Below are 57,671 nucleotides of genomic sequence, written 5' to 3' on the forward strand. Positions count from 1 at the left end.
GACGGACCTTGCGAAGTTCCTGACGATCGTTTCCAGCGGGGCGAGCGCGGCCTACAACATCCAGCGCACCGCGGACCGGCTCTGATCGTGGCCCTTTCCTGACGGGGATGGGCGCGGCTGCCGGGCAGCCGTCCCCTCAAGGCCGGGTTTTGCGCCCCTCCGGAACCTGTTCGTCGAGCTTCAGGCTGATAGCCGGCGCTTCCTTTTCAAAAGTCTCCACCCGGCGGTCGTAAAGGGGGGAGATCGTGCCCAGCATGCGATCCCAGAACGAGAAGTAATTGGCGAAGTTGTACTTGAACTCCGCGTGATGCTGGTCGTGATAGGTCGTGCACAGCATGGGCGAGGGATAGCGCGCGGTCTTCGAGGCGAAATATTCGAAACCGGCATGGCCGAAGGTGCCGTTGATCTGGTCGAACAGCCGGTTGGCAAGCAGGATCACGGGCGGAAACGGCACGATGAAGACGATCACCGCATAAAAGCCCTGCGACAGGGCGGTATCGACAAGCCCGATGGAATCGTTGCTCCAGACGGTCGGCGCGACGCTGCGATGATGCTCCAGATGGTACTTGTAGAAGTATCTGGTATGGAGCAGCCGGTGGGCGAAGTAGAACCAGGTGTCGAACAGCACCATGCACAGGAGAAACAGGGGGACGGCGGTCCACCAGCTGAACGCCCAGGGCTGCATGGCCCAACCCCTGTCCTGGGCGAAGAGGCCGATCGCCACGGAAAGGCATGTGACGAGGATGGAGGCGAGGCTCAGGCGGATTTCGGCCGCCTTGCGCTTTTCGCCGCGCCTGTTCTTCTGGATGCGGCGTTCCGGGTTGCGGTTGTTCAGCCAGGTTATGCCATGGCCGAGCAGGAAATAGATCGCGACGGTTGCGCCGTAGAGCCCGGCAAGCAAAACGAAGAAATCCGCAAGCCCTTCGGCAAATTCACCCATTCGTCCTGGCGCCCATTCTGCAGGTTTGTCTTGACGGCCTTGTCCGGCATCGCTTCGGCATAGAAAATGCCCCGGAGCCTGGAGAGGGTAAAGAGACTTCCCGGACCCGTAAAGAACATTCCCGGCGGGGAGGGGGCTTTGTGCGCGCCGCATTTCCCGGGGACGCCCCCTTGCGAAAAACAAGAGCCCCGCCACAGGGCGGGGCAAAAGGGGCTTGTCCGGTGTGCGCCGGCGGCCGTCAGGCCGCCAGGAACCAGCCCGACAGGATGTCATCCGCCGCAATGCCGTTAAGGACGATCGTTCCCCCGCCGGAAAGGTGAAGGAGCGCAAAGCCGTCATCGTTCGACGTGACCGTATAGGTCTGGCCGCCGAGGCTGATACGGTCCCCCTGGGCGGCATTGAAATCCCGGATGACGTCGTTTCCTTCGCCCTTCAGGAAGATGAAGGTGTCGGCGCCCGCGCCGCCGGCCAGGAGGTCGTTGCCGAGGCCGCCGTTCAGCTGGTCCCGTCCCGCGCCGCCATAGAGCTCGTCATTGCCCTTGTCGCCGAAGAGGCTGTCGCTGCCCAGGCCGCCGAAGAGGATGTCGTGACCCGCTCCCCCGCGCAGCTCGTCGTTTCCGGCGCCGCCGCCCAGAAGGTCGTTGCCATCGGCGCCCCTGACGGTGTCGTTGCCCGACCCGGCCCAGGCGATGTCGTTTCCAGCGCCGCCGAAAATGCTGTCGTGGCCCGCGCCGCCGAAGAGCAGGTCGTTTCCGGTCCCGCCCCGCAGCTCGTCATTGCCGTTGCCGCCGCCAAGGATGTCGTTTCCGGCGCCGCCATAGACCACGTCGTCGCCGCCCTTGGCGTAGATCGCATCGTTGCCGCCATAGCCGGAAATCTTGTCGGCGCCACCCGTTCCGCTCAGGAAGTCGTTGCCGCTCGTGCCGTCGATGATGGTCACCTTGTCGCCGGGCTGGCTCGGCGGATCGACGATGACGGTCTGCAGGACCACCGTCCCGTCGTTGAACCTGAGGGACTCGACATCCTTGAGCGTGTCGATGCCCTCGTGGCCGGCGCGCGTGTCGGTGACGGTCCATGTGCCGTTCTGGTTCTGGACCCAGGTGAAGTCGGCCTGATTGCCGTTCAGCACGAAGACGTCGTCACCCGTACCGCCATCGGCCGTATCGTTGCCCGTACCACCGTTAAGCGTATCGTTGCCCGCACCTCCGATGAGCGTGTCGTCGCCCGCGCCGCCGTTGAGCGTGTCGTTGCCGGAACCGCCGGTATCGGCCTCCACCGGATCCGGGAGCACGATGCCGAGCGTGTATGTCAGGCCGATGCCGATGGAACTGCCGCCCGGATAGGTGCCGACCTTGACGTAATACCGGCCGGGCGTCGTCACGGTATAGGCGATGAAGCTCTGCCAGATGTTGGTGCTGCCGCTGTCCTGGGAGGAATCGTCGTTGAAGGCCAGCAGGTTCCCGTTGGCATCGTAGAGCTCGATATAGGAATCGAGCGTACCGTCGATGTCCAGGGTGATCTGCCCGGCTGTTCTGACATCGAAGGAGAACCAGTCATGGTTCCCGTCCCCGGTCCCGGTGATGGTCACGCTCGGATTCGTGTCCGAATGCTCGATGTTCGGGTCGTTCCTGTAGCCGATCGCATCGTCCAGGTTGCGGGCCGTGGCGAAGGAGGAATTGCTGGCGTCGCCGTTCTCGGTGAAAAGCCCGGTTCCCGCATAGGTGTTCGCCGGCGTGCGGAAATCCCCATAGAGCGTGTCGTCGCCCGTGCCGCCGTTCAGCGTGTCGTCTCCGCCGCGCCCGACGAGGATGTCGTTGCCGCCGTTGCCCGTGAGCGTGTTGTCGGCGACGTTGCCGCCGATGTCGTCATTGCCGGAGCCGCCGATGGCGTTCTCGATGAGCGAGCGCAGGTCGTCGTTATAGAGCAGCGCGTTGTAGATGTTCCCGTTCGCATAGGCGCCTTCGCCGAGATAGGCCCGCTGGATCTGCGAGGCGAGCGACCACCCGCCCGGCGAAAGGTCGATGAAGGCGTTCTCCGTGTAATTCGAAAAGTCGTACGTGTCCTCTCCGCCGCCATCCCAGATGGTCAGGAAAAGCCGGTTCGCGATGGCTGAAACGCCGTCGCCCGGCTTGCCCTGGCCAACGCCGTCGATGAACATCTCGCCCGTCGTCGTCGACCAGGTGTATGTGGTGCTGCCGGAATTCGTGTTGAAATTGGCACCATAAAGATGCTGGATTGCCGCGATGTCGTACATCATCAGCGTTTGGGCATAACCATACTGCTCGTTGGTGTATCCGTTCGTCAGCGCGCCGACATAGCTCCGGTAGGTCATTACGGAGAATTCCATGCCGTCGCGGTCATGCGGGATGGCGAATTCGAAGCCGTCTATATCCGTGCCGGCATTGTGCCCATGGCTCAGCCCCATGGCATGACCGAACTCATGGATGTGGGTTGCCCAGGAATAGGTGCCGACCAGCGGCGTGCGATACGAAGCATAGTCGTCGCCGAACCAGACGTCACCGCCCGACGGATCCTGATCGAGACGGGGAAAATCCGCCACCCTCGCCGTATCCAGGTTTGTACCGTCGAAAAAGTTGGCCTGGCCAATGGTGAGATCCGAGCTTCCCGCAGGATCTGCCGCCAGCGAGATGTCGAGGTTCGAAACCTGCGCGAACGAACCGTAGGTGAACATCGCAGTACCGGATGTAACGGTTCCCTCCAAGATGGACTGGATGGCATTCTGTTGCTGAAGACTTACCTGCTGAAAACCGGTAACGGTGTAGGGATAGGGCCCGAAATCACTGAAGGCGTCCGCGAAACTGTAAGTGACCGTGCCGCTCCATTGAGTGCCATACAAGACGCCATCGATATATTGGTCGCCAGTCGGAATTGAACTGATTGCTGTCGCCATAGCTTGCCCCCACTATTTGTGTGTTGCCTGAAATGTCCGGCCGTCGCCGCCACGGCGGTCTGTAACTTTTTCTTGGCTTCCCCCCGGCTGTCAGTAAATCGGAAAACGAACGCGCATGACAGCCGCAGTTATGCTACTCTAAGCACGGACGATTTCATTAAAAAATTCTACGGGAGGCCGCGGCGCATGGCAAAATTGGGGATGATCGGCAGGATCAACGCCGCGGCGCTGCTGGTCATCGCCGCTTGCCTGCCCTTGAGCGCCCAGGAGGACGGAATGACCATGCCGCTGCCACGCGATCCGGAGATCGCCGTCCGGGAGGAGTTCCGGATGGCCGAGCGCAGCAACACGCCGGAAGGCTGGCAACGCTTCATCAGCCGGCATGCCGGACATGCGCTGGCCGACGCCGCGAAGACGCGGCTCAAGGCCCTGCAATCCGGCGCGAACTGAGGGGCCTGATCCTGGGGTCTCCCGCTCCGCTTCGCCGAAAGGAGCACTCATGACCAGAAAGTGGCCCCGGTTTATCACCAAGGACCTCGGAGACAGCGAAGCCGCTCAAGGCGGTCCATCCGGACCTTTATGAAAGCATCCGGACGTCATCGTCTTCGCCGCCTATACGGCGGTGGGCCGGGCGGAAACCGAGGAGGCTCTGGAGCGCGCCGCAGGCTGATGCCGCTGCGCCTTTGCCGGCGGCTGGCAAAAGACGGCGCGGGATCCGTCCTCCTTACTCCATCGGGCGGAGCGCACTGTCCAGAAAATACCATTGGTCGAGATGGGCGCGGACGACCGGCTCGACTGCCGCATTCAGCAGCTGCATGTCCTCCACCAGCCGCTCGCCGGGCCTTGTTTCCGGCGGCAGCGTTATGGCAGGCAGGGCATGGGCCTCGAAGCGGAAGCCGTCCGTCCGGATGTTGTACCAGGGGCAGATCGTGGCGCCGGTCATGCGCGCCAGACGGATGATGAGGGCAATATTGCCCTCCATGTGCGGCGGCCGGCCGAAGAAAGGGCCGCGGATGACGCCGCCGAAGCCCTCGTCACAGAAGGTGCTGACGACCCCGCCTTCGCGCAGGATCTTCACGGCCGGGCGCACGCCCTGGAAGCCGGGGGGCAGGAAGCGGACGCCCGTCCTTGTGCGGACGCGCTCGGCGATCCAGGCCTTCGCCCGTTCCCTGGGTGGCACGTAGAAGACATGCAGCGAGACATTGATCTCCCGCAGGATGAGCGGCCCGATTTCCCAGTTGCCGAGATGGAGGCCGACGATGATGGTCGGCCCCGAGCGTACCGCCTTGTCGATGATGTCGAGCCCGTGGTGCCGGATACGGTCGGGGTGCCTCCCGATGCGGTTGACGACGGAGAATTCCGTCATGATGCGGCCCTGCGCCCTCTGGTTCTCTTCGAGCAGGGCTTCCTGCTCGGCCTGGGAAAGATCCGGCCGAAGCTGGCGTATCGTGTCGCGGGCGCGGTTTTCCGCGACCTTGTGGAACCGGGGAATGGCAAAGCGCCCCAGCCGCGCCCCGAGGCCGGAGGCGATGTCCATCGGCAGCAGCTTGATGGAGAAATGGCCGAGAAGATGCAGCCCGTTCCAGATATTGTCGTTTATCCAGTAGCGCAGGAAGTGCTTGCGCTGCGCGCCGCCGGCCAGGAAGGCGGACAGGCCGGGGCGGTCGCCGGCGGCGAAGATCCAGGCCTTGCGGCGGGCCATGGCCTTGTCCTGCGGCGGGCTCTGTTCCGTCATGGGCGTCGCTCCAGGGTGACCGGCAGTCCGTCCCGCGGGCGCAGCGTCAGGCGGCAGACGGGCTCGACCCTGTGGCTTTCCGCGACGCGCACGCGAAAGCGCTGGGCTATGATGGCAAGGCAGAGCACGGCCTCCGTCAGGCCGAAATGCAGGCCCGGGCAGACACGCGGGCCGCTGGCGAACGGAATGTAGCTGTAGGGTATCGGGCGCCGGTCGCCCAGGAAGCGCTCGGGCAGGAACCGGTGCGGCTCGCTGAACAGGCTTTCCGTGCGGTGGAGCAGCCAGGGCACGATGAGAATGAGGGAATTGGGGGCGATGGCGATGTCGCCGAGCGTGTCCGCCCTGCGGTTCTGGCGGGCGAGGATGGGCACCGGCGGATAGAGGCGCAGCGTCTCCTCGATCACCGCCTTGCACCATGCAAGCTGCGGCACGTCCTCGATGGTCGGCGTCCGGTTTGCGCAGACCCTGGCGATTTCCGCGTGGACGGAGCGCTCCACCCAGGGGGCCCGGGCGAGCAGGTACCAGGCCCAGGTCAGGGTGGCGGCCGTCGTCTCGTGTCCCGCCATGAAGATGGTCGCGGCCTCGTTGCGCAGCGCGATCACGTCGAGCTTGAGCTCGGGATTGCGCTGCTGCCGGCGGATCAGCAGCTCGACCATCGAATTGTGGTCGCCGCGTCCGGCAAGATGGTCCTCGACCACCTTGTCGATGATGCCGTGGATGCGCTTGACCGAGCGGCGCAGGGACGGCGTGCGCAGGATCGGCAGGCCGTCGTCGAAGCCGATGAAATAGCCGAGATTGATGGAATCGATGAGCGCCTGGTAGCTGGTGAAGCTGTCGGTGACGGCGGCCGCGCTGTCCTCGCCGAGCTGGTTGCCGAAGACGCTGCGGGAGATGATCTCGGCGGTGAGGCCGGCCATTTCGTGCAGCGCGTTGAGGGTCGCGCCCTCCGGCATGGCGCGCCAGCGCTCGACGAGCTCGCCCGCCGTCTGCTCCATGACCGGCCCGAAGGCGGGCACGCGGTTCATGTGCACGATGTCGGCGACGAGCGCGCGGCGCTGCCGCCAGGTCTCGCCATCGGAGATGAACAGCCCGTCGCCGAGCAGATATTCCAGCGCCCTGCGCATCTGCGGGCTCTTGCGCTCGTAATTGTCCTGTCGTTTCACGACGACGTCACGGATGAGGGCGGGACTGTTGACGAGCACGACCTGGCGGCCGAGGATCCGGATCTGCGAGACGATCTCGCGATAATCGCTTGCCCGCCACATCGAGAGAAAGTCGGTGCGCGCCTGGAGAAGAAGCTGCAGCGGCTTTCCGGGAGGGCCGGCATAATAGTCCGCGCGAACGGGCTCGAAATACTCGTCGACCAGGACTTCCTGAAAATTCACCGGTTTTTGCAGCCAGGACAGCATCTACGGCCTGTTCTCGTGTTCTAGGCTTGAAGCGCAGGCGAGACATTGCCCGATCCCCCGCTCTCGGCGGGTGCGATATTCTCAAACTCGCAACAAAGGTCAATCCGTCGATCGACCCGCCTTCGGGAGGATCGGCGCATTTTGGAACAAGTCCGGCCGGTCACGCTTTACCCCTGGTAGCTCCGCATCCCTCGTGGGAGGACGACATGGCCTATCGCACGCCGAAAAAGGAAGAGTATGACCGAAGACTCTTGAAGGTCCTCCTGGTGACGCTGGCCGGCCTTCTGGGAACGTCGGCCGTTCCCCTCGTCTGCATTCTCTGAGCGCGCATGCCGGAGAGACTATCAGTGCTGTGTATTGAGCCGGTCCAGAGCCCGGATGGCGATGGACAGGTTGGCGATCGCGGCGCGACAGCTTTCGACCTTGTCCCGGGCGGCGCTTTGGGCCTGCTCGTCGCTTCCCCAGCACGCGGCCATCTCCGCCTCCAGGTCGAGAAAGACGAGATCTTCTTCGGCCTGAGCGATCTGCAGAAGGAATTCTTTCCGGCGCTGATTCCAATCGGATCCCATGCCTGTTCCTCCATTTTATTAGAGGAGGATGAAGCAAAGCGCGTCCATTCGCAAGAGTTGGGCTGGGCGCAGACGGCTCGATCTTCACGCTGCCAGTGCCCGGTGCCTTTTCCGGTTCGATCAGCCCTGCAATTCGGAGGGCGGCGGATCGATCGGCATGCCCAGCCGTAGCCTGCTGCCATCATCGTCAGGCCCTCTTTCGGACAGGATCGGCAGCACGGCGAACCGGTTTGACGGCAAGGCGCTCAAGCTCGTAGGGAACAACAAGGTATTCGGCCGGAATGCCCCAATGCCTGTTGAGTTTGTGCACCATGTCGAGGGTGAGCGCCCGCCGCCTGTTCAGCACTTCGGAGGCGCGTGAAGACGACCCGATAAGCGATGCAAGGTCCGCCCGCCGCCGCCCGGTCATCTCCATGTGCATCTTGAGCACGTCGACAGGATGCGCCGGCCCGATCGGATAGTGCTCGTCTTCATATCGGTCAACAAGGGTGATCAGGACATCAAGCCTGTCCCCGTCCGCTGTGCCCCGCTCGGCCCCCCAGAGGGTTTCAATCTCGGCAATGGCTTTCGAAAGATCATCGTCCGTTCGGATCGGTTGAATGTCCATCATGGGCTCCTCAGAACTGGGATACGGTCAGGGCGTCGATACGGTCATATTCGGCATGGGTGCCAACGAACTTGATGAAGGCGGCCTGCCGGTCGAAGTCAAAGGCGACGATGAGCCGGTAATTCCCGCCCTGTACCTTGAAGCGAACCCGCTCGTGGTTGAGGCCCTTGGACTGTGAGAATGCGGCGGTTACCTCCTGAACGGTCGCCCAAGAGGCCGACTTGGTCAGCCTTTCCCAATGCTCCAGGGACGGTTTCGCCTGAGGGTGGTCTACAGCAAAGTCGACGAGCACCTTCCGAGAGATGATCCGCATTCGATGCCCCGATTCCCACATTGGGAAAAATAGCGGATGGCGATGGAGGAGTCAACGAAATTCCCATATTGGGAACTCGAGCCTGCCCGGGATATGCGTGCGTGGGTCATCAACGGAGCATGCAGCGCCGCCGCGTGGCAGGCGGTTCAGCTTGGCGGGAGGCCGATCAGGGCCTTCTGCGCGCCGGTGGGCATCTGCCGGAAGGCCCGGACGGCGATTTCGCGATCCCGGCCCGTCGTGAAGACGCAATAGCGAAAGCCCGCGGCGGCAAGGGCCGATCGCATCGACTTCCTGGTGAAGCCTGTCCTGTGTGCGTAGAAATCCACCCCGGACGCCTCGATCTGCGGGCCGAAGCCATAGATGACGTCGCGGACGAGCACCGGTCCTTCGGGCGAGGTATAGAGATGATCGTCGAGGTCGAGCTTCCGGGCGACGATCTCCTCGAAGAGCGCGCCCATGTCCGGCACGCGGATTTCGGCGAAGCCGTCCGCCTTCAGGACATGGATGAACCCCGCCAGCACCTTTTTCACATCATGCGCGAAGTAGTGCTCCAGATTGTGGGAGCAGTAGACGGCGTCGAACTGGTCGGGCTGAAGGGTGCGCAGGTCCCGGGCATCCAGGCAGATATCCGGATCGCCCGCGGGATCGATGTCGAGAAGGACATGATCCCACCCCTCGTAGATGTCGGAGACCGGCGTTTCCTTGCTGCCGCCGCCGACGTTCAGGAACCTGCGCCGCATTTCGCCTCCGCTGTTTTGCCGACGATTTACCAGCTCGGGACCGGCGGGGCAAATTCCGGCAGGACCCCGCTGCCGGCCATGGCGTCGGGCCCGGCACTTGCACGCCAGGGCGTGCCGAAGTATTCCCACTCCTTGCAGGTCGACCACTTTCGGCCGTCTCGCTGAAGAAGATGGTGGATTATAGGCCGGGTGGATGGATTGGTTTGGTAACGCTTGGCTGCTGACGGCCACTTGCTACCTGTGGGCCTGCGCGATCGTCTATCTGACGGATGGCTTTGCGCTGCCACGCGCCGTCGCACGCCAGCATCGTGCCAGCCATACCCTTGGCCGGACGATCCTCGAGACGCTGGCCCGTCTTCCTGTCATTGCCCTCGTTTTTGCCGGTTTCTTCGCGATTTCGTGGCGTCCCGTCTACGCTTCGCAGGCGACGATCAGCTTTTTCATCATCTTCACCGGCATCTCCCGGGCGAAATATATCTTCATCCGCGAACCCCTCGTGTTCTCCGACATAGCCCTTGCCGCAAGCGTCCTGAAGCACAAGGAGATTTTCTACGCGACGAAGCTCAACATCTTCTTCTGGACCGTCGCGGCCTCCTATGTGTTCGGGGCTTCGGCGCTCTATTACATCTTCGAGCCGAGCATCCTGCCGGAGCGGAACGGCCTGCTCTGGATCGCCGTCGGGCTCTTCGTCGCCTTCGCCCCCTGGATGCTGCTCTTCTTCAGGCCGGCCAACGTCCGGCTGGTGAAGCTCAGCGAAGGCCTGCTGCGTACGCTCGACGTGCACAGCAACACGGTGCGCTTCGGCACATTCGCCTCCGTCGTCTACCATTTCATCGTCTGGATCGGGAAACGGCGGGACGAATTCCTGATGGACTTGACGGCGACGATGCAGCACGCCTTTCACGGGATCGTGCATGCGGATGCGGAGGTCCATCGCGACGGCGCGCCCCTCGTCCTGGTCTGGCAGTCCGAATCCTTCATCGATCTTCGCCATTTCGGGGTCTCCGGGCTGGAGCTTCCCCATCTCGACCGCCTGCGGTCCCTTGCCGCCCAGTCCGGGCGCATGACGAGCGTTTTCGAAGGCGGCTACACGCTGCGCACCGAGTTCGCCGTGCTCAGCGGCATTCAGCCGGACGATGCCTATGTCGATGCCAGCTATCCCTATCTCAGGGCATCGCATTATGCGGATGTCGTGTGGCCGATGCGCTTCAAGCGGGCGGGCTGGCACACGCATTTCATCCATCCTTATGACAGGACCTTCTTCTTCCGCGACAAGGCCATGCCGCTCCTCGGCTTCGAGCAGATGACCATGCTGGATGCGTTCGACCATACGCCACGGGCAGACGAACCCTATGTCTCGGACCGCCATCTTGCCGACCGGGTCATCGACATCATCGAGGGCATCGACAAGGAGCAGCCGGCCTTTCTCTTCGTCGCGTCGATGGGCAACCATGGCCCGTGGCAGCCGGGCCGATGCGGCGAGCTGACCGATCCCGTCGACATCTACGCGGAGCTCCTGCGCAAGGCGGACGATGCGCTCGGGCATCTGACGGCCTATCTCGACCGCCTGGACCGTCCCGTCTGGCTCGCCTTCTACGGCGATCACGCCCCGCTGCTGAAATCCTTTGCCGATCCCTTTCCCGATCCGAGGACGGACTATGTGGTGGTTCCGCTCGCGCATGCCGGGGAAGATCGCCCGGGCCTGCCGGTCACCAAGGAGGAAGCCCCCTGGAACCTGCTCGGCGCCCTCCTTGCCCATGCCGATCTTCCGGTGAGGCGGGAGCCGTGAGGGAAGAGGAGACACCGGCCGGGAAGGAGCGGGGCAAGCGGACGGTCCTGTTCCTCCAGGGGCCGTCGTCCCCGCTCTTTTCCAAATGCGCGGCGCGGCTCGAGCGGATGGGCCATGCCTGCCAGCGCATCAACCTCAATCTGGGGGACTGGATCTTCTGGTGGCGGCGCGGCGGTGTCGATTATCGCGGCCGGAGCGAGGACTGGCCGGCCTTCGTGCATGACTTCATGGCCCGGAACGGCACGACGGATCTCGTCCTGCTGGGGGAGGAGCGTCCCTACCACAAGGCCGCCATACGGGCCGCCCGGGCGCTGCATGTCGATGTCCACGTCATCGAGATGGGCTATCTCAGGCCCGACTGGGTGACGTTCGAGCGCGACGGCATGTCGTCCAATTCGCGCTTTCCGCGGGACCCCCGGCGCATTCTGGAGGCGGCGGCCGGGCTGCCGGAACCGGATTGGGCCGTCCGCTTCCGGCAGAGCTTCCTGCGCGAAGCCGGCTATGATCTGCTCTACAATCTGCCCAATGTCTTCTTCTGGTTCCTCTACCCCCATTACCGGCGGCATGCCCTTTTCCATCCCCTTGCCGAATATGCGGGGTGGAGCCTGAGATTGCTGCGGCGCAAACGTGCCGAACAGGCGGCGCGCGCCACATGCGCGCGCCTGTTCGCCGCCGGGGACCCTTTCTATGTATACCCGCTACAGTTGCAGACGGACTACCAGCTCCGGGCCCATTCCCCCTATGCCGGCCAGCAGGAAGCCATTTCCCAGGTGCTGTCCTCCTTTGCCGCGCATGCCGGTCCGGCCCACCAACTCCTGGTGAAACTGCATCCCCTCGACAACGGCCTCATCGACTGGCGGTCCTATGTCGCGGCCGAGGCGCGGCGGCGCGGGATCGGGGAACGCGTGCATTTCATCGACGGCGGCAGCCTCGACGACCTGGTCGAAAGGGCGGAAGGCCTGGTGACGGTCAACTCGACCGCCGCGATCGCGGCCCTGCGCCGGCTGAAGCCCGTCAAGACGCTGGGATCGGCGGTTTTCGACACGCCGGGCCTCAGCTATCCGGGGTCGCTGGACGCCTTCTGGCAAAATCCCTTCCCGGCCGACGCGGCCTTGACCGGCGCCTTTTTCAGGCTGCTCGCCCACGAATACCAGGTCCGGGGGAACTTCTATTCGGATGCGGGCTCGTCCGCCGCTGCGATAGCCGTGGCGGACCGTCTCGACGGGAGGCAGTCCACGCCCCCGGACGGCGGGGAGCCATGACGGGCCGGTCGAGGACGGGGCCTGTCGTGCTTTATACATCATCTTCGAATAAGCACCCGGCATATACCGTCTTTTGCATAAGCACCCGTCGGCTTTCCACGGGCCTGGATGCCGTGCCTTGATTCGATCGATTGGGGAATACTTTCGTAAGCCTATGTTCATATACCCGGCAGCAAGTTATGGACTTGCGATGGCAACCCAGTCTCTTGTATTGCTCTGCTAAAGTAGCGAACAACCCTAGGTGAGGCAGTTCAGTTTTGTTCAGGAACGGCAAGACCTTCGAGGTCGTCACATCCGGGGTGGATAGTCGCGATGTTTGGTGCTCATGACGGTTGAAATTATCGGATATGCTGCGGTTGCTCCCGGTGCGGATTCGGCATCGCAATTGTTTGCAGTGCTGCGCAAGGGGGAGTGCACCGTCACCGAGATTCCCGCAGGGCGCTGGGACCGGTCCCGCTTCTGGCACCCCAGCCCCGGCGTTCCCGGAAAGACCTATACATTCGCCGCCGGCGTCGTCGACGGCATCGACCTGTTCGACGCGCGCCTCTTCGGGCTTTCGCGGCGCGAGGCCATGGCGATGGACCCCCAGCAGCGGCTGCTGCTGTCGGTGACCTGGCGCGCGCTGGAGGACGCCAACCTTCCCCTCGCCTCGCTGCAGGCGGAGACGATCGGCGTCTATATCGGCACATCCAGCCTCGACAGCGCCAACCTGTCCGTCGAGGATCCCGCGGGGGCCGGCCCCTATTTCATGACGGGCAACACGCTGTCCATCGTGGCGAACCGCATCTCGCATATCTTCGGGCTGAGCGGGCCGAGCCTGACGATCGACACGGCCTGTTCATCCTCCCTCGTGGCGCTCGACCAGGCGGTCCGGGCCCTCAACCGCGGCGAGATCGACACCGCGATCGTCGGCGGCGTGAACCTGCTCAGCCACCCGCTGCCCTTCGGCGGTTTCGCGCAAGCCCGAATGCTGTCCCCGGAAGGCCGGTGCAGGGCCTATGACAACGATGCGTCCGGCTATGTCCGCGCCGAAGGCGCGGCCGCCGTCATCCTGCGCCGCAGCGACAGGGCGAACGACAGCGGCGATCGCAGCCGCGCCCGGATCCTGGCGACGGGCGTGAACTCCGCCGGCCGCACGAACGGCATCTCGCTGCCCTCCCAGGAAGCCCAAGCGCGCCTCCTGGAATCGATCTACGACGGGCAGGGCATCGACCCGAACCATCTCGCCTTCATCGAAGGGCACGGCACGGGAACGAAGGTCGGCGATCCCGCGGAGGTCTGGGCCATCGGCCAGGTCATCGGCCGCCGCCGCCATGCGCCCGTCCCGCTCGGCTCGATCAAGACGAATATCGGCCATACCGAGCCTGCCTCGGGGCTCTTCGGCGTGATCAAGGCGGTGATGGCGCTCGAGAACGACTACCTGCCGGCCTCGCTCTTCTTCGACCGGCCGAACGAGACGATCGATTTTTCCAGCCTCAACGTGCGCGTCACGGCGACGCCCCTGGAGCTTTTGCGCAGCCATCGTCCGCGGCTTGCCGGCATCAACTCGTTCGGCTTCGGCGGAACGAACGCGCATGTCGTCATCTCCGATCCGGCCGTGCACCAGGCCGGCAACGGCGAGCAGGCGGCGCGCGAGAATTATTTCATGGCCTCCGCCCATACGGAGACGGCCTTGAACGCGCTTCTGCGGGATTACAAGGCGCGGCTTGCCGCGGCGCCCGATCCGGACGCGGCGCAGGCCCTCCTTTCGGCCGCCACGGCCGGGCGCACCTCGCTTCGCCACCGTTTCGTCGCGCGCCGCAGGAAGGTCCGGGACGTCATTTCGGCGATCGACCAGCAGCTGGCGGGACATGGCACGGCAAGCGCCGCCACCGGCGAAGCGCCGGTGGGCGAGCCGAAGATCGCCTTCCTGTTCTCCGGCAACGGGGCGCAATGGGCCGGCATGGGGATCGACGCGATCCGCGAGAACCAGGCTTTCCGCCGGCATTTCAACGCCATAAGCGCGCTTTTCGAAGAACATCTCGGCGAAAGGCTGACGACCTTGCTGACGGCCGAGGACCTCGCCGGCCGGCTTGCCGATACGCGCGTCGCCCAGCCGCTCCTCTTCTCGATCCAGGTCGCCCTCGCGCAGTGCCTGCTCGGCGCCGGCATCCGCCCGGCCGCCGTGCTCGGCCATTCCATCGGCGAGGTGGCCGCCGCCCATATCGCCGGCGCGCTCTCTTTGGTCGATGCGGTCGCGGTCGTCGCGGTCCGCTCGCGCTGCCAGCACGTCACCCAGGGCCGGGGCACCATGGCGGCGGCGCTTTGCAGCGAGGAGGCCGCGCAGGACTTCCTCCAGCGCAACGGCCTCGACGACCTCACCGTCGCCGCCGTCAATGCCAGCAACTCGGTCACGATCTCGGGACCGAAGGAGCAGATCGCCGCCCTTCGTTCGCTCGGCCGGCGCCAGAAGCTGGCGGTGCAGCCGCTGCCCGATATCGACTATCCGTTCCATCATCCCCTCATCGACGAGGCGAAGACGGAATTCCTGAAGACCCTGCCCCGGATCACGCCGCGGGCGAGCGAATACGATTTCATCTCGACCGTGACGGGAGAGCCCGTCGACGGGGCGGCGCTCGGCGCCGCCTACTGGTGGCGCAACGTCCGCGAACCCGTTCATTTCAGGCAGGGTGTCGCCAAGGCGCTGGAACAGGGCTGCAACCTGTTGATGGAGATCTCCCCCAGGCCCATCCTGACGAACTATCTCAAGGACGCGGTGAAGGTCAGCGGCGCGGCGGCCCAGCTGCTTTCGACGCTCGACAAGACCGAGGCCCAGGGCGCGGCCGATCCCGTCGAGACCTGCATCATCCGGGCCCTCGCCCATGGCGCCGCCCTGCCGTCGTCCCGCCGGGACGCCACGATCGACCTGCCGGGCGTTCCCTTCGAGCCGGAGCCGATGGCCGGCACGCCGACGACGGACAGGTACGACCTGTTCGGGCGGGACATCGCCCGGCCCTATTCGCTGGCCGGCTGGCGCGTCGACCCGAACGGGGCCGCCTGGAAGAACCATCTGGACGCCCGCCTCTTCCCCGACCTTGCCGAGCATGTCGTCGAGGGGCGCGCCATCATGCCCGGCGCGGGCTTCATCGAGATCGCGCTTCAGGTGGCCCGGCAGGCGCTCGAGACCACCGCCGTGCAGCTGACCAATATCGAGCTGATACGCCCGCTCGAGCTCGGCCCGACGCTCGTGGAGCTATCGACCGTGGTCTCGCGCGAGACCGGCACGATCGAGATCCGCTCGCGCGAGCGGCTGAGCGCGGACGACTGGACCCTTCATGCCGTATGCCGGTGCCAGAAGGTCCTGCCCGCGACCCGCATGCCGCCGTTCCCGGCGCTCGGCCCGGCGGCCGAGGATGTCCCGCCGGAGCGGATCTACGCCATCGCCTCCTCCTTCGGGCTGGATTACGGCCCGGCCTTCCGGCTGGCCGAACGGGTCCGGACCGAAGGGCACGGGCGCGTCGACGTTGATCTTCGGGCCGCTGCCCGCCCCGCCCATCCGATGCTGGAATGGGGGGTGAACCCGCTGAGCCTCGATGCGGCCTTCCATGGGCTCGTCGGCCTGTTCGACAGGTTTTCGGGCGACGTGGAGGGCGCGCCCTATATTCCGGTCCGTTTCGGTTCGGCCACGCTGCTGGCGGAAGGCCTTCCCCGGCGCGCGCGCATCGCGATCGAGCGGGTCAGCGCCCACTCGATCAAGGCCCGCTTCCTGATCGAGGCGGAGGACGGCCAGCCGCTCCTTCTCCTGGAGGATTGTCGCTTCCGCCGGACCTGGTTCCAGCAGCCGCACACCCTGGCGTCGCTTGCCTTCCATTACGAGTCTGTCCCGGTGGCCGAAGCGCGTCTGGAGCACCCCGTCCCGGAGGCGCCCGACCGCGTCCTGGAGGTGCCCGCGCCGGCCGTGCCGGACGACGGCTCGCTGCTGCTGCAGGCCGCCATCCTGAGGGCCTGTCACGACATGGCATTGCAGCTGGCCGATCCGGCAGGGGGGCTCTCCCTCTTCGCCGTGCCGGGCGACCGGGACTTCCGCGCCTTCCTGTCGAATGCCCTCCATCTCCTGGAAGGGGCCGGGATGGCCGAAAAACAGGATCGCGCCTGGCAGGTCCAGCCGCTCTGCGACCTGCCAGCCATCGAGGAAACCCTTGCGGAATTCACGGCCGAGCGCCCGGATCGCGGCGTGGAGGCGGTGATGCTCGCCGATATCCGCGCCAATGCGCTCTCGCATATCCAGGCACTGCAGACGCAGGATACGGCTGTGCTGGACTATGCCGGAACGGCCATGAGCCGGACGCTCCGCCTGCATTCGCCGCAGGCCCGCGAGCGCAACGCCATCATCCTGGCGGCCGCGGAGAAAGCCGTCTCCGCAGGCCGCGACACCGCGCCGGTCATCGTCCAGATCGGCGCGTCGGCCCGGGATTTCAGCCAGCGGCTGGCGGACCTTGCCGGCCAGGCGGGCGGCTGCCTCGTCATCGTCGAGCCCGCGGACGATCTGCGGCGCGGGGTCGAAATGCTCTTCGAGGCCAGCGGGCGCGTGCTGGTCACCGCATCGGCGGAGGCGCTCGGCGGCGCCGACCTCATCGTCAGCAGCTGCGACCGGCTGCATGCCATGCTCGCGGCGGATGAAGCCCTGTCCGCGGCGCTGGCCACGGGACTGGACAACGGTGCGCGGCTGCTTGCCGCCGAAACGCTGCCCTCCCCGATCTGCGATTTCCTCTTCGGCCTGACGCCGGGCTGGTTCTCCGGCAGCCTGTCGGAGGATTTCCCGGTCGGCAAGCTGGCCGGCGAAGAGGAATGGCGGCGGCGGCTCGCCGCGCTCACGAAGACCCCGCCGGTCCTCCACACGGTTTCCAGGGCCCATGGCGCGCTGCTGCTGGTCGAGGTTTCCCCGAGCCGCAGGCGCCGCGCGGAACAGGACGGGCGCGATGTCCCCTTCCTGCCGCTGGGGTCGGCGGCGGGCGCCCTGACGGGCCTGCCTGCCATCGCCCTGCATCAGCCCGATGCCGGGCTGGACGCGGCGCTCGACGCCGGCCAGCAGGCCGGTTTCCTGCTTTACGCCGCCCCGTCGGACCACGGCGAGGATGCGGGCGGACTGGCGCAGGAAGCCCACGGGCTGGCCAGGGTCGCCGAAGTCCTGCAGGCAAGGGCCGCGGCCGGGCACCGGTCGACGCTCGTCCTCCTCCTGCCCGGCGGCGCGCCGGACGGCCGCCGCGGCGACGGGACCGCGGCATCGCCGCTTGCCACCGGGCTCTGGACGTTCGCCCGCGTCCTGGCGAACGAATTCAGCGACGTCGACATCCATCTCGTGGATGCGGCACCCGGCGCCTGGCGCAAGGCGCTCCGGCTTGCAAGCGCCGGCCATGACGAACGGGAATGGCGCATACCGGCGGCGGCCGGACATGCCGAGGCCCTGCGGGCCGTCGGCGGATCGGTCGACCCGCACACCGTCTCCTCGGCGGACTTTGCGGCCGCGACCGTACGGCAACGCACCCCCTCGCGCGTCGACAGCCTCTATTGGGAAAGCATGGAGCGGCCGACGCCGCAGGCCGGCGAGGTGCTCGTCGAGATCGCCGCTGCGGGATTGAACTTCCGCGACGTGATGTGGGCCATGGGGCTTCTGCCCGAAGAGGCGCTGGAAGACGGTTTTGCCGGCACCACGATCGGCATGGAGTTTTCCGGCCGCGTCACCGCCGTCGGCGCCGGCGTCAGCGACCTTGCCGCGGGGGACCGGGTGATGGGCATCGGCCCGGCCGCCTTCTCCACCCATACCGTCATCCAGCGCGCCGGATTGGCCAAGGTTCCGCAGGAGCTGGACCTGACCGCGGCGGCCACCGTTCCCGTGACCTTCCTGACGGCCTGGTACGCGCTGGTCGAGCTCGGCCGCGCGCGGGCGGGGGAAACGGTCCTCATACACGGCGCGGCCGGCGGCGTCGGCCTCGCCGCCATCCAGATCGCCAAGGCCCTCGGCCTGACGATCATCGGCACGGCGGGAAGCGACGAGAAGCGCCATTACCTGCGCTCGCTCGGCGTCGAGCAGGTCTTCGATTCCCGGTCCCTCTCCTTCGTCGCCGACGTGATGGCGGCGACGGCCGGCGCGGGCGTCGACCTGGTGCTGAACTCGCTGTTCTCGGACGCGATGGAACGCAGCATCGAACTGCTCAAGCCGTTCGGGCGCTTCCTCGAACTCGGCAAGCGGGACTATTACGCCAACCGCAAGATCGGCCTGCGCCCCTTCCGGCGCAACATCAGCTATTTCGGCATCGATGCGGACCAGTTGCCGCTGAAGGCGCCGGCCCTGACGAAGGCGATCTTCGAGCAGCTCGGCGCGCTCTTCGCCAAGGGCGACCTTCGCGCCCTGCCCTACAGGACCTTCGCGCATGACGAGATCGCCGATGCCTTCCGGCTGATGCAGAATGCCGGGCATGTCGGCAAGATCGTGCTCCTGCCGCCGCAGGCGGGCCGCGACGCCATCGCGAAGGCGGACGGCAAGCCCCTGGCACTGTCGTCCGACGGGATTCACGTCGTCGTCGGCGGCATCGGCGGTTTCGGCCTTGCCGCCGCCGACTGGCTCGTTGCCCATGGTGCGCGGCGGCTCGCCCTCGTGACGCGGCGCGGCGCGGGCGACGCGGAAACCGAGGCGGCGGTCGCCCGCTGGCGCAAGCGGGGCGTAACGGCCGGCCTGCATGCCTGCGACGTGACCGATGCGGCCGCGCTCGACGCACTGCTCGCCGGCCTGCGGGCACAGGCGCCGATCCGCGGGATCGTCCACGCCGCCATGGTGCTGGACGATGCGCTGCTGCCCAACCTGACGGAAGAGCGCTTCCGCAAGGTCATCGCCGTCAAGGCCGAGGGCGCCGCGCTGCTCGACAGGGCGACCCGGCAGGACAGGCTCGACCATTTCCTGATGTTCTCCTCGGCGACGACGCTGGTCGGCAATCCCGGCCAGGGCAACTATGTCGCGGCCAACGGCTATCTCGAAGGGCTGGCCCGCCGGCGGCGGCAGGAGGGGCTTCCGGCGCTCGCCGTCGCCTTCGGCGCGATCTCGGACCGGGGGTATCTCGCCCGCAACGACGAGGTCGGCGACCTCCTGGCCCGGCGCATCGGCAGCGCCGCGATGAAGGCCGTGACCGCCCTTGCCATGGTCGAGGCCCATATGCGCCTCGATCCGGGAACCGTCGAGGCCGCCGTCTTCGTCTGCTCGCCGATCGACTGGGCCGCGGCCCGCAGCCTGAAGATCGTCGGGACGCCGCTTTTCGAAGTGCTGCTGCGGCAGGCGGGCCCGGCGGGCACGGCCAGCGGCGTGGAAACCGTCGATCTTGCCGCCCTCATCGCGGAAAAGAGCGAGGCGGAGGCGCTCGAAGCGCTTTATGCGCTCGTCGCGCAGGAGATGGCGACGATCCTGCGCGTGCCCGAAAGCGCGCTCGGCCGGGACAAGATCCTCAAGGATGTCGGCCTGGACAGCCTCATGGCCGTGGAACTCGCCCTCGGCTTCAAGGAGAAGACGGGCTTCGACATTCCGATCACCAGCGTCGGCGAGACGACCACCGTCGAGCAGGTCGTGCGGAAACTCTACGAGAAGGTTGCGCGCGCCGAAGAGGCGGAGCACGATAGGGATGACCTCGACGATATCGAGGCCCTGGCCGAACAGCACATGGTCTCCTCCCCGACCGCATCGCGGAGCACGTGACGCGCATGGATGAACTGCCCGCCAGCCGCATGGCACGGGAACGCAAGGCGGCGCTGCTGCAACGGATGCGCGGCGTCTCCGCCATGGAAGGTCGTGCCGGCCTGTCGGCCGGTGCGCAGGACCGCCCCGTGCCGCGTTTCGAGGACCTGCCCGAATACCGCCAGATCCGCATGCAGGAGCTGGCCGGCGAACTCGTGAAGATCGACAATCCCTTTTACCGCACGCACGATATCGGCGCCGGCGCCAGGACCGAGATCGGCGGCCGGAGCATCGCGAACTTCGCGTCCTACGACTATCTCGGCGCCAACCGCCATCCGTCCGTCCATGCCCGCGTGCGCGATGCGCTCGACCGCTACGGCCTCTCGGCCTCGGCGAGCCGGGTCGTCGCCGGCGAGCGGCCGGTCCACCGGGAGCTGGAGGCACGCCTTGCGGACACCTATGGGGTGGAGGACGCCGTCGTCTTCGTCAGCGGCTACCTGACGAACGTGACGACCCTCGGCACGATCCTCGGCCCGGAGGACCTCGTCATCCACGACGAGTTCATCCACAACAGCGCGCTGGCCGGCATCAAGCTTTCCGGCGCGGCGCGGCGCTTCTTCCGGCACAACGACACGGCGCATCTCGAAGAGCTTCTGCTCGATTTCTCCGGGAAGTTCCGCCGCATCCTGGTGATCGTCGAGGGCGTCTATTCCATGGACGGGGACCTTGCGGACCTGCCGCGCCTCGTCGAGCTGCGCACCCGCTACGGTTTCTGGCTGATGGTCGACGAGGCCCATGCCCTCGGCGTCCTCGGCCCCGGCGGGCGCGGGACCCACGAGCATTTCGGCATGGACCCCGCCTGCGTCGACATCTGGATGGGCACGCTGTCGAAGACGACGTCGAGCTGCGGCGGCTACATCGCGGGCAGCGAGGCCCTGACGACGATCCTCAAGGGGGCGGCCGGCGGTTTCGTCTACAGCGTCGGCTTGGCGCCGGCCCTTGCGGCGGGCGCGCTTGCAAGCCTCGACCTTCTGGCCCTGGAGCCCGAACGCGTGGCGCGGCTGCGCAACAACGGCCGCCTGTTCCTCGACCTTGCGCGCCAGGCCGGCCTCGATACCGGCCTCAGCGAAGGCCATTCGGTGGTGCCGGTGATCGTCGGCGACTCGCTGCGGGCGGTCCGCCTGTCGAATGACCTGCTCGCCGCCGGCGTCAACGTGCTGCCGATCATCCACCCCGCCGTGCCCGAAGGCCAGGCGCGGCTGCGCTTCTTCATCACCAGCGAGCACGACGAAGACCAGATCCGCGAAACGGTGGCGCTGACGGCAAGGCTGCTCGGCGACCTCGTGCGCGACAATTTCGGATTGAACGCCATCGACCCCACCCAGATCGCGCGCCTGCTCTCGGGGACCTGACATGCGCCATGTCCTCGTCACCGGCGGGTCGAGCGGCATCGGCCTCGCCATCGCCGCGCAGCTGCTTGCGCACGGCAACCGCATCACCCTCATCGCCCGCGATGAAGGCCGGCTGGCGGAGGCGCAGCGCGCGTTGTCGCAGGCAGGGGCACAGGCGCAGCGGGTCCTGGGCGTGCCGGCCGACGTCACCGATGCCGAAGCCCTCGGCGACGCCGTCGCCCGCTGCACGGCCCGCTTCGGCGGCATCGACATGCTTGCCGCCTGCGCCGGGATCGTCGAACCGGCCCGCTTCGTCGACCAGGACGGGGCCGCCTTCGACCGGCAGATCGCCGTCAATGTGACCGGGGTCGCCAACAGCGTGCGGTCGGTTCTTCCGGCCATGCTGGGGCGGGGCCGCGGCCGGATCGGGATCGTGTCTTCGGGCGCGGGCCTGATCGGCATTCCGGGTTACAGCGCCTATTGCACGTCGAAATTCGCCCTCAGGGGCCTTGCCGCCGCCTTGCGGCTGGAAACCGCCGGAAGCGGAGTGTCGGTCTCGATCTGCTTTCCGCCGGACACGCTGACCCCGCAGTTCGAGCGCGAATTGCCGTTGCGCCCGCCGGAAGCACAGGCGATCATGGGGCGCGTCAGGCCGGTCGATGCCAAAACGGTGGCCGGGATCATCCTTGCCGGCATGGAGAAAAACAGGCGCGAGATCCACTTCGGGCTGACCCTTCGCCTGCTCGGTTATTTCGGGCCCCTTGCCTCCACCTATATCGAAATGCGCCATGGCCGCAGATATGCAATAAAGACCGAAGATCCGCCGAGCGCGCCCTAATATGGCCTCCGGGCCCTGAAATAAGCCTGCGAATAGAGAGGTGAAATCACCTTTCCATTTACCTGACGGATGAAAAGTACTTCCGATGCTGCAACGTCTTCTCAACAGATTCAAACATCCGCCAGGAACGCACGAGGTCGAACAGGTTTTCAGCCAGTACGAAATGAGCATGCCGGCGCATCAGAACGCCATCAACGCCCTGCCCGGCTGGAATTCGTCGTTTCCCGGAAGTGATGCCCTTTCGGCGGGAAACCACCCGCTTCATGCGGACGGCCGGATCGTCGAGGCGATGCGGGCCTATGGCTCGCTCGAAGGCAAGGTCGTCCTGGAGATCGGCCCGCTCGAGGGCATGCATACCTACATGCTCAACCAGGAGCGCCCGGCGCGCATCGACGCGATCGAGGCCAACCGCCTGTGCTTCCTGCGCTGCCTTGTGACCAAGGAGATCCTGCAGCTCGATCGGGCGCGGTTCTATCTCGGCAATATCCAGCCCTGGCTGGAGAAGGTGGACACCGTCTACGATTTCGCGCTCGCCTCCGGCGTGCTCTACCACCTGCCGGACCCGGCGAACTTCCTGCTGCAGCTCTCGCGCAGGGCGCAGGCCGTCTTCATCTGGACCCATTTCTTCCACGACGAGGCGATGCCGCGCGGCGACCCGCGGCGGAACCCTTTCAGCGGCCGCGTGGAGACGCGGACCGTCGCGGGCCTTTCGGTCCGCTACTACGAGCGCAGCTACCAGCACGCCAACACGAACGCCTCCTTCTGCGGCGGCATGAAGGACCGGCATTACTGGATGCACCGCGACGACATCTTGTCCCTGCTCCAGCGGGTAGGCTATAGGACGATCGAGGTTCAGGCAGAAGAACTGGCGCATGGTGGGGGCCCCTGCTTCTCCGTTTTTGCACGAAAGTAACCGCGATCGGCGGCCAGCTGGTGAAATGGGAAGACGCTTTGCTGTTCAACCTCGAATTCGACCATGGCGATGTCCTTGAAGGATACCTCATCCCGGATGGTTTCTCGGACCAGCCCGCCATCCGCGTTCTCGGCGAGGAGGGGGAGCTCCTGCGGATGAAATGCGCCGAGCCGCGCCCGGCCGTCGTCCAGTCGGGGCGCCACGAGACCGGCCTCGTCGGTTTCCGCCTCGACGACACGATATTGCCGGGGCTTGCGGCCCGCCGGCTGCTGGAGATCCGCGATGCCAGGAGCGGCATCCTCGTCTATCGCCGCCCCGGGGCGCGGCACCAGATTCCCCTGAAGGTCTTCCGCATGGAATTCCAGATGCTGCCGCTGTTGAAGCTCGACCATCATTGCGGCAAGCACTTCCAGTACGATCTGACGGGCATGGAGCGCTTCGGCCAGGAGACCGCCCTGCAGGCCTTCCACCTCAATGCCGTCGATTCGATCTATCTGAGCGGCCGGCTTCATTTGCGCAATTTCGAGGAGTTCTTCGACAAGGGCTTCCAGGTGGTCGGCTATCTGCCTGATCCCTATTATGAAATGGCCAGCCGGCTCGCCCTGCTCAAGCGGCTTTCCCAGTCGCAGATCACCATCCTCGGCGAACGCGACCGGCTCGCGCTGGCGTCCGCCGCCGCGCATTTCGCGGAGGTCGCCCTCGACGACGAGCGCTCGCTCAAGAAGGCCCTGCAGACGGCAGGCCCCAGGATACGCGACGTCTTCGTCTCGCCCGCCACCCGCCAGCTCGTCCGTTCCACGCAGGACCAGCCGGTATCGCGCCGGGATGTCGCGCCTGCGATCGATCTCCTGTCGCGCTTTGCCGTGGTCGGCCAGGACGGCGCGCCGCTGCATTTCGAAAACGCGCTCGCCGAGCTGATGGGCCTGCCCCTGGAGGACATTCCTTCCGTGAGCCGGCATTCCATCCTCGATGCGATCGCCGCCCGGCTCCGGCGCCTGCCCATGGCGGAGAGCCTGCTGGAAACCGACCTGATTTTGCATCACTATGTGCGCGAGGCCGCCGCCTCGCATGCCTTCAGCGCCGAATGACGGCAGGTTCCCATGACAAAGACCAAGATTGACGAGCTTTCGAGAGCAGGACCGGTCATCGACGACATGGTCGCCGAGCAGCAGGGCGCGATCACGCCGGCGCCCTCGTCAAGGGTGGAGACCGTCGAATATTCCCGCACGCAGGACCGGCCGCAGGCCATGCCGAAAGCCGGCGGCCGAACGCCCTGGCGCCTCATCGTCTTCAGCCTGATCGTGCTCGTGCCGTTTCTCGCGAGCGTGATGTACTATGCCTTCGTGGCGGCCGACCAGTATACCGCCGAGGCCCGCTTCGCCGTCCGGTCCCTGGCGGACGAAGAGAAGGAGGACGAGAGCAACGTCAGCATCCTCAAGATGACGCCCGCGTCCCAGGATGCCTATGTGGTCACCAGCTTCATCCATTCGACCGAAATCCTCCGGCGGATCGGCGCCTATCTCGACTACAAGGCGATGTTCGTTCGCGACGGTTCGGACTTCTACGCGGAATTCGATCCCGACGATTCCGCCGAGGAGTTCCTGAGCTACTGGAACAATCAGGTCTATACGTATATCGACGGCCCGTCCGGCATCGTCGTCCTGCGTGTGCGCACCTTCAGCCCCGAGGACTCCATCAAGCTCGCAAACGCCATCCTCGAGGAGAGCGAAAAGCTCATCAACGAACTCTCGACGCGCTCGCGCAACGACATGATCGCCAGCGCCCGCGCCGAGGTCGAGCGCACCGGCAAGACCTACGGGGAGGCCCTGGCCGCGCTCAACCGCTTCCAGAAGGAATCCGGCCTGCTCAGCCCCGAGGCGCAGGCCGAACAAACCGGCAAGCTCCTCACCGGGCTCATGGCACAGAAGCTCGAACTCGACAGCCGCCTCTTCGTGATCCAGCAGTCGAACGGCATCGATTCCCCGACCTATCGGCAGCTCGTCCTCGGCAGGAGCAGCATCGAGGCCCAGATCGAGGAGCTGCGCAACCAGATGACCGGCAAGGAGGTGGAATCCTACGCCAATACGCTGAACGCCTTCGCGCGGCTCGAAACCGACCGGATGGTTGCGGAGAAACTCTACGAGGCGACGCGCCACCACTACGAGATGTCGCTGGCGGCGGCCATGCGCAAGGCGCTCTACCTCACCGTCTTCGTGCAGCCGATGCTGCCCGAGGAAGCGCTCTATCCGAGGCGGGTCATGACGCCCGCCGTCGGGCTTTTCTTCCTGTTCGTCCTCTGGGCCATCCTGTCGCTGGCCTGGGCCTCCATCGAAGACCACCGGCTCTGAGGCACACATGATCCGGTTTCGCAACGTCTCGAAGCATTTCAGGACCCAGCAGCACCGCAAGACGATCCTCGACCGGGTGAGCGTCGAATTCCTGCCGGGCTATTCCTACGGCATCCTGGGGGTGAACGGGGCGGGCAAATCGACGACGATGCGGATGATCGCCGGCACGATGCTGCCTAACAGCGGCCGGATCTGGAAGGATCTGCGGGTCTCCTGGCCGCTCGGCCTCTCCGCAGGTTTCCACCCCGCCATGACCGGGCGGGAGAACCTGAATTTCGTCGCGCGTGCCTATGGGGAGGACGTGCGCCGGGTCGCCGGTTTCGTCGAGGATTTCGCCGAGCTCGGCGACTATATCAACGCGCCGGTGCGGACCTATTCCTCCGGCATGAGCGCGCGGCTCGCCTTCGGCCTTTCCATGGCGATCGAATTCGACTGCTACCTCGTCGACGAGATCACGGCCGTCGGGGACGCGCGCTTCCAGAAGAAATGCCGTGCCGCTTTCGAAAAGCGCCGCAAGAATGCCGATATCCTCATGATATCGCATGGCATGAATACGATTAAAAGCTATTGTGACAAGGGAATGCTGCTCGTCGATGGCAGGTTGGTGGTTTTCGACAAGGTGGACGAGGCGATCGAAGCCTATTATCGGCTCAACCGCTGACAGGAACCGGCATCGGACAGGCACGGAAATGACCGAACGACTGACATACGAAGAGGACGCCCCGCGGGGGAAGGGCAGCCTGGCGGCAAGCCAGGACATGGCCACGCGCCTGTCGGCCACCGCCCGCAAGCTGCGTTTCTCCACATCCAGCCGCAGCGCCCTCTACAAGGCCGCCGGCCTGCGGCCGCAGCTGTCGGAGCGGCTCTTTGCGGCCGCCATCGTGCTGGTCACCATCTTCTACCTGGTCGTGCCAAACGCCCTTTCGATCGTCTATTTCGGCTATCTCGCCTCCGACCAGTACCAGACGGAAGCCCGGTTCACCGTCCGCTCCTCGACGCCCGCCATCGGCAAGGACCAGATGGCGAAGGTCACGGGCATTCCCAAGGCCAAGATCGTGCAGGACACGCAGATGGTCACGAACTACATCGAGAGCCGTGACATGCTCGAGCTCCTGGAGGAGGAGGTCGGCCTCAGGGCCATCTATTCGGACCCGGCCATCGACATCTGGGCCCGCCTTCCCGAGGACGCCACCATAGAGGACCGCCTCGACTACTGGCAGGACATGGTGACGACCGTGATCAACCCTTCGAGCGGCATCGTGACGGTGACGGTCCGGGCCTTCACGCCGGAAACCTCCCACAGGATCCTCGAAAAGGTCGTCTCCGCCTCAGAGGTCATGGTCAACCGGGTCAACGACCGCATGTGGAGCGATGTTACTGCGACGACCCGCGCAAACCTCGATGCGGCGACCGTCCAGCTGCGCAAGGCCCGCGAAGAGCTTCAGGCTGCCCGCAACCGCAGCGGCGTGCTGACGGTGGAAGGCAGCTCGCAGATCCTGTCCAACCTCATCAGCACCGTCGAGGGCGAGCGGCTGAAACTGCAGCAGCGCTACGATTCGCAGATCGTCTCCGTCTCGAAGAACGCCCCGCAGATGCGCGTCCTCCTGCGGGACATCCGCAGCAAGGAGGACCAGGTCGCACAGCTGCGCGCGCAGCTCGCCGGCGAAACCGCCAAGGATGCCAACCTCGCCGACATCCAGCTCGACTTCTCCCAGCTCCAGCTGGCGGAAAGTCTTGCCGTGCAGCAGTTCTCCTCGAGCGTGAAGGCCTTCGAGCAGGTCCAGTTCACGAGCCGGCAGCAGCTGCTCTATCTCGATACCTTCCTGAAGCCGCGGCCGCCGGAAGAGGCGGAATATCCAAGGCGCCTGCTGTGGATCATCGGGACCGCCATAGCGAGCCTGCTCGCATGGGGCGCGACGCTCGGCCTGCTCGGCATCCTTCGCAACCACATTGCCCATTGAAACCGCGCCATGCATCTCGGCCATACCGTACGCGAAAGACTGTACAGGGCGCTGCCGAAGCCGGCGGCGCAGCGCGCCGGCGATTTTGGCGGCAGCACCGGGATCCGCCGCCTTCTCGTCCTGACGAAGCCGGGCAATCCGAGCTTTTCCTATTATATCGAGGATCGTCTTCGCGCGCTGGCCGTACCGGCGGAGGTCCGCGCCCTTAACGCCAGGCTCGACGACCTCGATCCGCACGGGACGTTCGTGATCCTGTGCCGCTACGTCAAGCCGCGGCAGCTGCTCTGGCTGCGGCGCCATCGCCGCGCGCTTTCCGGCATCGGTCTTTTCGTCGACGACGACATTGCTGCCATGGTTGCCGCCAACGACGGGCCGCTGGACTACCGGGCCTATCTTTTCGGCATGGGCGTCCTGCCGCTGCCCCTGCTCAACGGCCTGCTCACCCATCTGTGGACCTCGACGGAGCCTCTGGCGAAAGCCCTTGCGCAAGGCGGCCTGACCGCCTCCATCCTGGCGCCGCGGCCTGGACGAGAGCACTATCGCGCAACCGGAAGCCAGCCGGCTGCGGGAGACGCCGTGCGCATGGTCTTTCATGCCACGGGCGCCCATTTCTCCGAGCACCAGTTCCTGGTCCCGATCGTTGCCGACATGCTGGCGCGCCACGCGCATCTGTCGTTCGAGGTGATCGCGGAAGGCGCGCCCATCCGATGGTGGAGCGACCTTGCGGCCGATCCGGGGCGCCTGCACATACGCACGCCCCTGCGCTGGCCGGATTATTTCCGGGAAACCGCGTCGAAACCTGCCGATATCGCCCTCGTTCCATTGCTGCCGGGCAAAACGAACGATAGGAGATCCGATACGAAGCGGATCGACGTCAGCCGCCTGCAGGCCGCCGCGATCTATGCGAACTGCGATATCTACCGGAGATGCGCCATGCCCGGCGAAATCTTCGCCGATCCCAGGCCGGAGGCATGGCGGATGGAAATCGACCGCCTGGCCACCGACCCCTTCCTCCGGCAACGGGCGCGCGAGGCGACGATGGCATCGATGGCGATCATGCGCGAAGCCTCGCAGCCGGGCTTCCCGGGCCTCACGCTTCACCAGAACGGATATAGCCATGACACGTAGCGGCAGGCCGCCGATCCTCGACGCCTTGCGCGAGAAACGCAATGTCATGACCGCCGTCATGCTGCGCGACATGCGGACACGCTTCTTCAACCACGGCCTCGGCTTCCTGATCGTCTCGCTCTGGCCGCTTGCCCATATGCTGATCCTGATCGGAGTCTATACGCTGTTCGGACGTACCGCCCCGTTCGGAGACAGCCTGCGGATATTCTTCCTCACCGGCCTTATCCCCACACTGACCTTCATGTACGTCTCCCGGTTCATGTGTCTGTCTCTCGCTCTGAACCGGCCGATGCTCGCCTTTCCCGTGGTGAAGGTCCTCGACATCATGGCTGCCCGCGCGCTCCTGGAGATCACCGCAGCTTTCCTGACGCTCTTCTTCGCTTTCACCCTCCTATTGCTACTCGGCGACAACCCCTTCCCCCGGGACCCCTTCCAAGCCTTCTATGGCTATCTGGCGCTTCTCCTGCTTGCCATCGGGGTTGGATCGATCGCGGGCGTCATCACCATGTTCTTCAGTTTCTTCGCCACGCTTTACGGGCTCTCCATGATCCTGGTCTACATCCTGTCGGGCACCCTCTTCGTCGCCTCCGCCCTGCCGGAATCGCTCGTCTATCCCCTCTCCTTCAATCCGGTTCTCCATGCGGTCGAGTGGATGCGAGTCGCCTATTACGAAGGCTACAGCGACCGGGTTCTCGACAAGGAGTATCTCATCGGCTTCGGAGTGACCTCCCTCTGCCTCGGCCTCCTCATGGAGCGGATGCTGCGCCGGATCATGCTCGAAGGCTGAGGACCCATGGCACTGCACATCATCGCCAAGAGCGACCTGCAACAGGCAGCAGGCGGAAAGCCGGATGAGTGGGAAAGCACGGGTGACGACCCGGCCTTCCATATCGTCCTGCCAATCCGCCGCAATCCCCATCTCGTCCTGTCGCTGGCCTGCGATGAGGAGGACATCGACCCGAAGATCTATGTCGATCGCGGCTTCGGCTTCCGGGAAAAGGACGCCGTAGCGATCGCCCCGGGGCGCGTCTTCCTGATCCAGGCGGATGTCGGGCGCTACGGCCTCATCCGCGCCCTGCGCGTGGATCCGGCAAGCTTTCCGACCCGGCTGACCTTTCATGCCCGCGCCTTCGGGACGGCGGCCGAAGCACAGGCCTATGCGCGCAGCCTTGCCGCCGGCACGGAGAACCAGGCCGGCATGATCGACCTCGGCCGCCTGCCGCGCCTCAAGCTGCCGGTTCCGCGCCTGTCGTTCCGCCGCCGGGCGAACCTTGCCGGCCGCTATGCCGATGCCTGCTACGCCCTGGCCGAGGCTAAGCCGCCGATGGCGCTTCCGGCCGGGGACGATCCCTGGCTCAGCATCGTCGTTCCCGTCTACAATGCCCCGGCGCGCTATCTGGACGATCTCGTCCAGTCCTTCCTGGCGCAGAAGGAGACGGGTGCCGAACTGATCCTCAGCGACGATGCCTCGACATCGCAGGAAACAAGGCGATGGCTGGCGAAGCCGCCGCCGCAGGCCACCATCAGGATCGTTCGCAATGCGGCCAATGGCGGCATCGCGCATGCGACGAATGCCGGCCTTGCCGAGACGGTCGGGCGCTGGGTGACGCTTCTCGACCACGACGACGTCATCGCCCCCCATGCGCTGCGCCTCGTCCGCGAGGCGCTCGCGCGCAATCCGGATGCGCTGTTCCTCTATACGGACGAGCTCGTCGTCGACGATGCGCTGCGGGCGACCGGGCTAATGTTGAAGCCGGCCTACGATCCCGTCCTCCTGACCGGCGTGAACTATATCAACCACTTCTCCTTCTACAGGCGGGACCGCCTTGCCGGGATCGGCAACCTGCGGACGGGCTATGACGGCTCGCAGGACTACGACCTGCTGCTGCGCTATCTTGAGGGAGCCGCGCGGGACCAGGTGCTCCACCTGCCCTATCCCGCCTATTGGTGGCGGCGCACGGGCCACACCTATTCCCGAAAGTTCCTCGATGCGGCGACGCAGGCGGCGCGAACCGCCATCGCCGACCGCTTTGCCCGCGAGGGCGTGCCGGTCCGTGTCGAGGGCGCGATCACCGAGACCCTGCACCGCGTCCTGTTCGACCGCGCCGCAACGGACTGGCCCAGGCTCTCCGTCATCATTCCGAGCCGCAACGGCTACGACCTCATCTCCCGCGTGCTGAGCGACCTCCTCGAGAAGACGGATTATCCGGCCCTGGAGGTCATCGTCATCGACAACGGAACGACCGACATCCGCGTGCTGGACCTCTACAAGTCCTATTCCGTGCGCTTCCCGGCCTTTTCCGTTCATATCGAGCCGGCAACGTTCAATTTCGCCCGTGCGGTCAACAAGGGCATTTCGCTTGCCGGCGGCGAGCACTACCTCATCCTCAACAACGACATCGAGATCATCGAGCCCGGCTGGCTGAAGGAGATGGTGTCCTGCCTCTCCTTCCCCGGAACCGGCGTGGTGGGTGCCAAGCTGCTCTACCCGAACGGCAGGATCCAGCATGCCGGCGTCATAGCAGGCTTCGGCGGGCTGGCGGGCCACTGGTACCTCAACAAGAACCGGAATTTCGGCGGCCCCCTGAACCGGCTTCATCTGCGCAATTCGATGACCTGCGTGACAGGCGCCGCCATGCTGCTTTCCGGCGATTGCGTGCGGGCCGTCGGCGCCTGGGACGAGGCCTCCTTCGCCGTCGCCTATAACGACGTGGACTATTGCCTGAGAGCCCACAAGGCGGGGTTCAACGTCGTGTGGACACCCTTCGCCTGCCTCTACCACCACGAATCCGCTTCCCGCGGCTCGGATCTTTCCGGCGAACGGCGGGCCCGCTTCGAGCGGGAAAAGCACAATCTGCAGCGCATCCACGATACGGCAGCCTTCCAGGACCCTGCAATCAACCCTGCCTATGATCGCCGGCACTCCGATCCGGCGGTGCTGATCCCGACGGCGCTCTATCCGGAGCGGCGTTGGCGATGAGCATCACGCAACGGGAGCCAGGGCCGGCACGGTTTCCGCAGCCCGGATTGAGCCTTTGACGAGAATGTTCTTCGCCACCACCAGGAAGTGCAATTTTTTGCCTATCGCCCTGCGGTTCGGTGAAATATATGCCTTCAATACAATTGAAGCAGCTGATCTGCTTGTGTCCACAGCAGTGAACTGATATGAGCACAGCAATGAAATCCGCATTGATTTCCATTGTCAGAGCAACTTCCCCTCAAATTACCCCCCTGGAGTTGAAGAGCGCATAAGTTGTTTGCCGACCTGTCATGAAGATTACATCGTTATAGTATCGAAGGTATAGTTGAGTATGCGGATAATGACTGTTTTTGGAACGCGGCCCGAGGCGATCAAGATGGCGCCGCTCGTTCTGGGGCTGGCCGCCGATCCCCGGTTCGAGGCCCAGGTCTGCGTCACCGCGCAGCATCGGGAGATGCTTGATCAGGTTGTCGACCTGTTCGGAATCGTCCCCGATTTCGACCTTGACGTCATGACCTCCGGACAGGATCTCTACGGCGTGACCGCGACCATCCTCACCGGCCTCAAATCCGTCCTGGAAACCGCGCGGCCGGACATGGTGCTGGTTCACGGCGACACCGCGACCACGCTGTCCGCAACGCTCGCATCCTATTATGCCCGCATTCCCGTCGGTCATGTGGAAGCGGGGCTGCGGACGGGCAACCTCTATTCTCCCTGGCCGGAAGAGGGAAACCGGCGGGTGACGGGCGCGCTGGCGGCGCTGCATTTCGCGCCCACCGAGACATCCCGCCAGAGCCTCCTGCGGGAGAACGTTCCGGACGAACGGATCGTGGTCACGGGAAACACCGTGGTCGATGCGCTGTTGCAGATGGTGGAGCGCCTGCGCACGGATGCCGCGCTGGATGCCGACATGACGCAGCGGTTCGGCTTCCTGGCGTCCGGCCGCCGCATGGTGCTGGTGACCGGCCATCGCCGTGAAAGCTTCGGCGGCGGCTTCGAGCGGATCTGCCAGGCCCTGCGCCGTGTTTCCGAGCGGTTTGCCGACGTGGACGTCGTTTATCCGATGCATCTCAATCCGAATGTGCGCGAGCCTGTGCAGCGCATCTTGGGCGGTGCGTCCAACATCCACCTGATCGAGCCGCAGGACTACCTGCCCTTCGTCTGGTTGATGAACCGCGCGCATGTCATCGTCACGGATTCGGGCGGCATCCAGGAAGAGGCCCCCTCGCTGGGCAAGCCGGTCCTGGTGATGCGCGACACAACGGAGCGCCCCGAAGCGGTGGAGGCCGGGACGGTGCGCCTGGTCGGCACGCAGACCGATGCCATTTTCGACTGGACGGCGCGGCTGCTGACCGACCAGTCGGCCTATGACGAAATGAGCCTTGCCCACAATCCCTATGGCGACGGCAAGGCGGTGACGCGCATCCTGAATGCGCTGGAAAGGTTCGGAGCCAACCCATGAGCAAAGCTTTCGACACGGTCTGCCTGGTGGGGCTGGGTTATATCGGGCTGCCGACGGCGGTGGTCTTTGCCCTGCGGAGCATCAATGTCGTCGGGCTGGACGTGAACCGCACGGCCGTCGACAAAATCAACCGCGGCGAGACCCATATCGTCGAGCCCGGCCTGGAAGACGCGCTGCGGCGCACGGTCACCGCAGGCCATCTGCGCGCAACGACCGTCCCCGAGCCGGCCGATGCCTTTCTGATCGCCGTGCCGACGCCCTTCCTTGAAAATGGCGGCGGACGGGATCCGGACCTCAGCTATGTCGAGAAGGCGAGCCGCTCGATCGCGCCGGTGCTGAAGGCGGGCGACCTGGTGGTGCTGGAATCCACGAGCCCCGTCGGCGCGACGGAGCAGATGGCGGCATGGCTGGCGAACGAGCGCCCGGACCTGACCTTCCCGCAGACGCACGGCGAGGCCTCCGACATCCGGATCGCGCATTGCCCGGAGCGGATCCTGCCCGGCCATGCCCTGACCGAGCTGGTGACCAACGACCGCATCATCGGGGGCATGACCGAGGCCTGCGCCACCCGGGCGCGCAACCTCTACAAGCTGGTGGTGGAAGGCGACTGCATCGAGACCGATTGCCGCACGGCGGAAATGGCAAAGCTCACGGAAAACAGCTTCCGCGACGTGAACATCGCCTTCGCCAACGAGCTGTCGCTGATCTGCGACCGGCTCGGGATCAACGTCTGGGAGCTGATCCGGCTCGCCAACCGGCATCCGCGGGTCAAAATCCTTCAGCCGGGCCCCGGCGTCGGCGGGCATTGCATCGCCGTGGATCCGTGGTTCATCGTCAGCCAGGCGCCGGAAGAGGCGCGCATCATCCGCGCTGCCCGCGAGATCAACGACGGCAAGCCGGAATGGGTGCTGGCAAAGGTGCACCAGGCCGTGGCGGAACACGTGGCGGCGACGGGCAAGCCCGCCCGCATCGCCTGCTTCGGCCTCGCCTTCAAGCCCGATATCGACGATCTACGCGAAAGCCCCGCCCTTGCCATCGCGGAGCGGCTTGCCAATGCCTATCCGGGACAGGTCGAGGTGGTGGAACCGTTCATCGAGGCCTTGCCGCCCGCCTTCGCCGGCAAGGCAGTGCTGGCGTCCCCCTCGGAGGCGATCGAATCCTGTAATGTCCTTGTCATACTGGTTGATCACAGTGCCTTCAAGGCGATCCCGGTGCCAGTCGACAGGGGAACGAAGATCATCGATACTCGGGGATTGTGGATCGGTGCGCCCCGGCACGAAGGTAAAAACCAAAGATAGAAATAATGGCTGAAAAATATCTTGGCGACGACCGTATTTTCGACAGCCTTGTTTCAGCGGCTGAATCCTTAGGCATACTTGGCAGGCCGGAATCAGCAATTGAAATTCTAAAGAATGCGGCGCTAACAAGATCAAGCGCTGAAGTATTCAAGAATATTATAAGCAAAGCCAGGCTTGTCCACGATATAGATAGCGTGGACGCGGCGGCCCGGGCGCTGAGGAAGATCCATGGCGAGGCCGGCGACGCCGAAGCGCTCCTGGCCCTGGAGCGCCTGGTCGCTGCTTCTCCCCGGCAGGAGATGCGCAGCCGCCTTCCGCGCGTTGCCGGCATCATGGATGAATTCACAACGGCAAGCTACGCGCCGGAATGCATCTATCTGCCTCTGAACCCGCGGACAGCCTGCCAGCAGATCAAGAACTTCCGGCCGGATTTCGTTTTCGTGGAATCGGCCTGGCACGGCAATGACGGCGCCTGGACCAGGATGGTCAGCACGGTTTCGGACGAATTGCGGCAGATGCTCGAATGGTGCCGGTCACACGGCGTTCCGACCGTGTTCTGGAACAAGGAGGACCCGGTCCACTACCATTCATTCCTGGACACGGCATCGCTGTGCGATCTGGTTTTCACCACGGACATCGACTGCGTTCCGTCCTACAAGGACGCGCTCAAGCACGACAACGTCTATTTCCTGCCCTTTGCGGCGCAGCCCCTCTTCCATAATCCCCTGGCGACCCTGGAGCGCAAGGATGCGTTCAATTTCGCCGGATCGTACTATCTGCGCTATCCGCAACGCCAGCGCGACCTGGCGACCATCCTGGATACGGTGGGCGGCTTCAAGCCGGTCGAGATCTATGACCGCAACCATGGCCGAGAGCATCCCGACTACAAGTTCCCGGATCGCTACCAGCCGCTCATCCTGGGGAAACTGCCGTTTTCGGAGATCGACAAAGCCTATAAAGGCTACCGCTACGGCATCAACATGAACACGATCAAGCAGTCGCAAACCATGTTCGCCCGCCGCGTGTACGAGCTGATGGCGTCGAACACGGTCGTGGTCAGCAACTTCTCGCGCGGGGTCCGCACGATGTTCGGCGACCTCGTGCTCTGCTCGGACAATCGCGGGCAGCTGGCGACGGCGCTGGAGGCCTTGACCGGGGACGATACACACTATCGCAAGTTCCGCCTGCTCGGCCTGCGCAAGGTGATGCAGGAGCACAGCTACGCGGCGCGCATGTCCTACATCCTTTCCAAGGTTCGCCGTTCTCCGGTGCAGCCGGATGACGCAAGCGTCGCCCTGTTCGCCGCGGCGCACGATGCGGATGCGGTTGCCCGGCTTGCCGCTGCATCCCGTGCGCAATCCCATAGGGATCACAGGCTCTACCTTCTGGCCCCCGGCGGCGCGCCGGAACTCACCGGGCCGCAGATATCTGCCCATGACAGCCTGGAGTCATTGGTTGCGGATGTCCTGCGCAACAAGGACGGCTTTGCGTTCTTCGGCCTGCTCCACGACCGGGATCACTACGGGGCGAACTATCTGACGGACCTCGTCCTGTCCCGGCGCTACAGCACGTCGGATGCCGTGGGCAAGGGATGCCATTTCGACCTGCGCGACGGCGAGCCACGCCTTTGCCAGGAGGAGCAGCGCTACGGCTTCGTGCAAGCCCTGCCGATGCGGGCCGCCCTGGTGCGAAGCCGGCATCTGACGGCGGAGGCGATCCGGGAGATGCTGGACGCTCCCGAAACGGCCGCCATCTCGGATCCGGGGCTCCGCCTGCTGGCGGTCGACGAGTTCAACTATTGCCGCGACGGCGCCGGCGACGGGCAGGCCGAGGCCATGGCAGCCGATCTCGACATCGCGTTCCAGGGTATAGAGCTCGATACGTTCTATTCCATCGCGGAATCGCTGAAGCCGGCCTCCCGCCGGATGCGCTCCTCGGCCAGGGCCGGGCTGACCATCCATGACATGGCCTCGAAGCTCACCGGTACCGCGCAATTGAAGGTCGCCGTCGAGGGGGACGAGCTGCGTGTGGTTTCCCGGCTGGCCAGGGACAAGCACGCCTATCTCTGGATGAGGGAATTCTACAACCGCGAAACGCTGGATCTGTTCGAGCAGAGCATGATCCATTTCCAAATGGAGAGCGACACCCAGGGTGCATCTCTGGCTTGCGAATATTACACGAATGGCCGCGAGAAACTCGGCCATACCATGTTGAAAGCCGGCGGAAGCCATGCTCTGGCGATCCCGGTGGAATGCACACGGCTTCGTTTCGGTTTTCGGGTAGCAGGTCCCGGAACACTGCGGATCGGCGGAATGTCCTTCGGCGCGGACAGGGCGATATCCCCGGTGGTGGCAGGACCTTCGGATATGCTGGTCCTGACCAAGCAGTACCCTTCCTACGAGGACCTCTACCGATACGGCTTCCTGCATAGCCGCGTCCGTGCGTACCGGCAGAACGGGGTCGGGGTCGATGTGTTCCGGCTCAATCCCGGCATCGAGAAAAGCTACGACGAATTCGAGAACATCGACGTGGCCAGCGGCGACGAGGCGCTTCTCGACGCGACGCTGGCGACGGGCCGCTACCGGCATGTCCTGGTGCATCTGCTGGACCACGGCATGTGGCGGGTGCTGGCGAAATACCTGGACCGTGTAAAGGTCACGATCTGGATTCATGGGGCCGAGATTCAAGCGTGGCAACGCCGCGCCTTCGAGTTCCCGCATATGAACCCCAAGGATATCGAGCAGCAGAAACGGCGGGCCGCCTCCTATCTGGCCCTGTGGCGCGAGGCCTTCCAGACCGAGAGCGCCAATCTGCACTTTGTTTTCGTGTCTGAAACCTTGCGCCGCGAGGCGACCGACGATGTGGGCATCGCTCCTCCGCCGGAGCGGACCTCGATCATCCATAATTACATAGACGGTGATATATTCCGCTACGACCCGAAGGATTCGGAACATCGGAAGAAGATCGTCTCGATCCGATCGTACAGCTCGCTCAAATATGCGAACGACCTGACGACGCAGACCATTTTGGAACTGTCGAAACGCCCCTTCTTTAAGGAACTTACATTCCATCTGGCGGGCGATGGGGCCTTGTTCAAGGAAACGAATGCACCGTTGCGCATGTTTGACAATGTCATCTTGCATCAGGGCTTTCTCAATCATACCGAAATTGCCGCACTGCAAAAAAGCAATGGCGTCTTCCTCAATCCGACAAGATGGGACAGCCAGGGTGTCTCGCGCGACGAAGCAATGGCTTCGGGCCTCGTTCCCGTCACCTCGGCCGTAGCGGCGGTGCCAGAGTTCGTTGACGAAAGCTGCGGCCTGCTCGCGCCGGCAGAGGATCATCTCGGCCTCGCCGCAGCGATCGAGAAACTCTATTACAGTCCGGATCTGTTCGCCCGCCTCTCCCGCGGCGCCGCCGAAAGAGTGCGCAACCAGTCCGGTTTCGAGCAAACCATCGCGCGCGAGATCGCGTTGATCAAAAGACGATAGGCGGCATGGCAATGACGGTCGGCCATCTTGGCCGTCGATCTTATCCACTGCCGGCTGCCCTGTGGGACAATAGGCTCCGAAAGGAGATCACCCATGGAAACCACCGCACATCTCGCATTGCCCTACATCATGCCCTCGCAGGCGCAGAAGCACGTCACCCATAACGAGGCGCTGCGCATGCTCGATGCCCTGGTCCAGCTTTCAGTGGCCGACCGGGTCCGGACGGTCCCGCCGCCCGCGCCCGCGGAGGGCGACCGCCACATCGTCGGGCCTTCCGCGCAGGACGCATGGGAGGGGCGGGACGGCCAGGTCGCCGCCTGGCAGGACGGCGCCTGGGCTTACTTCCAGCCCGCCGAGGGCTGGCAAGCCTGGGTGGAGGAGGAGCAGAGCCTGCTGCTGTTTAACGGCGGGCAATGGGGACCGCCCGGTGGCACGTTCCAGAACCTTGCCATGGTCGGGATCAACACCACCGCCGATGCAACCAACCGCCTGGCGATCGCCGGCGATACCGTGCTGCTCAATCATGACGGCGCCGGCCATCGGCTCAAGATCAACAAGGCCGCGCCCGGCGACACAGCGAGCCTGCTGTTCCAGACCGGCTTTTCCGGGCGCGCCGAGATGGGCACGGCCGGCGACGACGATTTCCATGTCAAGGTGAGCGGCGACGGCGCGACCTGGAGCGAGGCGATCGTCATCGATCGCGGGACGGGCGCCGTCTCCTTCCCCAATACGCACCTTCAGGGCGGGCGCGAGCGGCTTGTCGCCGACCGCATCTATTACGTCCGCACCGACGGCAGCAACGGCAATGATGGGCTGAGCAATTCGGCCGCCGGCGCCTTCAAGACCGTCCAGCATGCGATCGACATTGCTTACGGCACGATCGACCTCGGGCCGCATCACGTCACCATCCAGCTCGGCGACGGCGTCTACGACGGCAGCCTGCAGATCCAGGCGCCGCATGTCGGCTCGGGCACGATCACGCTTGCCGGGAACGCGGGCACGCCGGCCAGCACGGTCGTCGCGCGTTCCGCCCCGTTCAACTACGCGCTCCACGTCACCGGCGGCGCGGAGATCACGATAAGGGACTTCGAGATCAGGTCGGCCTCGAACACCGTGCTGGCCACCTTGGGTGGAAAAGTGCGGGTGCGCTCCGGGATGCGCTTCGGCCTGAATGCCAGCGCCAGTTCCGCGCAGCTGCTCGCCCAGACCAACGGCATCATCGATGCCGGGACCGCCAGCTATGCCGTAGTCGGCAATGCCGGATGGCACTACCGCGCCCTGATAGGCGGGGTAATCAGCGCGTCGAACGCCGTGGTCGACGTCTCCGGCCGCAATTTCGCGACGGCCTTCGCACAAGGCGAGCGGCTGGGCATCGTCAGTGCGCTCAGCGCGTCCTTCACCGGCTCGGCGACGGGCAAGCGCTACGCTGCCTTCCTCAACGGTGTCGTCTTCACGAGCGGCGGGCCGAATCTTTTCCCCGGCGACACCGCCGGCACTACAGAGAGTGGAGGGCAATATGGCTGAGTTCAGAATCAGCCGAACATGCTTGCGTCTAGACGGTAGTGGTCGATGGAAAGACAAGATCCGTCAAACGTAATTTTCGCCCTGGCCTCTCGAAAAGAAAACAACCATGCAATCAGGCCGACATCACGAAAAGCAGGCATCTTCTCCGGCTCAATATCGACGGTCAGCGACATCTGGCCGCGGGATCCCCGCAGACGCGTGATCTGGCTGGCTTCGAAAGCGAGCTGCGGCGAAGAGACGAAGATCAACGGCTCCGCCTCGTCTGGGGCGTGCAGGCTCGCCACGCCGTTCTCCACCAACCAGCCGCAGTCACGATGGCCGTGCCATGTGTAGCGCAGGCTCTGGAGAACGGAGGCCGTGAGATGGTCGCACACCACCACGTGCTCCCGTCCCAGAAGCCAGACCGTGCGCGCCAGCCTACCGATACCCGCCCCGGCCGGGTATGACGGCGTCAGGTCGAGATGGGCGACCCGGACGTCGTCGGCCGGCTGTTCAAGGCGTCGTTCCGTCAACCGCTTGCTGATCTGGGCAAAACCGTTGATGACCGGTGCGTTGTGCGCCTGCGGTCCCGTGGTGAATTGTCGCTCGGCCGTGTCGAGATATTGCTGATAGCCGGCGTCATCGATCACCCAGCGTCCGCGCGTGCCGATCACGAGGCTACCGTTGTCGCAATGAACATGGCCCATAGGAGACTTCGAGGCGCCAACGGCGACGGCAACGTCAGCACGCTCCCATCCCGACCGCAACACGAGGGCGTAGTTGACGTCCAGTATAGTCTGATTCGGTGGGACTGGCTGCCGTGTCGTCGCCGTATCGGACGCCGCCTGTTTCAACGCGGCAAGAGCATCGACACGCAGATGGCGTGGGTCACATCCTTGAAGATACCATGCGCGCAACGGATCTGGCTTGAGCGCCTGGAGCTTTGCCTGAGCCGAAATGTGGAAAGGCATCTCGCGTGGCTCGACGTCGCCGAGTTCCGCCACATGTACAAGGTCGCCCGGTACGGCCAGCCCATAGGATTGGACCAGCGTGTCACCGAAGCGGGGATGGTCGAAGAAAACATTGCGCTCCTCTTCGGGCAGGCCTGCCAGCCAGTCGGCGACGAAGTCCATTACGTAGCCGTCATAGCTGACCGTTTCGGTAACCCCGCGCCAACGCAGAGTCAGTAGCGCCCCGACGAGGATTTTCGCGCGCCGATCCAGCCTCGCTGCCGCCGGATGATCCGCAAGCCGGGCGGCGCAGGCCGTGGCCAGCGTGGCGATGAGGGTGATGTTGTGCAAGTGCTTGTGGGGTTCCGGCGCTTCAATAAGCGTCTTGCGATCGGAGAACGTTCCGTGAAGCCGATTCGACCAGGGCAGCATCTCATCGACTGCGCGACCGAGCCCCACATGCAGCGCGCGTCGCAACGCGTCGTCCGGCCACGCCCATTTCGCCGCCACACACATCGTGCGCACGCTATGCGCGAAGGCGAGATAGGCGCGACGGGCATCACAGCGCGTGTGAAGATAGCCCGGCCAATCGCACAACGCTTCCAGATCGATCCGTGCCGCCGCGGCCGCATCGGTGTCCGCATTCCATTCGGCGGCAAGGCCGAGCGCACTGATCCGCTCCTCGAGCGCCCAGCTCATCCATATCGCCCATGGATAGGCCGCGCTGAACCCACGAACCGGAACCGCCGGATGATCCAGAACCCGGATCGGAAGCGGCCAGACGAGGCGATGCCTGATCCGATAAAAATCGACGAACAGATGCCTGCGCCCCTTGAAGGCGTTCGCACGGCGGACAATCTCCTGCTCCCACGCCCGTTCGGTCGTCATTCCCATTCAAGCGCAAAGGACGTATCAAGAGACGACATCGCATGGAAGAATTCGATCGTCCAGGCAGGTTCTATCTTTCCGGCCTGGACGGAGCGCCAGCCAAACGGGCGGGGTTTCGCCACGCCCTTGGTCAGGCGCATCCGCACGGGAACGATGGCCATGGCGATCGTCAGGGTTCTGCCGCGCCCCGTGATCGTCGCCATACCGAACTCGGGGAGGATCGTCACCTTCTTGTCCCCCGGTACTAGGAAGCGCGTGACAAAGGTTTCGCGGCCCTCCCGGAGACTGGAAGCCACCATCTCCATAGCCCTGTCCTCCACAGGACTTATGCTGTCATCGAGCCGAAGCGTATGGCGACTGCGATCATAGGTCAGACGCCGTTGGGAATGGAACCCGACAAACATTCCGCTCTCACCGGTGACAGTGGAGCGCAGTCCATCCGTCTCGTGAGAAACGATGCGGGATTTGCTGCCGACGAGGTCAAGATCGCGGGAGGCTTCGACCCCGAGAGGTGCCGAAAGACTGTGTGCAGCGGCCGAGCGGAGGTAGATGCGCATAGGATCTTTCGGCTGATGCTTCCACAAACCGCCATCAATGATCCATTCCGCGCCGAAGGCGAACAGCGAGAAGGCGAGATCGTCATCGTGACGATGATATGTGCTCAAGAAACCGGACTTGAAGACGATGTGAACCGCGCGTGCAAAATCGGCGCCGCCTTTCCAGTCACTGCGCAGGATAGTCCAGCCACTTTCGGGCAATACCAGATCGGTCGAAGCAGGAGGCGTGCCCACCTTGCCGCTCTTTACGGCATAGAGGTAGGTAGAATACTTTCCAGGCTTCTTAACGGAGAAGATGTCCCTTACCGTGAAGAACGCCGTGTCGCCGATCAAGGGGAGCGTACCGTCAGGACGCGACATGAAGGCAAGAGCAAGCGCTGCCTTGTCGTACACCTCCTCCGGAAGGCCAACATCCACCTTCGCTCCGTCGTAGGCGGAGAGCCGCTGAATGGCCATTTGCGCCTGCACCAGCCCGTAATTCTGGTAACCGGTACTGTTTTCCACATGCCCGCCATCGGGAGCAAACGCGTGACCTATCTCATAGGCAATACGCCGGCGAGCGCATTCGGTCGCCTTGCCGTCGGCGTCGAAACCGGGAAGCTCCTGCGAAAGTTCGAAAAGGACTAGGCTCTGGTCCAGTCCATGGTTGGTGCCGACGCTGTAGAAATCCTCACGCAAAAGGGTTTCAGCATGAATCACAGCAATCCGGCGCAAAAAGGCGATGTCGGCTTCTGCATCCGGATAGCGCCCATGATGCTCTTCAAGCTGCGCCATAAGGAGAAGGATATTGCGGGCTCGCAAAGCAGTGCCGTGATCGTGCCAAGCCATCGGCGGAGCTGAAGCCTGCTCGGCAAATAACCCCCACCAGCGGCGTGCATGGCGTATCCCGGCCGTACAACCCGTAACGACTTCCATGCGCCGGTCATAGGCAATGAGTCCAGGTAAGAAAGCCCATTGATGTAGATTCCATGTCCATGAACGGTTTTTGAAAGGATCGGCAGACCAATCTACGTCAATCCCTACCTTCCAAATCGGAAAATTCTTTATCTCCCATTCATTATTTTCCACAAACCTCCTGCCAATCTCAACAATACTATCCTTATCAAGGTTAACTAGCTCTCTATTAAGGTTTGCTGAAAGTTTATTTTTCATATCTTATACAAACTTATTAAATTCAAAGATACGATAATAATTTTCCTGGATCACATATCTACTCATAAGAGTTCTTTTCCTCCTGTTGAATAAGAGAAATGAACTCCTCCTTCGACATATCGCGGAAATGCGTCCAAAGTCCCTTATATTTGAGGCAATTATCCACCGTTATTCGACTTATCTGCCGCGCCGGAGAGCCAACACACACCGTCAATGGCGGGACGTCTTGTAAGACAACGGCATTGACTCCGATCACCGCAAATCGACCGACTTCAATAGCACCTAACACCCTCGCCCCTCCTCCAATAAAAGCATGATCTGCTATTCTTGGCGCATAGAATTTCTCACCATTATCCAAGACCTTAACGGATCCAGGATTCCCACCCAACGTAATTCCCTGGCCTAAAGCCACGCGGTTGCCGATAATGCTATTCAAATGAATAACATTAGCAATCCCACCATATGCAAATCGCACATCAAGGCCGAGGCGAGTCTTTGGTGAAAGAACAGTATTATGTAAAAGATAGATAAGATTCGTGTACCTTCTTATTAATCTCTCATCACCTAGGTTCACAGCATCCTGCGCTTCAGACCAAAGCTGATAAACTCCCGGTATCACATCAATTTCATCACCCAATATCGAAAGCCATCGAGAAAGGTGTTTTCCTCGTCCATTTGGGAAAGAGCCATCAAGCATTTTATTATCAACCCTCCCTATTGATAATCTGTCTTTACTAATTTTGGGCGCAAATCCATGCAGAACAAAGCATCCGTACGGCAGGATTGCAATGTATGCTCTACACGACAAACGACCATAGTCGTACTCAATATAGACTTACGGTCCCGACTAACATAGTCAATTGTTTCTGCATCCCATTTATATGGCGATTCACTTAAAATCTTTAGCTCAACGAGAGGATTACCATGGATCGCTATGAGCCCTCCGTTCGCCAACGCACTCCATTCGGCTTCAGGATGAAGCACAAATCTATGCTCAGTTAGGCCGGCAAATCGGCTATTTTCCTCAATTACGCTATCAAGTATATTAATGATATTATTATTCTTATTAATAGAAATACGGCGCCTGAGTGTATGCCCTGCTATTCTTTTATGCTCCCCAGTAACACAAAGAACTTCCCCTGTATTATTTGTAGATACTATTCTAGATACAGGCGATGCGCTATATTGAGGGCTATTCCAACTATGCCCCGCCAGAGAAAATGTAGAATGGCGAGCCTCAGAATTAAATGAAACTAATTTGTCCCAAGAAGCATATCCAGCAAAGCCCGGATCTTCAATAACAGGGTCGCCATTTAAATCAAGACAAAATGAAAGTTCATCATTCTGTTTATGGTTTCCAGAGTACATACCGCATGTAAAGAATAGATGTATTTCTTCCTTAATGTTATTATATACGGTGAAGCCACAGCTAGACTCAAGAAGGTATTCACTATTTATGTCTGATAATGTTTTATTATAGTTTAATTCTTCTAACGAAGAGTTGGAAATGTTCAATTTATTACTAAGATTTTCTATCTTTAAAATGTCCTTCGAATCAAGATGGCGATGTGAATCGCCAATTGCAAAAATTTCTCCATTTTTTCTAGTAGAAAATTTAATTATATTTTTTGTTGCCTCAACAATTTTCCCGCAAAATTTACGAAAATCCGAATTTTGGTCATTATCGAGCAAGCTCATTACCTCAATAAGGTCACAACATATGGCACAGTTGTATACCTGATAAGAGATGGAATGTTCTCTTGTATATCCATCCTTATTGAACATTTCATTCAAGGTAGACCACGCACGATTAATTATATTAGGCAAATCTATATTTGTAAAACTCGAGTTAAACCTTAAATAAAATTTAAGTAAAGCTATATCCATCATAAGCCCATGGTTGTGTCCGCTTCTATAATTTTTATCATCTGTAATATTATTCAATTCCTCCTTAATAAGCCCCATGCACAGTTCTTCAGAATCAACATCTCTACTATATATAAATCTATCAAGATTAAATATTAGCTCCTGTATCCTTATAGATATGGTATGATCTCCGCGAAGATCAGAGTAATATGGATTTTTTCTTTTCCTAATTACATGAAAATCATAAAAATCCTTGAGTATTAAGAAAACTTTTCTTTCATCTTTTACGCCACGAAGCCATCTCAAGCTGCACACATGATGGCGCCAGTTTTTACTTTTGTATGGGTCACTATTCCAATCAAAAGGAAGGCTTACTTTCCAGTCTGGGAACGCAGGATGCCGAATTATAATCATTCATTCAATCTCTAATAAGTTTGAATAAAACCTCAGGAAGAGAGTATTATAATGCGTTTCATCACCATTTTTATCACCTCATCTTTCTAGATTCTTGGTATTCCAAGGTTCGACACCTCACTCAATTTCCTGCTTCCTGGCGTCTATCCATTCGAATCCCGACTAGTACTAAGTGTGTTTAGCCGCCATTTTCGGTAAAAGAAGGTTTTCATCTGCGTGTTGTAGGCATTCCTGATGGCGTCGGCAAGCGGTGCGCTCATTTCACGTGCATGCCTCTGGAACTGACTGGGAGCTTGTTCGGTTTATAATCATTGATCTATGATCTCCGACAGGAGAGCGGTAGACGGGATTTGATCGCCATCCTTCATAAGAAATACAAGAGCAGGCCCGAGACATGGCAGCAACCACCCCCTTCATGCCCGAGGCGGCGGTCGAGCATTTTACCCGCGCCTATGCAGAAGCGAAGGTGATCCTCGAATACGGTTCCGGCGGTTCGACCGAGGTCGCCGCCCGCATGCCGGGAAAATACATCATGAGCGTCGAGAGCGACCGGGTCTGGGCACGCGAGCTTCGCCAGAAGCTCTCCGGTCCCGGCATCCTGTCGCATGCCGTGATCCACCATGTCGATATCGGCAACACCGGTCCGTGGGGCCGGCCGCTCGATGATCGCGAATGGCGCGACTTCCACGCCTATCCGAACAGCGTCTGGGACCAGCCCTGGTTCCGCCACCCCGACGTGGTGCTGATCGACGGACGCTTCCGCACCGCCTGTCTCGCCACCGTCCTGCTGCGGGCGGAGCGCCCGGTGCGGGTCCTGTTCGACGATTACGGCGTGCGCCTGCTCTATCACCAGCTGGAAGGGATCATAAAGCCGGTGCGGATGGTCGGACGCATGGCCGAGTTCCATGTCGAGCCGAACCTGGTGCGCCAGCGCGACATCGGCCTGCTGATCGGGCAATTCTTCCAGGTCTCGCTTCACGGCATGGTGGAAAAAGATTATCAGGTGTCCCATCCGGTCCGGATGAGATAGACGATGCGGGAGACCAGTATGACCAGGAATGCAGCGACCTCGCGTCGTGCCAAGCAGACGAACCCGGCGACAGAACTCGCAGCCTCGGTTGTGGCGCCGCTTCCGGCGCGCAACGAGCAATTGCAGCCCCCCTTTTCCACCCAGGCGCTGTTCTGGCGGCCGCATCATCCGGCGATGTCCCCGGCACTGGGGCAGATCCCCTTCCTGTTCTGGCTGACGGAGACCGTCCGGCCGCGCACGGTCGTGCAGTTCGGGATCGGCGACGGGGTCATCTATATGGGCCTCTGCCAGGGGAGCGAACGCCTCGGAGACAGCACGATCTGCCTGGGCATCCAGGCGGAAGAGCCGCTCCTGCCCCCGGCCATGCGCGCCCAGCACGATGCACGCTATTCGGATTTCTCCGAGCTGCGCCATGGCGACATCAAGACGGTCGCCCCGCACTTCGCCGGCGAGATCGACCTCCTGGTGCTGAATCAGGCGCTGGACGCCGATGCGCTCGCCCGCTTCCGCAGCAGCTGGCTGCCGCGCCTGTCGAACCGCTCCGTGATCCTGCTGTGCAATCCCGACACGGTCTTTTCCGACGAGGCCGCGCGGGAAATCCTGTTTCCCGGCCAGGCTCGATCGATCGTGTTCGGGCCCGTTTCCACAGGCGGTCACGCCGTGGAAGCCATACTCCACGGCAAGGAGCAGGCCGAGCGGCTGGTCGCTCTTGCCTCGCAACGCCCCGGAGAGCACGCCTATCTCGTCACAAGGCAGGTCTTCAACCGCCTGGGGCAGGGCATCGAGGCGATCCAGAGAGCGCAAACCATCCAGAAAGAGAGAGACAACCTTCGCGTTTCCCTGAAGACGACGCAGGAAAGCCTGAAGACGCTGGAGACGAAACTCGACGCACAGCGGGCCGAGACGAGGACGGCCCGGGCGGCCGAAACGGCCGAAGTGTCGCGACAGGCGGACATGGTGGCGCGTCTCCATGACATGGAACAGCTGCTTTCCGAGAAGAACCAGCAGACCATTCTTCTCAGCGCCGAAAAGACAGGTCTCGAAAGCCGGATCACGGAGCTTGCGGCACAGGCCACGACACGGGAGGCGGAACACAAGACCACGCTGGAGATGATGCAGCGGCGCGAGGAGGAGACGCTTGCCGCGCTGCGCGCCGAACGGGAATCCTTCAGCGCTGTGAAGACCGCCCTCGAGGCACAGCTCGGGGCGCTACGGGCCGAGCATGAAGGGCATGCCACGCTCCTCGCCGAACGGCACGCGGCCGAGGCCGCGGAGCGGACGGCCGAAATCGAGGCCCTGCACCACGAGAAATCGGCCATCGAGACGCAGCTCGGCGAAACCCGCGCCGCGCAGGAGGAGCAGACAAGGCAAGCTGCGATCCTCACCGAACGGCACGCGGCCGAGGCCGCGGAGCGGACGGCCGAGATCGAGGCCCTGCGCCACGAGAAATCGGCCATCGAGGCGCAGCTCGGCGAAACCCGCGCCGCGCAGGAGGAGCAGGCAAGACAGGCCGCGCTCCTCGCCGAGCGGCACGCAGCCGAGGCTAGGGAGCGGGCGGCAGAAATCGAGGCCCTGCGCCACGAGAAATCAGCCATCGAGGCACAGCTTGGCGAGGCCCGCGCCGCGCAGGAGGAGCAGGCAAGGCAAGCTGCGATCCTCGCCGAACGGCACGCGGCCGAGGCTAGGGAGCGGGCGGCCGAAATCGAGGCCCTGCGCCACGAGAAATCAGCGATCGAGGCGCAGCTCGGCGAGACCCGCACCGCGCAGGAGGAGCAGGCAAGGCAGGCAGCACTCCTCACCGAGCGGTACGCGGCCGAGGCTGTAGAGCGGATGGCCGAGATCGAGGCCCTGCGCCACGAGAAATCGGCCATCGAGGCGCAGCTCGGCGAGACCCGCACCGCGCAGGAAGAGCAGGCAAGACAGGTCGCGATCCTCGCCGAACGGCACGCGACCGAAGCTGCAGAGCGGATGGCCGAGATCGAGGCCCTGCGCCATGAAAAATCGGCCGTCGAGGCACAGCTCGACGAAGATCGGATTGCGCAGGAGGAGCAGGCAAGACAGGCCGCACTCCTCACCGAGCGGTACGCGGCCGAGGCTGCGGAGCGGACGGCCGAGATCGAGGCCCTGCGCCACGAGAAATCGGCCCTCGAGGCGCAGCTCGGCGAGGCCCGGACCGCGCACGAGGACCGGATCGAGGATATCGCCCTGCTGACCGGGAAATATAACGACGATATCGTGGAGCTGAGGGCCGAACTGGAAACCCTGGGCGCTGCGCGCGCTCTGCTCGAGACGAAGCTTGCCGATGCACAGGCCGCGAGCGAGCTGCGGATCAAGGCGCTGGAAGGCGAGCTCCAGAAGCGCGACCAGCAATACAAGGCGGAGCGCAACGAACTCAATCGGCGGGGGGCCGAGCTTTCCGCCAAGCTCGATGCCGTCGCGTCCGAGGCCCTGCAGACGCAGCAGAGGCTTGCCGGCCTGCACAAGACAGCGGGAGAGGAACTCGGCCGCGTGGTCAAGGCCCTGCTTCCGGCCGACAAGAACGGGTTCCTGGCGAAGAAGACATCGCTGCCGGAACAGGCAAAGCTGCTGATCGACAAGGGGATCGTGGAGCCGGGCTGGTATCTCGAACATCATGCGGATGTCGCCGCCGCCGGAATGGATCCGGCCGTGCACTACCTGCTGCACGGCGCGGAAGAAGGCCGCCTGCCCCGCCGGAGACTGGAGGAGGCCGCGCGCGCATCCAAGTGACACCGCCCGGCGGAGGGAGATCCGGAGCATTTCCAGCCGAAGCGGCATCGCTTCGGCGCGGGACAATGCGGTAAGACAAGATGCCAGGGCAAATCCGGTGAACCGGATGTCACCGGACTTGCCCCAGGGACCGCGTCACCCCGCCTCGGCGGGCACTCCGTCCCGCCGGGCATCCGTGTATCCGGCGAAAAGAGGCCGGGATAGGCGGGTTTCGGGAGAAACGATGAGCATGAAGAAGGCGCCGTCCACCCTGCCGGGCTCCCTGTTGCTGAGCGCCGCGGAAAGGCTGAGGGAAGAAGGGCGTCCGGATTCGGCGATATCCCTCCTGAGATACCTGGACGGCTATGCCCATGATCGTCCCGTTCTGCGCGGCATGAATGCCTTGTGGCGCCAGGTCGCGGGAGGAGATGCGCACAGGGCCAGGGGCACAGGCAACGACAATTGGACCGGCTACGGCAATCCGGTTCCAAACAGGCCGAAGTGCCTGAGCATACTCGACGAGATCAGCGACCTGAACTGGTCGACGGATTTCGATTGCACCCGCCTCGTCCGCCGCGCCGCGCTGGAGCAGATTTCCGGGGCGGATTACGATTTCGTCCTGATCGAGACCGCCTGGCTGGGCTACGAATCCGACTGGATCTACGCCTTCACCTCCCCCGGGCTGGGACATGCGCATTCCGGGCAGCTGGTGGCGGTGCTGCAGCAGCTGCGCGCGCAATCGAACAAGCCGATCGTCCTGGTGAACAAGGAGGATCCGCTGCATTTCGAAAAATTCCTGCCGGTGATGAAATATGCGGACCATATTTTCACCACCGACGCGCAGATGGTGGAAAGCTACCGGGAGCGCACCAATGCCCTGAGCGTCACCCCCCTGCCCTTCGCGGCGAACATGGCGATCACCAATCCGGTGGGACGGGTGCGCGAGCCCCAGGAGGACCTCTGTTTCGCCGGCTCCTACTATTCCGGCGGATACGAGGAGCGCGCGCGCCAGATGAACTACATGCTGGAGCCGATCGTCGCCGCCAAGGGCGTAATCTACGACCGCCAGTCTTTCCTGGACGATCCGGCCTATCATTTCCCCAGGCGTTTCCGCCCGTTCATCCGCCCATCGGTCCCCTTCAGGGACATGATCGCGCTTTACCGGCGGTTCAAGGTCTTCCTCAACGTCAACACGATCGTCTCCTCCCCGACGATGATGTCGCGCCGCGTCTATGAGCTTCTCGCCAGCGGCACGCCCGTCGTCTCAGCGCCCTCGCGCGCCCTGGAGGAGCATTTCCCGGGCATCGTGCCGACAGCATCGAACGCGCGGGCGGCGCGGGACGCGGTCGAAAGGCTGCTGGAGGACGAGGCGCACTGGTGGAAGACCAGCCAGAAAGGCATCCGCGAAGTCGCGCTCCGGCATCAATATGCCCATCGCGCCGCGCTGATCCGTTCGGTCGTCTGGGGCAGCGAGGCCGACCGGCCTGCCCCCCTGGTATCGATCGTGCTCCCGGCCGGGCGCGCGACGCATCTCGACCGGATCGCCGAGAACATCGCGGCGCAGACCTATCCGCGCATCGAGGCCGTTCTTGCCTTGAGCGACGACCTGCCGGAACAGCAGCTGGCCGGGCTCGAAAGGCGGCTTTCGGCCGCGAAGAACGTCCAGCGGGTCGAGATCGTGCGGCTGCCGCCGTCCGTTTCGACCGGAACGCGGCTCAACCGCGCCATCGCCGCCGCGCAGGGGGAATTCATCGCCGTTTTCGACGACGGCAGCCTGTACCTGCCCAACTACCTGACGGATATGATCCTGACCTTCGATTTTTCGGGCGCCGAGATCGCCGGGAAACGAACCTATCCGGCCTGGACGGGGCAGGAGGACCGGCTGGCCCTGCTCCATCCGGGCTGCGAGCACAGCCATGTTCCCGCCGTGTGCGGTGCGACCGTGGTCGCCCGGAAATCCTGGCTTGAAAAATGCCCCTATGCGGATCGCGACGAGGAGACGGACGGCGCGCTCTTCAGGGCCACCCTCGCGGCGGGGGGCAGGATCTATTCCGCCGATCATTTCAATTTCCTCCCGGAACCGGTCGGGCCCGGGGCGTTTGCCGGCCGGCCGGGCGAGGCGGGAGGAGACATCGCAGACTGGCGCCTTTAGAGGCACGACATTTCGGTTGCGTCCGGTCCGGCCGCGATTGTAGTAATGCCCGAAGGTCGGGCCGGCAGACTTGCGGCGAAACAGGGAGGCCGCTCACCATTCGTTTTCCGAAGACAATCAGGCGTTTGCTTGCCGCGAGCAGCCTCTCGCCGGATCGCCGCCTCGTGCGCGGCTCCGGCCTGTTCGACGCGGAATGGTATCGGCTTGCCCACCCCTACGTGGTTCGCGACGGGATCGATCCGCTGACGCATTTCCTGCTCTACGGCAGGGACCACCGGCTGTCGCCCGGCCGGGCCTTCGATGCGGAGCGCTATCTCGACCAGCATGAGGAGGCCCGGGCGTCCGGCCTCAACCCGCTGATCCACTATCTCAGGCACGGCCGGGCGCGCCGGCTGGAAATCCATCCGGCGCCGCCGAGCGGCGCCGACCGCATCCTCGCCTCCGGCCTGTTCGATGCCCGGTGGTATCTCGAGCACCATGCCGACGTGGCGGCGGCCGGCTATCCGCCGCTCCTGCACTATCTGGTGCACGGCTGGAAGGAAGGCCGCTCCCCCGGCCCGGATTTCGACGCCGAATGGTACCTGAAGCGCTATCCCGACATCGTCGGGGCGGACCCGCTGCTGCATTTCATCGACCACGGCCTTGCCGAGGGCCGCAGCCCGCTGCGGCCCGAACGCGCCCTCAGCGTGGCGAAGGCGACGCTGGCGAGCGTCGAGGACCTCGACCCGGAGCTTTATGGCGCCGACTACCTCGCCGACCCCGACCGGATCGAGGTCGTCAACGGCGTCCCGCGCCACCGGGCCGCCCGCGCGTTCGAGCAGATCGTCGGCCGGATCGCGCACGCGCCGCGCACGATCGTCTTCCTGCCCTGGATCATCCATGGCGGCGCGGACCTCGTCGCCGGCCATGCGGTGCGGGCGCTGGCCGAGGCGCATGGGCCGCAATCCGTGCTGGTGGTGCTTTCCGACCACGACCGCCAGGACGCCCCGCATCTCCTGCCGGCCGAGGTCCCGGTCCTGTCCCTGTCGCGCATCGACCCGGCGCTGTCCCAGGACGAGCGCGTCGTGCTGGTCGATCTTCTCATCCGCGTCCTGCAGCCGACGGCGGTGCTCAACGTCAACAGCCGCGCCTGCTGGGAAGCGGTGAAGCGCCATGGCCGCAGGCTTTCCCATTTCACCCGGCTCCATGCCATGCTGTTCTGCCCGGATTATTCGCCGGAGGGCCGGCGCAGCGGCTATTCCGATCTTTACCTGCGTCCCTGCCTGCCATTCCTGACGGCGATCTATTCCGACAACCGCACCCATCTGGAGGAGTTGGTGCGCCAGTTCGCCATTCCGGCCGACCTGCGCGGCCGGCTGGTGACGCTGTATCAGCCGGCCGCAGAGGCCGCCCCCCCGCCGCGGCGGGACCGGCAGCCCGGCGCGCCGCTGCGCGTGCTGTGGGCCGGCCGCTTCGCCGCACAGAAGAATGTCGATCTCCTGGTCCGGATCGCCGAAAGCGCGCCGCAATTCGAATTCCATGTCTGGGGACGCGGCGATGCGGCGCATGAGGCGCGGATCGCGGACCTGGCGCGCCGCTGCCGCAACGTCCATGTAGAGGGGCCGTTCGACCGCTTCGAGGCCCTGCCGCTGGCGACCTACGACGCCTTCCTCTACACCTCGCTGTGGGACGGCCTTCCCAACGTGCTGCTGGAGGCCGCCGCGGCCGGCCTGCCGATCGTCGCCTCGCATGTCGGCGGGATCGGCGAACTCGTCAACGGCGACACCGGCTGGCTGATCGCCGCCTTCGACGAGGCGGCCGCCTATGTCGACGCGCTGCAATCGATCGCCGACGACCCCAAGCGCGCGCGGCAGGCGACGCGCGCCATGACACGGCGCCTGCAGGACCATCACAACTGGCGGCGCTACCGCGAGGTTCTCGCCCGCGAGCCATCGGAGAGCGGAGGATTGTTGCATGGGTCGGCCAACGATAACGGCGGTGCTGAACGCCCATCGCGAGGGGCTGATCGCCAAACCGTCCCTTGAAAGCCTCAAGCGCAACGTGGCGCGCGCGCAAGACGCGGGTTTCGACGTCGAGGTCCTCGTCATCCTGGACCGGGCCGATCGCCTGACGCGCGACGTGGTGGAAAGCCAGAGCGAAAAGGATTTCCGGCTGATCGAGACGACCTTCGGCGATCCGGGCAAGGCGCGCAATTTCGCCGTGGAAACCGCGCAAGGCACCTATGTCGCCTTTCTCGACGCCGACGACCTGTGGGGGGAGACCTGGCTGGTGAGCGCCGCCCGCATCGCCGCGTCCCGGCAGGACCCGGTCGTCTGGCATCCGGAAGTGTGCGTCTATTTCGGCGCGGCAAAACACGTCTTCTGCCATATCGACATGGAGGACGACACGTTTAGGCCCGCGGGCCTGGCGATCGAGAACTACTGGACGGCGCTGAGCTTTTCGGCCCGCGACATCTACCTCCAGAACCCCTATCCCGGCACGGACCTGACCTCGGGATTCGGCTTCGAGGACTGGGCATGGAACATGGAGACGATCAGCCGCGGGGTGATCCACAAGATCGTGCCGGGGACGGGCCATGTCATCCGCCGCAAGACCGAATCCGTCTCGACGGCGACCGTGCGGGTCCAGGGCGTCACCCGGCCCAATGCCTATATCCGGCAGTTCCTCGGCACGGCCGCTAAGGCCTTTCCCCGATAAGCCGCGCAACGGTCTGCGCGGCGGCGTGCCGCCAGCTTCCCAGCCGCACGCCGTGCGCCTCGTGCAGCTTGCCGCAGTCGAGCCGCGAATTGGAAGGCCGGCGCGCCGGCGTCGGGTAGGCCGAGGACGGGATGCGTCCGATCGCGGCCGCCGGCCCGCCGCAGCGCGCGGAAACGGCCAAGATCTCGCTTGCGAAATCCGCCCAGCTCGCGGAACCCGAACCCGTCATGTGAAAGGTCCCGCGAAGACGGGCGGCGTCATCGGCAAGCAGGTTTCCGGCGATCGCCAGGATCCCGTCGGCGATGTCCAGCGCCGAGGTCGGGTTGCCGACCTGGTCGTCCACCACGTCGATCCGGTCGCGGCTTTCCGCCAGCAGCAGCATGGTCTTCAGGAAATTCCGGCCGAAGGGGCTGTAGACCCAGGCCGTGCGCAGGATGACGTGATTGTCCGTCGCCTGCGCCACGGCCCGTTCGCCGGCGAGCTTCGTGCGGCCGTAGGCGCTCGCCGGCCCGACCGGATCCGTTTCGAAATAGGGGTCCGGCTTTTCGCCATCGAAGACATAGTCCGTGGAAAAGTGGATGACCGGCACGCCCAGCCGGGCCGCGACGGCGGCGATCCGGCCGGGCGCGACCGCATTGACGGCATGGGCCCTTGCCTCCTCGGTTTCCGCCCGATCCACTGCCGTATAGGCGGCGGCGGAGACGATGACGTCCGGCCGTGCCTGCCCGAGGGCGGCATCGATCCCGTCCGGCTCGCCAAGGTCGAGTTCGGGGCGTCCCAGCGCCACGACGTCGAAGAGACCGTTCGGGGCGCCGCGCTCCAGGAGCGAGCGGACGACCTGTCCCTCCCGGCCCGTCACCACCATGCGCTTGCGCTGGCCGTCCATTTCGCCTCACAGGCCGGTTTGCGGCTGGCTGCCGGGCAGGCCGAGGCGCGCGCCGGCATAACGCTCGCGCAGGGGCCTCCACCACCATTCATTGTCGAGATACCAGCGCACGGTCTTCTCGATGCCGGTGTCGAACGTCTCCTCGGCCCGCCAGCCCAGCTCCGTTTCGAGCTTCCGCGCATCGATCGCATAGCGGGTGTCATGGCCCGGCCGGTCGGCCACATGGGTGATGAGCTCGCCATAGGGCCGCGCGCGCGGGCGAAGGCCGTCCATCAGGCCGCAGATCCGCGTCACCACGTCGATATTGCGCCGTTCGTTGCGGCCGCCGACATTGTAGGTCTCTCCGACCCGGCCGCGCTCCGCGATGATGTCGAGGGCGCGGGCATGGTCCTCGACATAGAGCCAGTCCCGCACCTGCGCGCCGTTCCCGTAGACGGGCAACGGCTTGCCCTCCATCGCGTTGAGGATCATCAGCGGAATGAGCTTTTCGGGAAAATGGTAGGGGCCGTAATTGTTGGAGCAATTGGAGACGACCACCGGCAGGCCATAGGTGCGTTCCCACGCCTTGACGAGATGGTCTGACGCGGCCTTGGAGGCCGAATAGGGGGAACTCGGATCGTAGGCCGTCGTCTCGCTGAACAGGCCCTCCTCGCCGAGCGACCCGTAGACCTCGTCCGTCGAGACGTGCAGGAAGCGGAAAGCCTGCCGTCGCTCCCCCTCCAGGCCGCTCCAGTAGGCCCTCGCGCATTCCAGCAGCGTGAAGGTGCCGACGACATTGGTGCCGATGAAGGCCTGCGCCCCGTTGATCGAGCGGTCGACATGGCTTTCTGCCGCAAGATGCATGATCCGGTCGGGCTTGAAATCCGCAAGCGTCCGCGACAGGGTTTCCCCGTCGCAGATGTCGGCGCGCAGGAAACGATAGTTGGGCGCGCCGCCGACAGCCTGCAGCGATGTCTGCGTGCCGGCATAGGTGAGCTTGTCGACGTTCAGGACCTCGTAGCGCTTTTCCAGGACGAGATGCCTGACGACGGCCGATCCGATGAAGCCGGCTCCGCCGGTGACGAGTACGCGCATGCGAGCCTTCCTGTCCGCTTCCCCTCAAGGGCGAGGCTTCACCTTTATCCGAAGGGGAAGTTTCAGGGCAAGGACGGGCCCATGCCTTTGCGCATGCGCAAGTGTTGCAACGCAGCCGCCTTCCATGCGAGGTTCGGCCCGATTTCCCGTTGGCGACTGGTCTATCCTGCATGGCATTCAAAGGCATCATTCTGGCGGGGGGAAGCGGCACGCGCCTTTACCCCCTCACCATCGCGGTTTCGAAGCAGATCCTGCCGATCTACGACAAGCCGATGATCTACTACCCGCTCAGCGTGCTCATGCTGGCGGGCATCCGCGAGATCCTGATCATCTCCACGCCGCGCGACCTTCCGCTGTTCCGCGAACTGCTCGGCGACGGCGAGGCTTTCGGCATCACGCTCTCCTATGCCGTGCAGCCCCAGCCGAACGGGCTTGCCGAGGCCTTCATCATCGGCCGGGAATTCATCGGCTCGTCCTCGGTCGCCATGGTTCTCGGCGACAACATCTTCTTCGGCGAAGGGCTCTCGGAGCTCTGCCGGCAGGCGGCGGCGCGCGAAAGCGGGGCCTCCGTCTTCGCCTATTACGTCAATGACCCGCAGCGCTACGGCGTGGTGGAGTTCGACGCCCGCGGCACGGCGCTCTCGATCGAGGAGAAGCCCGCCGTGCCGAAATCGAGCTGGGCCGTGACGGGGCTCTATTTCTACGACAACGACGTCGTCGACATCGCCGCCGCCACCACGCCGTCCGCCCGCGGCGAACTGGAGATCACCGCCGTCAACAGCACCTATCTCGAGCGCGGCAAGCTGCATGTGAAGCAGCTCGGCCGCGGCTATGCCTGGCTCGACACGGGCACGCTCGACAGCCTGCACGAGGCCTCCGCCTTCGTCAGGACCATCGAGCACCGGCAGGGCATCAAGATCGCCTGTCCGGAGGAGATCGGCGTGGAGATGGGCTGGCTGCCGGTCGACAGGATGCTGCAGCGCGCCGAGGAGATGGGGCGCAGCGAATACGCCAACTACCTGCGCCGGCGCGCCCGGGAGCTCGCAACGGCATGAGCGAGATCCGTCCCACCGCGCTTGACGGCGTGCTCGAGATCGTGCCCGCCCGCTTCGGCGATGCGCGCGGCTTCTTCTCCGAGACCTACAATGCCGCCCGCCTTGCGGAATCCGGCATCGACCTTGCCTTCGTGCAGGACAATCACTCCCTGTCGGCGCGGCGCGGCGTGCTGCGCGGGCTGCATTACCAGCTTCCGCCGCGGGCGCAGGACAAGCTCGTCCGGGTGGTGCGCGGCGCGATCTTCGACGTGGCGGTCGATATCCGCCGCGGCTCGCCGACCTTCGCCCGATGGGTCGGCGTCGAGCTCTCGGCGGAAAAATGGAACCAGCTCCTGGTCCCCAAGGGTTTTGCCCACGGCTTCGTCACGCTCACCGAAAACACGGAGGTCGTCTACAAGGTGACGGACTACTATTCCCCCGCGCATGACCGGTCGATCCGCTACGACGATCCCGAGATCGCCATCGACTGGCCGGTCGCCGCCGGCGACGTGCAGCTGTCCGACAAGGACCGCGCCGCCGTCCCGCTCGCAAGGGCGGACGTCTTCTCCTGGGAATAGACCCGCCCTACTGCGGACGCTTGAACCGCTGCTGTCCGAAGATGGCCCCGAGGAACGGCGCGCGCATGATCCAGAGGCGCAGCCGCACGCGCTTGTTTTCCGGCAGGCGCGCAAGCGCCGCCTTCTGCGCCGCGATCGCCGCCTTCCGGTCGCCGGCCAGAAGATAGGCTTCGGCCGCGTGCCTGAGCAGGTTCGGCTGGCTCTCCTTCAGCGCGAAGGCCTGGACAAGCTGTTCGGCCGCCTGGGCATAGCGGCCTTCCCGGTAGGCGGCAAACCCGGACATGCTGAGCGCCTCGGCGCTGGCGGGGTCCGGCTCCCCCATGAAGCGGGTCGGCGCCATCCGGGCGCCGGCATAGCTCAGCCAGGAAAAGCGGGGCGT

40 protein-coding genes (1 of these 40 running past the window's edge) are annotated in these 57,671 nt (G+C 63.9%); 25 read left to right on the forward strand and 15 right to left on the reverse strand.

The genetic code is table 11. The annotated features are described in order from the left end of the window. Positions 1–136 precede the first annotated feature (136 nt). Positions 137–940 carry a sterol desaturase family protein gene (locus MUU56_RS29340; protein ID WP_244770822.1) on the reverse strand — a complete coding sequence of 268 codons (804 nt, stop codon included), beginning with the start codon at positions 938–940 and terminating at the stop codon, positions 137–139. A 238-nt stretch (positions 941–1,178) separates the two neighbouring features. Then, entirely contained in the window at positions 1,179–3,632 is a 2,454-nt protein-coding gene (locus MUU56_RS29345) for a M10 family metallopeptidase (protein ID WP_244770823.1), read from the reverse strand. Between the two features lie 420 nt (positions 3,633–4,052). On the opposite strand from MUU56_RS29345, the gene MUU56_RS29350 reads away from it, so the two are divergent. Then, positions 4,053–4,301, forward strand: coding sequence for a hypothetical protein (locus MUU56_RS29350; protein WP_244770824.1), 249 nt, complete (start codon positions 4,053–4,055; stop codon positions 4,299–4,301). 274 nt (positions 4,302–4,575) lie between these two features. On the opposite strand, the gene MUU56_RS29355 is transcribed toward MUU56_RS29350, so the two are convergent. From MUU56_RS29355 to MUU56_RS29380, 6 genes are all read right to left on the reverse strand, one after another. Further along, entirely contained in the window at positions 4,576–5,586 is a 1,011-nt protein-coding gene (locus MUU56_RS29355) for a lysophospholipid acyltransferase family protein (RefSeq protein ID WP_244770825.1), read from the reverse strand. After that, positions 5,583–6,971 (reverse strand): cytochrome P450, encoded by a 1,389-nt coding sequence (locus tag MUU56_RS29360; RefSeq protein WP_244770826.1) that lies wholly within the window; start codon positions 6,969–6,971, stop codon positions 5,583–5,585. Before MUU56_RS29360 ends, MUU56_RS29355 begins: the two co-directional genes overlap by 4 nt. 368 nt (positions 6,972–7,339) lie before the next feature. Next, a complete protein-coding gene (locus MUU56_RS29365; RefSeq protein ID WP_244770827.1) occupies positions 7,340–7,564 on the reverse strand; it encodes a hypothetical protein in 225 nt (74 codons plus the stop codon). Positions 7,565–7,751: 187 nt separating this feature from the next. Further along, positions 7,752–8,174 carry a helix-turn-helix domain-containing protein gene (locus MUU56_RS29370; RefSeq protein ID WP_244770828.1) on the reverse strand — a complete coding sequence of 141 codons (423 nt, stop codon included), beginning with the start codon at positions 8,172–8,174 and terminating at the stop codon, positions 7,752–7,754. 7 nt (positions 8,175–8,181) lie between these two features. Next, positions 8,182–8,484 (reverse strand): type II toxin-antitoxin system HigB family toxin, encoded by a 303-nt coding sequence (locus tag MUU56_RS29375; protein WP_244770829.1) that lies wholly within the window; start codon positions 8,482–8,484, stop codon positions 8,182–8,184. A 146-nt stretch (positions 8,485–8,630) separates the two neighbouring features. Next, positions 8,631–9,224 carry a class I SAM-dependent methyltransferase gene (locus MUU56_RS29380; RefSeq protein WP_244770830.1) on the reverse strand — a complete coding sequence of 198 codons (594 nt, stop codon included), beginning with the start codon at positions 9,222–9,224 and terminating at the stop codon, positions 8,631–8,633. A gap of 193 nt (positions 9,225–9,417) precedes the next feature. On the opposite strand from MUU56_RS29380, the gene MUU56_RS29385 reads away from it, so the two are divergent. The 17 genes from MUU56_RS29385 to MUU56_RS29465 all read left to right on the forward strand — a co-directional run bounded on the left by MUU56_RS29385 (position 9,418) and on the right by MUU56_RS29465 (position 39,308). Continuing rightward, positions 9,418–11,013 carry an LTA synthase family protein gene (locus MUU56_RS29385; RefSeq protein ID WP_244770831.1) on the forward strand — a complete coding sequence of 532 codons (1,596 nt, stop codon included), beginning with the start codon at positions 9,418–9,420 and terminating at the stop codon, positions 11,011–11,013. Next, entirely contained in the window at positions 11,010–12,275 is a 1,266-nt protein-coding gene (locus MUU56_RS29390; RefSeq protein ID WP_244770832.1) for a capsule biosynthesis protein, read from the forward strand. Before MUU56_RS29385 ends, MUU56_RS29390 begins: the two co-directional genes overlap by 4 nt. A gap of 325 nt (positions 12,276–12,600) precedes the next feature. Continuing rightward, positions 12,601–19,995 carry a type I polyketide synthase gene (locus MUU56_RS29395; RefSeq protein WP_263195019.1) on the forward strand — a complete coding sequence of 2,465 codons (7,395 nt, stop codon included), beginning with the start codon at positions 12,601–12,603 and terminating at the stop codon, positions 19,993–19,995. A gap of 5 nt (positions 19,996–20,000) precedes the next feature. Then, positions 20,001–21,386 carry an aminotransferase class I/II-fold pyridoxal phosphate-dependent enzyme gene (locus MUU56_RS29400; protein ID WP_398432975.1) on the forward strand — a complete coding sequence of 462 codons (1,386 nt, stop codon included), beginning with the start codon at positions 20,001–20,003 and terminating at the stop codon, positions 21,384–21,386. A gap of 1 nt (position 21,387) precedes the next feature. Further along, positions 21,388–22,203 carry an SDR family oxidoreductase gene (locus MUU56_RS29405; RefSeq protein ID WP_244770834.1) on the forward strand — a complete coding sequence of 272 codons (816 nt, stop codon included), beginning with the start codon at positions 21,388–21,390 and terminating at the stop codon, positions 22,201–22,203. A gap of 169 nt (positions 22,204–22,372) precedes the next feature. Then, positions 22,373–23,116: a class I SAM-dependent methyltransferase gene (locus MUU56_RS29410; RefSeq protein WP_244770835.1), complete on the forward strand. Its 744-nt coding sequence runs from the start codon at positions 22,373–22,375 to the stop codon at positions 23,114–23,116. 20 nt (positions 23,117–23,136) lie between these two features. After that, complete coding sequence (locus MUU56_RS29415) at positions 23,137–24,204, forward strand: hypothetical protein (RefSeq protein ID WP_244770836.1); 1,068 nt, start codon at positions 23,137–23,139, stop codon at positions 24,202–24,204. A gap of 12 nt (positions 24,205–24,216) precedes the next feature. Next, positions 24,217–25,464 carry a KpsE/RkpR family capsule polysaccharide export protein gene (locus tag MUU56_RS29420; RefSeq protein WP_244770837.1) on the forward strand — a complete coding sequence of 416 codons (1,248 nt, stop codon included), beginning with the start codon at positions 24,217–24,219 and terminating at the stop codon, positions 25,462–25,464. Between the two features lie 7 nt (positions 25,465–25,471). Further along, positions 25,472–26,125, forward strand: a complete 654-nt coding sequence (locus MUU56_RS29425) for an ABC transporter ATP-binding protein (RefSeq protein WP_244770838.1) — start codon at positions 25,472–25,474, stop codon at positions 26,123–26,125. A gap of 28 nt (positions 26,126–26,153) precedes the next feature. Further along, positions 26,154–27,425 carry a KpsE/RkpR family capsule polysaccharide export protein gene (locus MUU56_RS29430; protein ID WP_245081780.1) on the forward strand — a complete coding sequence of 424 codons (1,272 nt, stop codon included), beginning with the start codon at positions 26,154–26,156 and terminating at the stop codon, positions 27,423–27,425. A gap of 9 nt (positions 27,426–27,434) precedes the next feature. Further along, positions 27,435–28,553, forward strand: coding sequence for a hypothetical protein (locus MUU56_RS29435; protein WP_245081783.1), 1,119 nt, complete (start codon positions 27,435–27,437; stop codon positions 28,551–28,553). Next, positions 28,543–29,340 (forward strand): ABC transporter permease, encoded by a 798-nt coding sequence (locus MUU56_RS29440; protein WP_245081785.1) that lies wholly within the window; start codon positions 28,543–28,545, stop codon positions 29,338–29,340. Before MUU56_RS29435 ends, MUU56_RS29440 begins: the two co-directional genes overlap by 11 nt. A gap of 6 nt (positions 29,341–29,346) precedes the next feature. Beyond that, positions 29,347–31,533, forward strand: a complete 2,187-nt coding sequence (locus MUU56_RS29445) for a glycosyltransferase family 2 protein (RefSeq protein WP_245081786.1) — start codon at positions 29,347–29,349, stop codon at positions 31,531–31,533. A 340-nt stretch (positions 31,534–31,873) separates the two neighbouring features. Continuing rightward, positions 31,874–32,995: a non-hydrolyzing UDP-N-acetylglucosamine 2-epimerase gene (wecB, locus tag MUU56_RS29450; RefSeq protein WP_317633329.1), complete on the forward strand. Its 1,122-nt coding sequence runs from the start codon at positions 31,874–31,876 to the stop codon at positions 32,993–32,995. Continuing rightward, positions 32,992–34,293, forward strand: a complete 1,302-nt coding sequence (gene wecC / locus MUU56_RS29455; RefSeq protein ID WP_245081787.1) for a UDP-N-acetyl-D-mannosamine dehydrogenase — start codon at positions 32,992–32,994, stop codon at positions 34,291–34,293. Before wecB ends, wecC begins: the two co-directional genes overlap by 4 nt. 5 nt (positions 34,294–34,298) lie before the next feature. Further along, entirely contained in the window at positions 34,299–37,784 is a 3,486-nt protein-coding gene (locus MUU56_RS29460; RefSeq protein WP_245081788.1) for a glycosyltransferase, read from the forward strand. A 93-nt stretch (positions 37,785–37,877) separates the two neighbouring features. Next, positions 37,878–39,308, forward strand: a complete 1,431-nt coding sequence (locus tag MUU56_RS29465) for a DUF2793 domain-containing protein (RefSeq protein WP_245081789.1) — start codon at positions 37,878–37,880, stop codon at positions 39,306–39,308. Between the two features lie 8 nt (positions 39,309–39,316). Here the strand turns inward: MUU56_RS29465 and MUU56_RS29470 are convergent, their stop codons facing one another. From MUU56_RS29470 to MUU56_RS29485, 4 genes are read right to left on the reverse strand one after another with little or no spacing between them, the layout of a single operon-like run. Beyond that, positions 39,317–41,125, reverse strand: coding sequence for a heparinase II/III domain-containing protein (locus tag MUU56_RS29470; protein WP_245081791.1), 1,809 nt, complete (start codon positions 41,123–41,125; stop codon positions 39,317–39,319). Next, positions 41,122–42,834 carry a heparinase II/III domain-containing protein gene (locus MUU56_RS29475; RefSeq protein WP_245081793.1) on the reverse strand — a complete coding sequence of 571 codons (1,713 nt, stop codon included), beginning with the start codon at positions 42,832–42,834 and terminating at the stop codon, positions 41,122–41,124. The genes MUU56_RS29470 and MUU56_RS29475 overlap by 4 nt, the downstream gene beginning before the upstream one ends. A 58-nt stretch (positions 42,835–42,892) precedes the next feature. Further along, complete coding sequence (locus tag MUU56_RS29480; protein WP_245081797.1) at positions 42,893–43,531, reverse strand: hypothetical protein; 639 nt, start codon at positions 43,529–43,531, stop codon at positions 42,893–42,895. Between the two features lie 17 nt (positions 43,532–43,548). Further along, the gene (locus MUU56_RS29485) at positions 43,549–45,114 is read right to left on the reverse strand and encodes a heparinase II/III domain-containing protein (RefSeq protein WP_245081808.1); all 1,566 of its coding nucleotides are present in this window, start codon (positions 45,112–45,114) and stop codon (positions 43,549–43,551) included. A gap of 394 nt (positions 45,115–45,508) precedes the next feature. On the opposite strand from MUU56_RS29485, the gene MUU56_RS29490 reads away from it, so the two are divergent. The 5 genes from MUU56_RS29490 (at position 45,509) to MUU56_RS29510 (ending at position 53,720) form a co-directional block, all read left to right on the forward strand. After that, entirely contained in the window at positions 45,509–46,144 is a 636-nt protein-coding gene (locus MUU56_RS29490; protein WP_245081810.1) for a hypothetical protein, read from the forward strand. Positions 46,145–46,162: 18 nt separating this feature from the next. Continuing rightward, positions 46,163–48,892, forward strand: coding sequence for a class I SAM-dependent methyltransferase (locus MUU56_RS29495; protein ID WP_245081820.1), 2,730 nt, complete (start codon positions 46,163–46,165; stop codon positions 48,890–48,892). 223 nt (positions 48,893–49,115) lie between these two features. Next, positions 49,116–51,023 (forward strand): glycosyltransferase family protein, encoded by a 1,908-nt coding sequence (locus tag MUU56_RS29500; RefSeq protein WP_245081822.1) that lies wholly within the window; start codon positions 49,116–49,118, stop codon positions 51,021–51,023. 125 nt (positions 51,024–51,148) lie between these two features. Next, the gene (locus MUU56_RS29505; RefSeq protein ID WP_245081824.1) at positions 51,149–53,047 is read left to right on the forward strand and encodes a glycosyltransferase; all 1,899 of its coding nucleotides are present in this window, start codon (positions 51,149–51,151) and stop codon (positions 53,045–53,047) included. Beyond that, positions 52,977–53,720, forward strand: coding sequence for a glycosyltransferase family 2 protein (locus tag MUU56_RS29510; RefSeq protein ID WP_245081826.1), 744 nt, complete (start codon positions 52,977–52,979; stop codon positions 53,718–53,720). Before MUU56_RS29505 ends, MUU56_RS29510 begins: the two co-directional genes overlap by 71 nt. Here MUU56_RS29510 and rfbD read toward each other — a convergent pair. Continuing rightward, the gene (gene rfbD, locus MUU56_RS29515) at positions 53,701–54,606 is read right to left on the reverse strand and encodes a dTDP-4-dehydrorhamnose reductase (protein ID WP_245081828.1); all 906 of its coding nucleotides are present in this window, start codon (positions 54,604–54,606) and stop codon (positions 53,701–53,703) included. The two genes, MUU56_RS29510 and rfbD, sit on opposite strands and share 20 nt — an antisense overlap. Positions 54,607–54,612: 6 nt before the next feature. Next, a complete protein-coding gene (gene rfbB / locus MUU56_RS29520; RefSeq protein ID WP_245081830.1) occupies positions 54,613–55,680 on the reverse strand; it encodes a dTDP-glucose 4,6-dehydratase in 1,068 nt (355 codons plus the stop codon). A gap of 170 nt (positions 55,681–55,850) precedes the next feature. Between rfbB and rfbA the strand changes: the two genes are divergently transcribed. Next, on the forward strand, positions 55,851–56,735 hold the full coding sequence (rfbA, locus tag MUU56_RS29525; RefSeq protein ID WP_245081840.1) for a glucose-1-phosphate thymidylyltransferase RfbA: 885 nt from the start codon (positions 55,851–55,853) through the stop codon (positions 56,733–56,735). Next, entirely contained in the window at positions 56,732–57,292 is a 561-nt protein-coding gene (rfbC, locus tag MUU56_RS29530) for a dTDP-4-dehydrorhamnose 3,5-epimerase (RefSeq protein ID WP_245081843.1), read from the forward strand. Before rfbA ends, rfbC begins: the two co-directional genes overlap by 4 nt. A gap of 7 nt (positions 57,293–57,299) precedes the next feature. Here rfbC and MUU56_RS29535 read toward each other — a convergent pair whose 3' ends face one another. Then, positions 57,300–57,671, reverse strand: the end of a protein-coding gene (locus tag MUU56_RS29535) for a capsular polysaccharide export protein, LipB/KpsS family (protein WP_245081846.1). 2,025 nt of this gene lie beyond the right edge of the window; 372 of the gene's 2,397 nt are visible here — the last part of the coding sequence; the start codon falls outside the window, past its right edge; it ends in the stop codon at positions 57,300–57,302.

This window comes from Shinella yambaruensis (genome assembly GCF_022899355.1).
GTDB classification, from domain to species: Bacteria; Pseudomonadota; Alphaproteobacteria; order Rhizobiales; family Rhizobiaceae; genus Shinella; species Shinella yambaruensis.

Bases quoted from the DNA above. Each gene is read 5' to 3' on its own strand.
- MUU56_RS29445 (WP_245081786.1), top strand. From the start codon at position 29,347: ATGGCACTGCACATCATCGCCAAGAGCGACCTGCAACAGGCAGCAGGC.
- MUU56_RS29435 (WP_245081783.1), top strand. From the start codon at position 27,435: ATGCATCTCGGCCATACCGTACGCGAAAGACTGTACAGGGCGCTGCCG.
- MUU56_RS29410 (WP_244770835.1), top strand. From the start codon at position 22,373: ATGCCGGCGCATCAGAACGCCATCAACGCCCTGCCCGGCTGGAATTCG.
- rfbB (WP_245081830.1), bottom strand. From the start codon at position 55,680: ATGCGCGTACTCGTCACCGGCGGAGCCGGCTTCATCGGATCGGCCGTC.
- MUU56_RS29355 (WP_244770825.1), bottom strand. From the start codon at position 5,586: ATGACGGAACAGAGCCCGCCGCAGGACAAGGCCATGGCCCGCCGCAAG.
- MUU56_RS29370 (WP_244770828.1), bottom strand. From the start codon at position 8,174: ATGATGGACATTCAACCGATCCGAACGGACGATGATCTTTCGAAAGCC.
- MUU56_RS29460 (WP_245081788.1), top strand. From the start codon at position 34,299: ATGGCTGAAAAATATCTTGGCGACGACCGTATTTTCGACAGCCTTGTT.
- MUU56_RS29400 (WP_398432975.1), top strand. From the start codon at position 20,001: ATGGATGAACTGCCCGCCAGCCGCATGGCACGGGAACGCAAGGCGGCG.
- MUU56_RS29340 (WP_244770822.1), bottom strand. From the start codon at position 940: ATGGGTGAATTTGCCGAAGGGCTTGCGGATTTCTTCGTTTTGCTTGCC.
- MUU56_RS29380 (WP_244770830.1), bottom strand. From the start codon at position 9,224: ATGCGGCGCAGGTTCCTGAACGTCGGCGGCGGCAGCAAGGAAACGCCG.
- MUU56_RS29350 (WP_244770824.1), top strand. From the start codon at position 4,053: ATGATCGGCAGGATCAACGCCGCGGCGCTGCTGGTCATCGCCGCTTGC.
- MUU56_RS29475 (WP_245081793.1), bottom strand. From the start codon at position 42,834: ATGAAAAATAAACTTTCAGCAAACCTTAATAGAGAGCTAGTTAACCTT.
- MUU56_RS29470 (WP_245081791.1), bottom strand. From the start codon at position 41,125: ATGACGACCGAACGGGCGTGGGAGCAGGAGATTGTCCGCCGTGCGAAC.
- MUU56_RS29500 (WP_245081822.1), top strand. From the start codon at position 49,116: ATGAGCATGAAGAAGGCGCCGTCCACCCTGCCGGGCTCCCTGTTGCTG.
- MUU56_RS29440 (WP_245081785.1), top strand. From the start codon at position 28,543: ATGACACGTAGCGGCAGGCCGCCGATCCTCGACGCCTTGCGCGAGAAA.
- rfbA (WP_245081840.1), top strand. From the start codon at position 55,851: ATGGCATTCAAAGGCATCATTCTGGCGGGGGGAAGCGGCACGCGCCTT.
- MUU56_RS29510 (WP_245081826.1), top strand. From the start codon at position 52,977: ATGGGTCGGCCAACGATAACGGCGGTGCTGAACGCCCATCGCGAGGGG.
- MUU56_RS29425 (WP_244770838.1), top strand. From the start codon at position 25,472: ATGATCCGGTTTCGCAACGTCTCGAAGCATTTCAGGACCCAGCAGCAC.
- MUU56_RS29420 (WP_244770837.1), top strand. From the start codon at position 24,217: ATGACAAAGACCAAGATTGACGAGCTTTCGAGAGCAGGACCGGTCATC.
- wecB (WP_317633329.1), top strand. From the start codon at position 31,874: ATGACTGTTTTTGGAACGCGGCCCGAGGCGATCAAGATGGCGCCGCTC.
- rfbC (WP_245081843.1), top strand. From the start codon at position 56,732: ATGAGCGAGATCCGTCCCACCGCGCTTGACGGCGTGCTCGAGATCGTG.
- wecC (WP_245081787.1), top strand. From the start codon at position 32,992: ATGAGCAAAGCTTTCGACACGGTCTGCCTGGTGGGGCTGGGTTATATC.
- MUU56_RS29480 (WP_245081797.1), bottom strand. From the start codon at position 43,531: ATGCTTGATGGCTCTTTCCCAAATGGACGAGGAAAACACCTTTCTCGA.
- rfbD (WP_245081828.1), bottom strand. From the start codon at position 54,606: ATGGACGGCCAGCGCAAGCGCATGGTGGTGACGGGCCGGGAGGGACAG.
- MUU56_RS29465 (WP_245081789.1), top strand. From the start codon at position 37,878: ATGGAAACCACCGCACATCTCGCATTGCCCTACATCATGCCCTCGCAG.
- MUU56_RS29375 (WP_244770829.1), bottom strand. From the start codon at position 8,484: ATGCGGATCATCTCTCGGAAGGTGCTCGTCGACTTTGCTGTAGACCAC.
- MUU56_RS29495 (WP_245081820.1), top strand. From the start codon at position 46,163: ATGACCAGGAATGCAGCGACCTCGCGTCGTGCCAAGCAGACGAACCCG.
- MUU56_RS29490 (WP_245081810.1), top strand. From the start codon at position 45,509: ATGGCAGCAACCACCCCCTTCATGCCCGAGGCGGCGGTCGAGCATTTT.
- MUU56_RS29395 (WP_263195019.1), top strand. From the start codon at position 12,601: ATGACGGTTGAAATTATCGGATATGCTGCGGTTGCTCCCGGTGCGGAT.
- MUU56_RS29430 (WP_245081780.1), top strand. From the start codon at position 26,154: ATGACCGAACGACTGACATACGAAGAGGACGCCCCGCGGGGGAAGGGC.
- MUU56_RS29405 (WP_244770834.1), top strand. From the start codon at position 21,388: ATGCGCCATGTCCTCGTCACCGGCGGGTCGAGCGGCATCGGCCTCGCC.
- MUU56_RS29385 (WP_244770831.1), top strand. From the start codon at position 9,418: ATGGATTGGTTTGGTAACGCTTGGCTGCTGACGGCCACTTGCTACCTG.
- MUU56_RS29485 (WP_245081808.1), bottom strand. From the start codon at position 45,114: ATGATTATAATTCGGCATCCTGCGTTCCCAGACTGGAAAGTAAGCCTT.
- MUU56_RS29365 (WP_244770827.1), bottom strand. From the start codon at position 7,564: ATGGGATCCGATTGGAATCAGCGCCGGAAAGAATTCCTTCTGCAGATC.
- MUU56_RS29345 (WP_244770823.1), bottom strand. From the start codon at position 3,632: ATGTTCACCTACGGTTCGTTCGCGCAGGTTTCGAACCTCGACATCTCG.